General features: G+C 54.2%; 50 protein-coding genes and 2 tRNA genes (1 of these 52 running past the window's edge). 14 read left to right on the forward strand and 38 right to left on the reverse strand.

Annotated features, from left to right (window positions below; all coding sequences use genetic code 11):
- Position 1 precedes the first annotated feature (1 nt).
- Both Q1L85_RS01795 and Q1L85_RS01800 read left to right on the forward strand, forming a co-directional pair.
- Positions 2 to 77: transfer RNA gene (locus tag Q1L85_RS01795), tRNA-Val, on the forward strand.
- Between the two features lie 28 nt (positions 78 to 105).
- A tRNA-Asp gene (locus Q1L85_RS01800) sits at positions 106 to 182 on the forward strand.
- A gap of 462 nt (positions 183 to 644) precedes the next feature.
- On the opposite strand, the gene Q1L85_RS01805 is transcribed toward Q1L85_RS01800, so the two are convergent.
- The 11 genes from Q1L85_RS01805 to Q1L85_RS01855 form a co-directional block, all read right to left on the reverse strand.
- The gene (locus Q1L85_RS01805) at positions 645 to 1,658 is read right to left on the reverse strand and encodes an AraC family transcriptional regulator (protein WP_300428320.1); all 1,014 of its coding nucleotides are present in this window, start codon (positions 1,656 to 1,658) and stop codon (positions 645 to 647) included.
- A gap of 6 nt (positions 1,659 to 1,664) precedes the next feature.
- Complete coding sequence (locus Q1L85_RS01810; protein WP_300428321.1) at positions 1,665 to 2,522, reverse strand: hypothetical protein; 858 nt, start codon at positions 2,520 to 2,522, stop codon at positions 1,665 to 1,667.
- Between the two features lie 68 nt (positions 2,523 to 2,590).
- The gene (locus Q1L85_RS01815; protein ID WP_300432111.1) at positions 2,591 to 5,068 is read right to left on the reverse strand and encodes an RND family transporter; all 2,478 of its coding nucleotides are present in this window, start codon (positions 5,066 to 5,068) and stop codon (positions 2,591 to 2,593) included.
- A gap of 1 nt (position 5,069) precedes the next feature.
- Positions 5,070 to 6,194 carry a YCF48-related protein gene (locus Q1L85_RS01820; RefSeq protein WP_300428323.1) on the reverse strand — a complete coding sequence of 375 codons (1,125 nt, stop codon included), beginning with the start codon at positions 6,192 to 6,194 and terminating at the stop codon, positions 5,070 to 5,072.
- A gap of 276 nt (positions 6,195 to 6,470) precedes the next feature.
- Positions 6,471 to 7,856, reverse strand: a complete 1,386-nt coding sequence (locus Q1L85_RS01825) for a DUF1329 domain-containing protein (protein ID WP_300428324.1) — start codon at positions 7,854 to 7,856, stop codon at positions 6,471 to 6,473.
- 43 nt (positions 7,857 to 7,899) lie between these two features.
- Positions 7,900 to 10,515: an aminopeptidase N gene (gene pepN / locus Q1L85_RS01830; protein WP_300432113.1), complete on the reverse strand. Its 2,616-nt coding sequence runs from the start codon at positions 10,513 to 10,515 to the stop codon at positions 7,900 to 7,902.
- 11 nt (positions 10,516 to 10,526) lie between these two features.
- Positions 10,527 to 11,351 (reverse strand): DUF2797 domain-containing protein, encoded by an 825-nt coding sequence (locus Q1L85_RS01835; RefSeq protein ID WP_300427107.1) that lies wholly within the window; start codon positions 11,349 to 11,351, stop codon positions 10,527 to 10,529.
- 6 nt (positions 11,352 to 11,357) lie between these two features.
- Positions 11,358 to 11,612 carry a YeaC family protein gene (locus Q1L85_RS01840; protein ID WP_300427109.1) on the reverse strand — a complete coding sequence of 85 codons (255 nt, stop codon included), beginning with the start codon at positions 11,610 to 11,612 and terminating at the stop codon, positions 11,358 to 11,360.
- On the reverse strand, positions 11,599 to 12,441 hold the full coding sequence (locus tag Q1L85_RS01845; RefSeq protein WP_300427110.1) for a rhomboid family intramembrane serine protease: 843 nt from the start codon (positions 12,439 to 12,441) through the stop codon (positions 11,599 to 11,601). Before Q1L85_RS01845 ends, Q1L85_RS01840 begins: the two co-directional genes overlap by 14 nt.
- Positions 12,441 to 13,397: a metallophosphoesterase gene (locus Q1L85_RS01850; protein WP_300427112.1), complete on the reverse strand. Its 957-nt coding sequence runs from the start codon at positions 13,395 to 13,397 to the stop codon at positions 12,441 to 12,443. Before Q1L85_RS01850 ends, Q1L85_RS01845 begins: the two co-directional genes overlap by 1 nt.
- Before the next feature lie 2 nt (positions 13,398 to 13,399).
- Positions 13,400 to 14,284, reverse strand: coding sequence for an NAD(+) kinase (locus tag Q1L85_RS01855; RefSeq protein ID WP_300427114.1), 885 nt, complete (start codon positions 14,282 to 14,284; stop codon positions 13,400 to 13,402).
- Here Q1L85_RS01855 and Q1L85_RS01860 point away from each other — a divergent pair.
- Positions 14,180 to 15,232, forward strand: a complete 1,053-nt coding sequence (locus tag Q1L85_RS01860) for a DUF1853 family protein (RefSeq protein WP_300427115.1) — start codon at positions 14,180 to 14,182, stop codon at positions 15,230 to 15,232. The two genes, Q1L85_RS01855 and Q1L85_RS01860, sit on opposite strands and share 105 nt — an antisense overlap.
- On the opposite strand, the gene Q1L85_RS01865 is transcribed toward Q1L85_RS01860, so the two are convergent.
- Both Q1L85_RS01865 and Q1L85_RS01870 read right to left on the reverse strand, forming a co-directional pair.
- Complete coding sequence (locus Q1L85_RS01865) at positions 15,229 to 16,092, reverse strand: hypothetical protein (protein ID WP_300427117.1); 864 nt, start codon at positions 16,090 to 16,092, stop codon at positions 15,229 to 15,231. The two genes, Q1L85_RS01860 and Q1L85_RS01865, sit on opposite strands and share 4 nt — an antisense overlap.
- A 20-nt stretch (positions 16,093 to 16,112) precedes the next feature.
- Positions 16,113 to 16,895 carry a hypothetical protein gene (locus Q1L85_RS01870; RefSeq protein WP_300427119.1) on the reverse strand — a complete coding sequence of 261 codons (783 nt, stop codon included), beginning with the start codon at positions 16,893 to 16,895 and terminating at the stop codon, positions 16,113 to 16,115.
- Between the two features lie 236 nt (positions 16,896 to 17,131).
- Between Q1L85_RS01870 and topA the strand changes: the two genes are divergently transcribed.
- Together topA and Q1L85_RS01880 are read left to right on the forward strand one after the other, a co-directional pair.
- On the forward strand, positions 17,132 to 19,807 hold the full coding sequence (gene topA, locus Q1L85_RS01875) for a type I DNA topoisomerase (RefSeq protein ID WP_300427120.1): 2,676 nt from the start codon (positions 17,132 to 17,134) through the stop codon (positions 19,805 to 19,807).
- Between the two features lie 135 nt (positions 19,808 to 19,942).
- A complete protein-coding gene (locus tag Q1L85_RS01880; protein WP_300427121.1) occupies positions 19,943 to 20,224 on the forward strand; it encodes a helix-hairpin-helix domain-containing protein in 282 nt (93 codons plus the stop codon).
- A 41-nt stretch (positions 20,225 to 20,265) separates the two neighbouring features.
- Here Q1L85_RS01880 and Q1L85_RS01885 read toward each other — a convergent pair whose 3' ends face one another.
- The 5 genes from Q1L85_RS01885 to Q1L85_RS01905 all read right to left on the reverse strand — a co-directional run bounded on the left by Q1L85_RS01885 (position 20,266) and on the right by Q1L85_RS01905 (position 23,857).
- Entirely contained in the window at positions 20,266 to 20,976 is a 711-nt protein-coding gene (locus tag Q1L85_RS01885; RefSeq protein WP_300427122.1) for a hypothetical protein, read from the reverse strand.
- On the reverse strand, positions 20,976 to 21,233 hold the full coding sequence (locus tag Q1L85_RS01890) for a glutaredoxin family protein (protein ID WP_300427123.1): 258 nt from the start codon (positions 21,231 to 21,233) through the stop codon (positions 20,976 to 20,978). Before Q1L85_RS01890 ends, Q1L85_RS01885 begins: the two co-directional genes overlap by 1 nt.
- Before the next feature lie 69 nt (positions 21,234 to 21,302).
- Positions 21,303 to 22,364 (reverse strand): DUF5610 domain-containing protein, encoded by a 1,062-nt coding sequence (locus tag Q1L85_RS01895; protein WP_300427125.1) that lies wholly within the window; start codon positions 22,362 to 22,364, stop codon positions 21,303 to 21,305.
- A gap of 86 nt (positions 22,365 to 22,450) precedes the next feature.
- Positions 22,451 to 22,732: a hypothetical protein gene (locus tag Q1L85_RS01900; RefSeq protein WP_300427126.1), complete on the reverse strand. Its 282-nt coding sequence runs from the start codon at positions 22,730 to 22,732 to the stop codon at positions 22,451 to 22,453.
- A 105-nt stretch (positions 22,733 to 22,837) separates the two neighbouring features.
- A complete protein-coding gene (locus tag Q1L85_RS01905; protein WP_300427127.1) occupies positions 22,838 to 23,857 on the reverse strand; it encodes an AraC family transcriptional regulator in 1,020 nt (339 codons plus the stop codon).
- A 181-nt stretch (positions 23,858 to 24,038) separates the two neighbouring features.
- On the opposite strand from Q1L85_RS01905, the gene Q1L85_RS01910 reads away from it, so the two are divergent.
- Complete coding sequence (locus Q1L85_RS01910; protein WP_300427128.1) at positions 24,039 to 24,920, forward strand: MaoC/PaaZ C-terminal domain-containing protein; 882 nt, start codon at positions 24,039 to 24,041, stop codon at positions 24,918 to 24,920.
- Positions 24,921 to 24,959: 39 nt separating this feature from the next.
- On the opposite strand, the gene Q1L85_RS01915 is transcribed toward Q1L85_RS01910, so the two are convergent.
- Positions 24,960 to 25,361, reverse strand: a complete 402-nt coding sequence (locus tag Q1L85_RS01915; RefSeq protein WP_300427129.1) for a hypothetical protein — start codon at positions 25,359 to 25,361, stop codon at positions 24,960 to 24,962.
- A 204-nt stretch (positions 25,362 to 25,565) separates the two neighbouring features.
- Here Q1L85_RS01915 and Q1L85_RS01920 point away from each other — a divergent pair, with 204 nt between their 5' ends.
- Entirely contained in the window at positions 25,566 to 26,261 is a 696-nt protein-coding gene (locus Q1L85_RS01920; RefSeq protein WP_300427130.1) for a hypothetical protein, read from the forward strand.
- A 233-nt stretch (positions 26,262 to 26,494) separates the two neighbouring features.
- Positions 26,495 to 27,538: an AraC family transcriptional regulator gene (locus Q1L85_RS01925; RefSeq protein ID WP_300427132.1), complete on the forward strand. Its 1,044-nt coding sequence runs from the start codon at positions 26,495 to 26,497 to the stop codon at positions 27,536 to 27,538.
- Positions 27,539 to 27,551: 13 nt separating this feature from the next.
- On the opposite strand, the gene Q1L85_RS01930 is transcribed toward Q1L85_RS01925, so the two are convergent.
- The 5 genes from Q1L85_RS01930 to lepB all read right to left on the reverse strand — a co-directional run bounded on the left by Q1L85_RS01930 (position 27,552) and on the right by lepB (position 32,268).
- Positions 27,552 to 28,103: an NUDIX hydrolase gene (locus Q1L85_RS01930; protein ID WP_300432121.1), complete on the reverse strand. Its 552-nt coding sequence runs from the start codon at positions 28,101 to 28,103 to the stop codon at positions 27,552 to 27,554.
- Positions 28,072 to 28,662, reverse strand: coding sequence for a rhombosortase (gene rrtA / locus Q1L85_RS01935; protein WP_300432123.1), 591 nt, complete (start codon positions 28,660 to 28,662; stop codon positions 28,072 to 28,074). Before rrtA ends, Q1L85_RS01930 begins: the two co-directional genes overlap by 32 nt.
- 24 nt (positions 28,663 to 28,686) lie before the next feature.
- Positions 28,687 to 30,723 carry a M6 family metalloprotease domain-containing protein gene (locus tag Q1L85_RS01940; RefSeq protein WP_300432125.1) on the reverse strand — a complete coding sequence of 679 codons (2,037 nt, stop codon included), beginning with the start codon at positions 30,721 to 30,723 and terminating at the stop codon, positions 28,687 to 28,689.
- Positions 30,724 to 30,826: 103 nt separating this feature from the next.
- Positions 30,827 to 31,252 (reverse strand): hypothetical protein, encoded by a 426-nt coding sequence (locus Q1L85_RS01945; protein WP_300428537.1) that lies wholly within the window; start codon positions 31,250 to 31,252, stop codon positions 30,827 to 30,829.
- 185 nt (positions 31,253 to 31,437) lie between these two features.
- The gene (gene lepB / locus Q1L85_RS01950; RefSeq protein WP_300428535.1) at positions 31,438 to 32,268 is read right to left on the reverse strand and encodes a signal peptidase I; all 831 of its coding nucleotides are present in this window, start codon (positions 32,266 to 32,268) and stop codon (positions 31,438 to 31,440) included.
- A gap of 92 nt (positions 32,269 to 32,360) precedes the next feature.
- On the opposite strand from lepB, the gene Q1L85_RS01955 reads away from it, so the two are divergent.
- Positions 32,361 to 33,374 carry an alpha/beta hydrolase gene (locus tag Q1L85_RS01955; RefSeq protein ID WP_300428533.1) on the forward strand — a complete coding sequence of 338 codons (1,014 nt, stop codon included), beginning with the start codon at positions 32,361 to 32,363 and terminating at the stop codon, positions 33,372 to 33,374.
- Here Q1L85_RS01955 and Q1L85_RS01960 read toward each other — a convergent pair.
- A complete protein-coding gene (locus Q1L85_RS01960) occupies positions 33,352 to 34,692 on the reverse strand; it encodes a deoxyguanosinetriphosphate triphosphohydrolase (RefSeq protein WP_373914375.1) in 1,341 nt (446 codons plus the stop codon). The genes Q1L85_RS01955 and Q1L85_RS01960 overlap by 23 nt on opposite strands.
- Before the next feature lie 130 nt (positions 34,693 to 34,822).
- On the opposite strand from Q1L85_RS01960, the gene Q1L85_RS01965 reads away from it, so the two are divergent.
- Positions 34,823 to 37,168: an RND family transporter gene (locus tag Q1L85_RS01965; protein ID WP_300432127.1), complete on the forward strand. Its 2,346-nt coding sequence runs from the start codon at positions 34,823 to 34,825 to the stop codon at positions 37,166 to 37,168.
- Here the strand turns inward: Q1L85_RS01965 and Q1L85_RS01970 are convergent.
- Entirely contained in the window at positions 37,073 to 37,729 is a 657-nt protein-coding gene (locus tag Q1L85_RS01970; protein WP_300432129.1) for a MarC family protein, read from the reverse strand. The two genes, Q1L85_RS01965 and Q1L85_RS01970, sit on opposite strands and share 96 nt — an antisense overlap.
- A gap of 174 nt (positions 37,730 to 37,903) precedes the next feature.
- Between Q1L85_RS01970 and Q1L85_RS01975 the strand changes: the two genes are divergently transcribed.
- Positions 37,904 to 38,173, forward strand: coding sequence for a DUF4212 domain-containing protein (locus Q1L85_RS01975; RefSeq protein ID WP_300428482.1), 270 nt, complete (start codon positions 37,904 to 37,906; stop codon positions 38,171 to 38,173).
- Between the two features lie 14 nt (positions 38,174 to 38,187).
- Positions 38,188 to 39,966, forward strand: coding sequence for a sodium:solute symporter family protein (locus Q1L85_RS01980; protein ID WP_300428481.1), 1,779 nt, complete (start codon positions 38,188 to 38,190; stop codon positions 39,964 to 39,966).
- A gap of 62 nt (positions 39,967 to 40,028) precedes the next feature.
- Here the strand turns inward: Q1L85_RS01980 and Q1L85_RS01985 are convergent, their stop codons facing one another.
- The 10 genes from Q1L85_RS01985 to Q1L85_RS02030 all read right to left on the reverse strand — a co-directional run bounded on the left by Q1L85_RS01985 (position 40,029) and on the right by Q1L85_RS02030 (position 50,249).
- Complete coding sequence (locus Q1L85_RS01985; protein ID WP_300428478.1) at positions 40,029 to 40,892, reverse strand: alpha/beta hydrolase; 864 nt, start codon at positions 40,890 to 40,892, stop codon at positions 40,029 to 40,031.
- A 48-nt stretch (positions 40,893 to 40,940) separates the two neighbouring features.
- Entirely contained in the window at positions 40,941 to 41,435 is a 495-nt protein-coding gene (tpx, locus tag Q1L85_RS01990; RefSeq protein ID WP_300432132.1) for a thiol peroxidase, read from the reverse strand.
- Between the two features lie 85 nt (positions 41,436 to 41,520).
- Positions 41,521 to 41,940, reverse strand: coding sequence for a group 1 truncated hemoglobin (locus Q1L85_RS01995; RefSeq protein WP_300427340.1), 420 nt, complete (start codon positions 41,938 to 41,940; stop codon positions 41,521 to 41,523).
- Between the two features lie 12 nt (positions 41,941 to 41,952).
- Complete coding sequence (locus Q1L85_RS02000) at positions 41,953 to 42,813, reverse strand: DUF3034 family protein (protein WP_300427339.1); 861 nt, start codon at positions 42,811 to 42,813, stop codon at positions 41,953 to 41,955.
- Between the two features lie 2 nt (positions 42,814 to 42,815).
- Positions 42,816 to 45,203, reverse strand: a complete 2,388-nt coding sequence (locus Q1L85_RS02005) for an EAL domain-containing protein (protein WP_300427337.1) — start codon at positions 45,201 to 45,203, stop codon at positions 42,816 to 42,818.
- A 3-nt stretch (positions 45,204 to 45,206) separates the two neighbouring features.
- Positions 45,207 to 45,893, reverse strand: a complete 687-nt coding sequence (locus Q1L85_RS02010) for a methylamine utilization protein (protein ID WP_300427336.1) — start codon at positions 45,891 to 45,893, stop codon at positions 45,207 to 45,209.
- A gap of 84 nt (positions 45,894 to 45,977) precedes the next feature.
- Positions 45,978 to 46,586, reverse strand: a complete 609-nt coding sequence (locus tag Q1L85_RS02015) for a 3'-5' exonuclease (protein ID WP_300427334.1) — start codon at positions 46,584 to 46,586, stop codon at positions 45,978 to 45,980.
- Complete coding sequence (locus tag Q1L85_RS02020; protein ID WP_300427333.1) at positions 46,583 to 48,379, reverse strand: DUF294 nucleotidyltransferase-like domain-containing protein; 1,797 nt, start codon at positions 48,377 to 48,379, stop codon at positions 46,583 to 46,585. The genes Q1L85_RS02015 and Q1L85_RS02020 overlap by 4 nt, the downstream gene beginning before the upstream one ends.
- Complete coding sequence (locus Q1L85_RS02025; protein ID WP_300427332.1) at positions 48,376 to 49,929, reverse strand: cation acetate symporter; 1,554 nt, start codon at positions 49,927 to 49,929, stop codon at positions 48,376 to 48,378. The genes Q1L85_RS02020 and Q1L85_RS02025 overlap by 4 nt, the downstream gene beginning before the upstream one ends.
- The gene (locus Q1L85_RS02030) at positions 49,929 to 50,249 is read right to left on the reverse strand and encodes a DUF485 domain-containing protein (RefSeq protein ID WP_300427331.1); all 321 of its coding nucleotides are present in this window, start codon (positions 50,247 to 50,249) and stop codon (positions 49,929 to 49,931) included. The genes Q1L85_RS02025 and Q1L85_RS02030 overlap by 1 nt, the downstream gene beginning before the upstream one ends.
- A gap of 167 nt (positions 50,250 to 50,416) precedes the next feature.
- On the opposite strand from Q1L85_RS02030, the gene Q1L85_RS02035 reads away from it, so the two are divergent.
- The gene (locus tag Q1L85_RS02035) at positions 50,417 to 53,860 is read left to right on the forward strand and encodes a PAS domain-containing hybrid sensor histidine kinase/response regulator (protein ID WP_300427330.1); all 3,444 of its coding nucleotides are present in this window, start codon (positions 50,417 to 50,419) and stop codon (positions 53,858 to 53,860) included.
- 23 nt (positions 53,861 to 53,883) lie between these two features.
- Here the strand turns inward: Q1L85_RS02035 and Q1L85_RS02040 are convergent, their stop codons facing one another.
- Together Q1L85_RS02040 and acs are read right to left on the reverse strand one after the other, a co-directional pair.
- Positions 53,884 to 54,555, reverse strand: coding sequence for a response regulator transcription factor (locus Q1L85_RS02040; protein ID WP_300427329.1), 672 nt, complete (start codon positions 54,553 to 54,555; stop codon positions 53,884 to 53,886).
- 90 nt (positions 54,556 to 54,645) lie between these two features.
- Positions 54,646 to 56,595, reverse strand: coding sequence for an acetate--CoA ligase (gene acs, locus Q1L85_RS02045; RefSeq protein WP_300427328.1), 1,950 nt, complete (start codon positions 56,593 to 56,595; stop codon positions 54,646 to 54,648).
- 334 nt (positions 56,596 to 56,929) lie between these two features.
- Between acs and Q1L85_RS02050 the strand changes: the two genes are divergently transcribed.
- Positions 56,930 to 57,671 carry the 5' portion of a DcaP family trimeric outer membrane transporter gene (locus Q1L85_RS02050; protein WP_300427327.1) on the forward strand. Its footprint extends 359 nt past the window's final position, so 742 of the gene's 1,101 nt are visible here — the first part of the coding sequence; its start codon is at positions 56,930 to 56,932; the stop codon falls past the right edge of the window.

A 57,671-nucleotide genomic window follows, 5' to 3' on the forward strand; every position in this document is an offset into this window, starting at 1 on the left:
TGGGTGATTAGCTCAGCTGGGAGAGCATCTGCCTTACAAGCAGAGGGTCGGCGGTTCGATCCCGTCATCACCCACCATCACTTTGCAAAAAAGTGATCACAATGCGGACTGGTAGTTCAGTTGGTTAGAATACCGGCCTGTCACGCCGGGGGTCGCGGGTTCGAGTCCCGTCCAGTCCGCCATCTTTCTTAAGATCCCCTTTTTAAATATACGCCTGGTTCGAGCCCCGCTTGAGCGCAAGCCCGGCCGTCCGCCATCTTTTTTAAGATCCCCTGCCCCACGATTTACCTTTGCGCACCAATTTGGCGCAGCTCTGTTGCTTTTGTCTATACACTCCCTGACCGATTTTTAACCAACTTATTGAAGCATTGTCATATCCTAGTCATATTCCGCGCCTATTCTGACCCCGTAGTCACAGGGAAGACCGGGGAACAAAGGTAAGGATGCCTTGTCAATTCTCTGGCAGCGACTACATTTAATCCTGAAGGTGGCACAGGTTATGCTGAGTAAAAAGTGCACACTGGAAATATTGGAATATTTAAAAAGAAAAAAGGAGATCAATATGTCTGATTACATTGATGATCTGTTAGAAGTCGGATTCGATGATTTCGATGACGATTGTGATGATGCGGTTGAGATGTAAATTACCGTCTCAACTCTCTGTAGCGGCCTGGCGCTTCGCCGGTCCAGCGCTTGAAAGCGCGCTGGAAGGCCGCAGCTGATCCAAACCCCAACACATACGCAATTTCCCCTAAGGTCAACGCAGTATCCCGCACATAGCTCTCTGCTAACGCCTGACGGGTTTCATTTAATACCTGTTGAAACGTCACCCCCTCTGCCTGTAAACGTCGTCTGAGTGTCCACGGGGCCATATTAAGGCGTCGGGCAACGACTTCCAGTTCCGGCGTCTGACCATTCAGCAGCGGACCGATTGAACGGGCCACACTTTCACGCACACTCAGACCAAGACGCACTCGTTCAAGCTCACGGTCTGCCTGACGTTTCAGGCCTTCATAAACGGAAGCGCAGCGCTGCAGCACCGGCAGATCGAGTGCCTCGCGGCTGAGAATGATGCTGTTGCTCTCTGCGCCAAAATGCACCGGACAACGGAAATGCTCCTGATAACGGGCAGCATACGAAGGCTCGTCAAATTCAATCTGAACCGACTGCACCAGCCCCTGCTTACCCGTCAGGGCTTCCGGGAGGCGGAACCAGCCGCCGAGCACAGAATCCACCACGAAGAGGTTGTACTCGTTATAGGGGCTGATGGAGTAAAACGTCAGCCTGCCCTGCCCCTGATTTACGGAGAAGGCCGAAGCACCACGAGAGTTATAGCTGGACAGCAATTCATAATCAGCGACGGCCTGAAGCGCCTCACGCAGTGTCGGTGCGGTCATGGCCAGCAAGCCCGCCACACCGAGGTGGGAGGGCTGTGAAATCCGCCCCATCTGCAACCCAAGCCAGGGCGCACCGGTCTGCTGTATCGCAGTGTGTCCGAGACGCATAAAGCGCGGAATACTGATGCGGGTATCGGGCGACGACAATGTCGATGCTTCGATGCGGAACTGCTCCAGCAAGGGCGCCGGAGGCGTCCCCAGACTGTCCATGGCCCGCGCCAGCAGCTCAACGTAGGTGATACTCAGGTCACCGAGTTTCATCGGATGTCAGGCGTCCATACCGCTGTCGTCTTTATTGTCTTCTGCCACAACCTGCTCATCTTCCTGCGGCTCATAAAACTCGACGAGAAACTGATAACTGAGTGACAGGACCGTAATTGAAATCAGAGTCATAAAGTAAACACCGAATGCGGCAATAATATCGGTCACTGTGTTGCCAACATTGGCCAGAAGAATAAATGGTGAGCTGACCAGAAGCGGTAATGCCAGCACAACAATCACCAGGCGGCTGCCATTCCCCTGACTCATGCGCCAGGCCCGTCCAAGATCAGAGCCCTCAGTACCAATCGCAATTTCTGGCAAGGTCACCGACAGGCGCGCCATCACGTAGATCATCAGCATCAGGCAGGGTACGGCCACGACAACAGATAATTTCTGCGCCTCTTCTGGCCCCATAACGCTGGCAAGCACCACTGAGGCCATCATAACGGCGATCCCGCCCACAAACGCTGACGCAAGAACGACAACGATTGAACGCAGGAGATATTTCAGGTCATAACGCGTAGGGACGCGGAGTGCATTCAGAGGCCATTGCGACGGGTCCTGCAGGCTGAAGCGATGCACTGTGGTTGCCAGCAACACACTCAGCAGCATAGACGTCAGCCCGAAAAAGATCATACGCCCATACTTTTCAAATACAGCGGGATTGGTGTCTGTCGCCTGTTCAAAGGCCGCGAACATTTCAGCCTGTAGCTGTGTACTGAAGTGATCCAGTACAACAAGGATCAGAATCAGAGGCAGGAACATGCTGATCAGTCGGGTACGCTTAGTCCAAAGAAGAAATAACGAATCTTTGAACAGATCAAATACTGGCAGCCTGGCTTCCAGCCCTAATGGACTCTTCATAAATACTCCTCACATAAAAATGCCCCGGCAGGTTGCTCTGCCGGGGCATTATCTTACCCTGTTTTTAATCAACCCGCCGGTGGTACATCACCGTGACGACGCTTATGGCGCTCGATCATGCGTTCAGGACGCAGCAGGAAGCTCGCCAGGGCTGGCAGGAGAATCAGCGCACCTAACATATTCCAGAGGAACATAAAGGTCAGCAGAATACCCATGTCTGCCTGGAATTTGATTGGCGAGATAATCCAGGTCGCAACACCGATGGCCAGGGTCACACCGGTAAAGCTCACCGCCTTACCTGTTGAACGCAGCGTTTCGAAGAACGCTTCCTGCATCGACTTCCCGGCAACGATCATGACTTCCAGGCGATTATAGATATAGATGCCGTAGTCGACACCAATCCCCACCCCGAGGGCAATCACAGGCAATGTTGCTACTTTCACGCCGATATCCAGATACGTCATCAGCGCCTGACTCAGAATAGAAGTCAGCGCCAGAGGGATCAGAATACAGGCCACCGCGGTCAGACTGCGGAAAGTAATAAAACAGAGTACAAATACCACAACGTAAACGAAGATCAGCATAGTACCCTGAGCATCCGCGATAACCTGGTTAGTCGCCGCTTCAATACCCGCATTACCCGAAGCTAACTGGAAGCGCACCGGCACAGACTCAAGCTCGCCACTGCTGATGGCTTCTTCGATTTCTGCAAAACGGTAGGTGTAGAACTTCTGGTCAACGTGGTCGTCGTAGGTCTCTTTGAATTTCTCAACGGCAGCGACCACAGTTTCGAGTGTCTCAGCCTTGTGATCATTCAGATAAATAATCACCGGAGCCATAGAGCAGTCTGAATTAAGCAGTGCATCTGGCGCGCGCTGAATCGAGGTATTAAGAATGGTCTGGTTACGTGACAGCGCAGACCAGTTCAGATTACCTTCGTTCATTGATTTGGTAACCAGCTTGGATACGGTCACCAGAGACGTGGTCGACTGCACGCCCGGAACGTTCTCCATGTACCACATAAAGCGGTCCATCGCGTCCATCACCTTATAAGCATTACACTGCTCAGGTGGCGTCTCTACCATAACCACCATAACGTCGGAGCTGGTCGAGTAATTTCCGACCATGTAAGCGTTATCCAGGTTATAGCGGCTGTCAGCGCGAAGTTCTGGCGCACCTTTATCAAGGTCGCCAATTTTCAGCCCCTGGCTGTAGAAATAACCGAAGACCGCCATAACAATCGCCAGAACGATAGGTACAGGGGCGACTTTACGGTTAGCGAAAGAAGACAGTGCACGCCAGATACCAGAGGCATTTTCTTCAGCTTTACGGGCGTGATTAACACCCGACTGGCTGATGCCGATGTACGACATAATGATTGGCAGCAGAACAAGGTTGGTCACAATAATCATGGCCACGCCCACACTCGCCGCAATCGCCAGCTCCTGAATCACCCCAATATCAATAAACAGCAGGGTCAGGAAGCCAATTGCATCCGACAACAGCGCCAGCATGCCCGGTACATACAGACCACGGAAAGCATGACGGGCGGCCTGCAGAGGATTTGCCCCTTTGCCTGCCTCAATCGCAATCCCGTTAATGATCTGTACGCCATGACTGATGCCAATCGCAAACACCAGGAAAGGCACCAGTACCGAATACAGATCCACCGTGAAGCCCATCAGCGCCAGTGAGCCAAGCTGCCAGACAACGGCAATCAGAGACGCGACAATAGGCACGATAGTGCCACGAGGGCAGCGTGAATACAGGAACAGCAGAATGGCCGTCATCACCATTGCCGCCAGGAAGAAGAGGCCAATAGATTTGGCACCTTCCAGCAGGTCACCTAACTTCTTCGGCGTGCCAGTGATATAGATCCGGTACTGGTCGTTCTGGAACTGAGAACGTACCTTTTCTTCCAGCTCTTTACTGAACGCCGCGTAGCTCAGTTTTTCACCCGTTTCAGGGTCATTCTCGACCAGGGGTACGTCAATAATGGCCGACTCGAAGTTGTTCGCAACCAGACGCCCGACCTGTCCTGACTTCAGCACATTCTGACGGACCTGTTCGAGGCTATCGCGCGAACCATCGTAAGTACTCGGAATAACCGGGCCGCCCTGAAAACCTTCTTCTGTGACTTCGGTCCAGCGCACATTCGGCGTCCAGAGCGACTGCATTCCTGAGCGGTCGACGCCCTTAATAAAGAAGATCTCGTCGCTGATTTTGCTCAGCGTATCCATGTAGTCTTTGGTGAAAATATCGCCCGAGGTCGTCTCGACCGCGATCTTCACGTTGGCGACACCGCTCTTCATCTCGTCCTTGTGAACCAGATAATTACGGATGTACTCATGGTTAAGCGGAATGTATTTTTCAATACTGGCGTCGAGCGTTACCTTCGTCAGTCCAAAACCGAACAGCGCGGTAAGCATCATCAGAACCGCAATGACGATACCGCGGTTGTTGAAGATCAGACGCTCAAGAAATGGTTCGCTTTCCGGCGACAGAATGTAGTGTTCAGGAACACTGGAAAATTTCTTATCACTCATTTCACAGGTCCCCTTGTGCCATGGAAATCTCGGCCTGCATCAGGTGGCCCTGCGGATCAAGCAACTTCACTCCGGCTTCTCCGACGATAACAAAATGCCCTTGCGTGGCACGGGTGACGGCAGCCGAAGCCTTGCGCCCTTCAAGAATGACCGAGCGCGGGTTACGGAAATTGCGGTCGAGCAGAATCACTGCACCGCCATTACCGACCAGTACAGCACCCTTCTCTGTTTCGAAACCGCCAAGCAGCGTCTGCTCAACGCCGGTATTCAGCTCTTCCCAGGTAATCCCTTCGTCCCAGGACTGATACACATGTCCACGCAGTGCGAATAACAGCTGCAGTTTGTCTTTATCAACCAGACCAAACAGCGAACCGTCGTATGGGCTCGGTTGCGGCGTCCAGCTCTGCCCGGCGTCTTCAGAGCGCAGCAGCAGACCCATTTCGCCGGTAATGACCATGGTCTGTTCGCCGGTGCGGGTAATGGAATTCAGGTGCAGGCGATCCGGGTTCGGCAGACGGGACGCCATGTCCTGCCAGCTTTTGCCGCCGTCTTCGGTAGTAAAGGCCATACCGTAGGCACCGATCGCGATACCTTCTTTTTCGCTCCAGAATTCCACATCAAGGAAAGGCTTGGTTGAGCCAGTCTCGAAGTCGTATTCGGCATCCTGAAGGGTAAACTGCGCAGTTTCGAGCGCCATCATTGCTTCGTCGGCTTCTTCGTCTGAACCCTCAGCAGCAAGTTCAGCACGCTCTTCCATCACAGCAAGATTGCTACGCGCAGCCTCCAGAATGGCTTTGTTCGCCTGATAACCATCAAACTGCTTAGTCCAGGTTTTACCGCCATCTTCACTGCCAAGAATGACGCCATCGTGACCCACGGCCCAGCCGTTACGCTCACCATAGAAATCGACAGATGTCAGTGTGACACTGACCGGCACCTCCCCCTGGCGCCAGCTAAGTCCACCGTCATCTGAAAATACGATGTGTCCGTGAGCCCCTGCGCTCACAAGACGATCTCCGGCGTTGGTAACATCGAGCAGCAACTCTTCATGAGCGCGCAGCGTCTCCATTGCCGGAGTCTCCAGCGGGTCCTGCCAACCGGCATTCACCACTGAGGACAACGCCATAGCTCCCACCATGAGCCAGCGTCTGCCCTGCCTGACTTGTGCGTCCCCACCTGCACAAGCGGTCGGCCTGACCAAATTAAACAACATAAAAGACCCCGTTTTTATTGCTTTGTCGTTTTTTCGCGCTAGTCTATCCGACAGGCGCAAAAGTGACTAACCTGCGCTTGTAACAGTATGTAAGCCGCAGGCCATCTTCCTTAAGAGTAGACGCAATCAGGGAAAAGCGGGAACGGAGCGTTCCGCTGGCGCTCCGAATCCCGATCAGATATTGAACAATTAACGTCGACCGCGACGTCTCAGTTCTGCTGGCGTGAAATAGCGGTCACCCGGTGGCGGATTGCTGTAATCAATCGCTTCCGGCTCTTCATTGATCATTCCCTGAACATGATAGCGACGTGCCCGAAGGTCGTGGAAAACATCCATTCCTGACCAGGTAACAGGCAACTCATAATACGTTTTCATATACGACATGCTGACGCGCCATAACTCGCCATTAATGTCGTACTGGTCGGCAACCGAAATTCCCCAGGTATCCTCATCAATGTAGAACACCCTGCGTCCATACACATGACGCTGGTTATTCTTGAGAGTTCCTTCCACGACCCAGACACGATGCTTTTCGTAGCGGGTATATTCAGAATTGACGTGCCCCGGACGAAGGACATCGTTGTAACTCAGAGTATTAGACGTCAGCCGGTAGTTGTTGTAGGGAATATACACCTCTTTTTTACCGATCAGCTTCCAGTCGTAACGATCCGGTGAGCCGTTGTACATATCGGTATCGTCGGCATAGCGCAGGCCATCGGCCGCAGCGATCGGTGTATCGTATGCCAGGTTAGGCGCACGGCGGACACGACGCTGTCCGGCGTTGTAGCCCCACGCCTGACGAGGTTCGTCGGCCTGGTTAAGGGTTTCCCGGACCAGTACAGCGCCACCAGCAAGGCGCGCTGGTGCCTTGGTCACAGACAGATAGTAGAAGAGAAGATTATCAAGCTCTTCAATCGTTTTATCCGGACGGTAGTAGTTAAATTCAACCTGCTGCTCTACGGTCGTCGGCGAGAAGTTTCCGTCTTTCTGTACGGCCACTTCGGATGCCTGAATCTGCAGGAAGACGCCACGCCAGCGGGTAATGTGGTTCCAGACAGCCTGGATACCTGCCTGCGCCGGGTCGTCGGAAAGCACCGGGAAAGGGATGCCGCCATAAGCGTACATCAGCGAGTTGCCGTTGTTCTGTAATTCAGCGCGGATTGCATTTTTGTAGGTATTTTCATATACCCACTCCGGCGCGGCTGCCGTACGCCGGGTTTTATAGACCGGCATACGGAAAGAATCGGGATAGGTACGGAACAGGGCTTTCTGCCCTTCGGTCAGATATTGATCATACTGCATCATATTCTGCGCAGTGATCACAAAAAGTGGCTTATCTTCCGGATAAGGGTCCGGGTGATGCTGACCTGCATGGGTGTACGAAGGCGGTGGCAGAGTAAGACCACCACGCCACGGCGGTATGTCTCTTCCGTTACCTTCTTTTGTCGCACCCATCGGTGTCAGACTGGTTTTCAACTGCTCGGCGTCCTGAACACTGACAGCAGCGTGACCGGTGGCGGCCCCCATACAGAGAACAGCGGCGGCACCCGATAAAATCCACTTCTTATACTTCATTCCTGACCTCAGACATGCAGAAAGGCTTACGTCTCTGAATTCCTTACGCAAGACTCTTGCTGACCACTTCAAATACGTCTTTTGAAAGATTGCCCTGCTGCATAATGCGTTGCAACTCTGCTTTCATCAACTGTGACTGACTTGGCACCAATCGTTTCCATCGGGTCAATGGCGCAAGCAACCGCGACGCAATCTGCGGGTTACTTTCGTTGAGACGGATAACGGCATCGGCCAACAGACGATAGCCCTCACCATCCGCGGAATGGAAACGGCTCAGGGCCTGGTTCGCGAACGCACCGATAACAGAACGTACTTTATTCGGGTTACGCCAGTCGAACGCCGGGTGCGCCAGCAGGTCGTTAATGTGTTCAATAGTCGCCATTTCGGCCGAGCCTGCCTGCACTGACAACCACTGATTAACCACCAGAGGGTCACTCTGCCAACGCTCATAGAAGTCATCCAGAGCACTCTGAGCGCGCATACGATCACCACTGTTGACCAGCGCGCGGAGCGCCGCCATCTGATCGGTCATGTTGTCGGCCTTCTGGTACTGTTGCTGCGCTGCCGCCAGGCCATCGTCACCGGTTCTGGACCAGTAACTCAGTGCCAGGTTTTTCAGAGAACGCTGCGCCATATGAGCCGGATCTGGCTCGTATTCACGGGCAATGTTCAGACGCTGATAACAGGCAACGATATCGTCACGCAGCGCAGACGCCAGCGCACCGCTGACTTCTTCACGCGCGGAGTGGATCGCCAGCGGATCTATCTCACCCGAAAATTCCGCAATGTAAGACTCGGATGGCAGTGCCAGCAGATAAGCGACCATTGCCGGATCCAGGTCGGTATCGTTCAGCAGCTCACGATATACATTGATATCGTCGTCACTCAGTTCGAAGCGCCCTTCCCGTGCGTCGTCAATCCAGGTAAGCATCAGGCGCTGACCTGCATCCCAACGATTAAAACCATCACTGTCGTGGCGCAGTAGGAAGCGCAGTGTTTCCCGCGACTGCTGATAATTCACCCGGACCGGTGCAGAGAAATCACGGAACAGCGAGACGGCAGGCTCCTGCTCCAGACCACTGAAGGTAAACGTCTGCTCTGCCTCGCGGAAGTGCAGCACCTGACTTGATTCCGTCCAGAATTCTTCCTGATCCGGCGTCACGGTTAACGGGCTGCCATCTTTACCGATCAGCCCCAGCTGAACAGGAATCCATAGTGGCTGTTTGTCGGTCTGCCCCGGGGTGTCCGGTGTGTGCTGACGTAACGTCAGAGTCAGACGCCCGGCACCCGAATCATAGCTGGTCAGGACATCAACCACAGGCGTGCCTGCCTGCTTATACCAACGCCGGAACTGAGTGAAATCGACGCCGTTGGCGTCTTCCATCGCCTGAACAAATTCATTGATCGTGACGGCCTGACCATCGTGGCGGTCAAAGTACAGGTCGGTCCCTTTACGGAATCCTTCAGCACCCAGAATTTTGTGGTACATGCCGACGACTTCTGCACCTTTTTCATAAATGGTGACGGTATAAAAATTAGAAATTTCGATGTAAGAGTCGGGCTGTACCGGATGCGCCATTGGCCCGGCATCTTCTGCAAACTGAACCGTACGGAGAATTCCGGCGTCTTCAACGCGCTTCACTGTCGCAGAGTTCATATCTGCAGAGAAACAGGCATCACGGAAGACCGTAAAGCCTTCTTTCAGACTGAGCTGGAACCAGTCACGACAGGTCACCCGGTTGCCCGACCAGTTATGGAAATACTCGTGCGCAACAATCGCCTCAATACGCTGATACGCAGCATCGGTGGCTGTCGCAGGATTGGCCAGAACACAGGATGAATTGAAAATATTCAGCCCTTTGTTTTCCATGGCGCCCATATTGAAGTCATCCACCGCCACGATCATAAAAATATCGAGATCGTATTCGCGACCATACACGTCTTCATCCCAACGCATTGAGCGCTTGAGGGCGTCCATGGCATAGGCGGTCTTGTCGATATTGCGTGGTTCTACAAATATTTTCAGCGCAACCTCACGACCACCGCAGGTCGTGAAACTGTCTTCTGTCACCAGAAGATCACCGGCCACCAGCGCAAACAGATACGCCGGCTTTTTATGAGGGTCGTGCCACACCACATGGCGCTTGCCGCCAATCACCTCTTCTGAGACCGGATTACCGTTCGACAGCAGTACCGGGTACTGCCCGGCATCGGCAATAATTTCTGTCGTGAACACTGACATGACATCCGGGCGGTCAGGGTAATAGGTAATACGACGGAAGCCTTCCGCCTCACACTGCGTGCAGTACATACCGCCAGAGCGGTACAGACCTTCAAGGGCGGTATTTTTTGCAGGATAAATCCGGGTCACAACCTGCAGCGTGTGTTCTGCAGACAGTCCGGTCAGCATCAGTGACTCATCACCGAGGGTATATTCGCCTTCGCCCAGCACCCGGCCGTCGATGCTGATGCTCTCTAAACCGAGTTCCTGACCGTTAAGAAAAAGCTCGTTACTTTCTCCGAGCTGACGGATTTTCAGGGTCGATGTAACGAGGGTGAATTCTTCTTCAAGTTCAAAGCGGAGGTGTGTCTCCACGACCTCATACGCCGGTTCTTTGTAGTCCGTTAACTGAATCGCAGTTGGCTGAGCGTCGCGCATGTGTATGCCCCTTATGCTGTGAGGGTAACCTGATAGGAAGTGAACTTACGCAGGTTGATGACTCCTGTGTCCAGTATCAGGTACTGCCCTTTTATTCCCATTAACCGGCCTGCCACGTCGGCGGTTTTATCAAAATTGTGACTGACGACTTTAACCGGATACTCAATCACTGGGTAGCGGAAAGTGCGGACAGATTCATTCATAAGCCAGGTCAGACTGCCAGGCCCCTGTTCTGTCTCCAGTGCCTGCAGCTCGTCAGAGAACAGCGCCGCGAGGCGATCCCGTTCTGAGACCAGGTCGAGCTCTACCGCATCGTCTTTCAGCATGGCACGCCAGTTAGTTTTGTCGGAGATGTCGCGCCGGATAATATCTTCAACCAGCCCCGCCATGCGCCGGCTGGCTACGCGAGCCACTGGCAATGCCTGCCCTGCCCCCTGGTCGAGCCAGCGCGAAGGCATATTTTTCATTCGCGTGATACCGACTTTTAACCCGGATGAATTCGCCAGATAAACGATGTGATCATTAAAGCAGACTTTTTCGGCAAAGCGGTTATCGCGGCAGGTGCCCAGATGAAAATGGCACTTTTCCGGACTGAGAATACAGGCATCGCATTCCGCCAGACGGGTAAAGCACGGGTAACAATACCCTTGATTAAAACTTTTATTCGACGGACGACCACAATGAGTACAGTGAATTTCTCCGGCCCATGTCAGAGTAATGTCACTGCCAAGAAGTGGATTCAGAGCCACTTCCTGATCATCCAGAACCATATAATATTCAACCGGATTGCCCGGCCGGATACGCATCTTGTCGAGATGCCCGCTCCACTCAGTCATACGACCTCATTTAATCGTCAGTGGCTGGACATCGTCGTCCCCGCCCTGCTTTTTCGCTTTTTTACCCAGATCGATATAACCCACCCGCTCCTGCTCCGGCACGTCGTGCGTATTCTCATACCAGATAATGGCTTCCATGCAGAGTTCACGCTGGCCATCTTCCAGCTTACGGCCATTGGGCCAGCGACCAGTCGCCACCGCATTTTTCAGATTCACATACACTTCAGGTGTCAGTGAACGGATCAGATCATCGAGATTCATCTTGTCCCCGTTTAGTAACTGGCCAGACGACGGCCAATAAAAAACCTACCAGCAGACCACCCAGGTGGCCCCCATTTGCAATCCCGGACAGGCCCGGAATCAGAGTATCGCCGGTAATAGTAAATAACATCATCACTACCATTAAGATCAGCACCCCCTTAGGGATGCCATACGGAATACGGAAGCGGGTCTGCCTGAGACCCGTATAGGCGCACAGACCATAAACGACCCCGGATGCGCCCCCGAATGCAGGTCCTGCGACCCACCACTGCAGGAGATTACCGCCAAGGCCACAGAAGATCACCAGCGCCAGAATCGCTCCGCGTTCGCCCTGTTTTTCAATGGCGCCAACAAAGATCCAGACCCAGAGGGCATTAAACAGAATATGAAGAACGCTGAAATGCAGAATCGTCGGCCGCCAGAGTGCCCAGAAACCGAGATCCGTGTAGGTACTCAGACGGTTGCGGGCCTCAGGCCAGAGGCCCTCGCTTTCCCTCAGCCAGCTGATCCAGTCGGGGCTGATATGCTGCCAGGCAAAAACGCAGACCAGAATCAGAACCAGGCTGGCTGCGACTGGCGTCTGCCATATCCGCTGCATAAGCCGGCCTGGTGAAAAGCGGCTGGACGTGGCGGCGGGCGTCAGTTCTCCGGCCTGCCAGCGCTGCAGCAGATTTTCTACCCGGGGAATGTCAGCGGGGTCCGCCAGAATCAGAATCTGCTGTTGATTGTCTTCAACAACATGATGAACGATACGCTGCGCCCAAAGGTGCTCTGTCAGTGGCGACAGATCGGTCTCCAGTGGGGCAGCCAGTACAGCAAGGCCTTGCATCAGCGTTCTTTTTTCTCCACCCGGACCCAGGTGAATTTACCTTTCTGAAGTTTTGTTTCGGTGTCCATACGATAAGCCGCAAGACGACCATATTTAACCGCACTGTAATCAAGACAGGCGATATTAGGCACAATGGGTTCAGGCAGGCCCTGCATCCAGTAGTGCCCGATAAACAGAGGCTTTTCGTCCGGTCCGTAGAACAGCAGCTGATCTTTTTCTTCCGGGCTGAGCAAGGCGTGCTGCAGATCTTCAGGTAGAGGATCGGGCTGGAATATCACATCGTTGTAGCGCTCAGGTTCACCCTCCCAGAATTTTGTCCGGAAGAACTGGCGGACCATGCCGTCTTTCGCCGTCATCGAACGCCCACCGGGCAGCTTCAGAGACGTCCCCCGGAGAATACGGTCGAGAAACTGATACAGGAATGAATCGGTCTGAACAGATTCAGGCAGCAGACTGCGGTTCAGTGTGTTGGTGCCGTAGCGACGCTGATACTCGTCGATCATGGCTTTATCCCAACAGGCGTGGACGACACGGAAGTGCTCGTAATCCAGAAACAGTGGCAGGGTCACAAACCAGTCGAGCATGTCATTGAACTCCTGAGGGTAGTTCGCAAACTGCTCCAGGGTCTGTTCAACAATAAAATTATTGCGCGGAGTATGAGGGCGCAGATAAGGCTGACGCATCCCCGCCGGAGCCTCAGACAGATAGGTCACTACATTGTATTCGTGGTTACCCATCACGATGTCTGCGTGACCCGCTTCGACCATGTCTCTGACAATGTGACACGCCAGCCGGATATTCGGACCACGGTCGACAATGTCGCCAAGAAACACGACTTTGCGCTTGGGGTGCTGATACACGCCATTCTGTTTCGTGTACCCCATCTGCTCCAGCAGGTCGATCAGTGTCAGTCCACACCCGTGGATATCACCAATCAGATCATAACCCTGATGCATACTTAGTCCCCGAGGTTACTGCTCCAGCCGAGTTTAGTACGGCAGATTTCGTAGAAGTTGTGGCCTTTCGGGTGGATCAGCTTCAGCTTATGAGACTTCTTCCGGATCGTAATGCTGTCGCCCGGCGCACAGGGTATGTGCGTCTGACCATCGCAGCTGATCGTTGGATAGAGTCCCTGACTGGCATCCACCACAATTTTCACTTCGCTCTTACCGTCGACCACAATCGGACGACTGGAAAGTGTGTGCGGGAACATAGGCACCAGCACCAGCGCATCAAGACGCGGGTGCATGATCGGGCCTCCCCCTGATAAAGCATAGGCGGTAGAACCCGTTGGGGTTGAAACAATTAAGCCATCAGAGCGCAGGCTGTAGACAAACTGACCTTCAATATACAGATCAAAGGCAATCATACGGGCTGATTTGCCGGGATGAAGAACGACGTCGTTCAGGCCGGTGGCTGAGCCGATCGGGTTACCGTCACGCTTGATTTCAGCATCCAGCAGGAAGCGACGCTCTTCAACGTACTCGCCGTCGAGTACCGCCTGCACGGCTTCACACATTTCTTCATCAGGGCTGATATCGGTCAGGAACCCGAGACGTCCGCGGTTAATCCCGAGAACCGGCGTATTGTATTTCGCCAGCGCCCGGGCAGCGCCGAGCAGACTGCCATCACCACCGACGACAATCACCAGGTCGCAGATCTCACCAAGCATATTGACGTTACAGATCTGCATGCCGTGACCGGGCATGACTTCCGCGATGCGATCATCAAGAATCGTGTGATAACCCTCGTCAATCAGATAGCGGGACAGACGACGAATAGTTTCAATGACTTTATTACTGTTAAGTCGGCCGATGATGCCGATATTGCGGAACTCTTCCATCAGAAAACTGGTAACCTCACAGTCGATGCACGGTATGGCCTGCGCCTTATTGTTGCGGCACTTATACCACACAGGAGTTTAAAAGGCTTGTTCAGTGCCTGCCCAGCCCCGGACCACCCGTTTTTCGCCATTGCGGAGAAATACCGGCGCGATCAGATATGGAGCGTGCTTGGTCCACCCCTGTTGCGTAACTCTGCCAGCTGCAACCCTGCCCAATGGCTACCTGACGATGCCTTCCGGCAACTGGCGTCATGCCAGTCTCCGGCACCTGACTTCACGAGCCCCCGTCTGGGCTTTATGTTTGAAACGCTCTGGCAGGACGCTCTGACCACTTTCGGCCTCCCTCACCTGAGTAATCTGCAGATACAGCAGAACGGCCGGACCCTGGGGGAACTTGACCTGATACTGCAGCAGAGCGACCCGGCGCAACATATCGAACTGGCGCTTAAGTTTTATCTGGGTATCGGCTCCGACTGGGTCGGCCCGAATCTGCGTGACCTGCTGAGCCGTAAGATACGCCATACCTTTGATCATCAGCTTCCTCTGGCCTCTGCGCCGGCAGCGCGAGCCGTGCTCGAGGCCAAAGGGATTCATCGCTGTGACTCTGCCGCGCTGATGCGTGGCTGTCTGTTTCACCCCGCTCACGGACTCACTCCGGCGCCTCTTCCCGCGGAAGTATCCCCGCATCACTGGCGCGGTTACTGGTGCCCGGTAGGAGATGCCGGCAGCTGTCTGCCGGAAGGTCGCTGGTATGTGCTCAGCAAACCCGACTGGCTGAGCCCGGTGCTGGCTAAGTTCTCTGTTTCCCGTACAGATCTGCTGCAGTATCTGGCCTCATACTTCCGCCACCTCAGTACGCCCATCTCGATTGCTCTGGTCATGGAAGGCCCATATGGCTGGGCGGAGCATCAGCGCTGGATGATAGTGTCAGATCACTGGCTGGATTAGCGGATTTCCAGACCGTAGCCGCGACGTCCCTGCAGTCCTCCCGTGTGGATCAACAGGCGCGGCACAGTGGAATCGGGGGATTCCCCCTCGAACGCCGCCATCAATTTTGCGGTATACACAGGATCAAGAGGCAGGCCCAGTTGATCATAGCGTCGGATAAGATCCATCAGCCCGGTGTCAGCGCGGGCAAAACCTCCACCGTGATAGGTATCCAGCAAAGTGACTCGTACCGGTAGTGGATTCGCGCTCCAGCGCCTTGCCAGCGCCCCCCGATCAGCCACGCAGTTCACCACAACCAACTGACTGTCTGCAGGCATCATCGCTGCAATGCCGCGGGCCGTTGTCCCGGTACCGGCAGCAAGCCAGACCTCGCGGTATGCCGCCAGTATGGGTTGCAGACATGACCAACCCTGTTCTCCTTCTGGCCCCTCTCCCCCTTCGGGAATCACCCAGGCGTTATATTCTTCGGCGAGCGCCTGATGCCAGCCAGAATCGTACCGTTGTGCATAGGTCACCCTGTCACAGAACCTGAGGTTCATGCCCCACTGCTGGCAGTCTTCAAGAGTTACAGTGAGGGGTTGATGTGCGTACGCACGGACGAAACCAGTGACGGGGATATTGCGATCGCTCGCCAACGCCGCCAATGCATGCAGATGATTTGACCAGGCACCACCAAAACTCAGCAGGCCGCGCCTGCCGCTGGCCCTCCAGGCATCGAGGTGGCCGAGCAGTTTGAAAACTTTGTTACCTGAAAGTACCGGGTCGAGCTGATCAAGGCGGAGGACATGGGTGTTCTCCGGCCCGGAGACCAGGGGAGTAATCAGCGAAGAGATGCGCTTATGCGCCAGCAGGGGTTCCATAAGCGCAGATCATAGCGCAGTCAGAAACGTTTTTTCTGCGCCGATGGATCGGATGACATGCCAAATTCATTTGTGTTGGCGGCTTCTTCCTTCGACAGCGCTTTAGAAAGTGCATCGTTGGATTCTTCTTCCTCACCACCTTCACCGCGATACAGAGCCGCTGTTTTCTCTGCGATACGCCGGACACGTTCATTCTTCTCAGGAAACTGCATATCGAACTCAATCAGAAGCTTGCGTGCGGCCTTGTAGTAGTTGGCTGCGGTCACGACATCACCCCGTTTGGCCGCAACATCGCCCTGTGCAGTGTAGGTATCTACCTCTCGCTCCAGCAGGGTCATTTTAAGATAACGCCGGTACTCAACCATGGCCGATTCTGAAATAACTTTCTTCTTTACCAGTGTGGGCAGCATCCGCAGGATCATAGAGAACTGACGACGACCATACCTCAGCTCGCGGTCACTCTTGAGTACCTTGCGTGGCGCCCCGGCAGCATCAATGCGCTGGTTATAGGGCTGAGCATCGAAAGGTTCCAGGTTCTTTCTGGCAGCGCCGGAGATCATGCTATCGGCTTTCGCCTGTAGCTCGGCAATCCGGTCAAGCACCAGCCGCTGAATGTCTTTGTGGTCATCCACCAGAATCAGGTATTCAAGCGCCTCCAGATATTCGTCAGCCTTCTGCCTGACCGTCCGGGCCTGCAACGCACTGAGCTGCTGTTTCTGTACCTTGCGGGAATACAGTACAGCGCCCAGCATCAGCAGGCTGAGAGGTATCGCAATCACTAAAACCAATCCTATTGCGGACATATTTGTTCAGACTCCGTGAGATATGTGCTATTCCTGAAATAAGGCATCCGCGGCCGCATTCCTGTAGAGAAGCGGCAACTATTGACAACAAGTCTAGCAACTTTTGCGGTGTATGCTGGTCCGTGAACACAGACAATAATAGGCATCAGGCTTGACCTGCCCCCCGGGTGTGCCTTTAAAGTGTCGGCTTTATTCCCGCCGGCAGTAAACATTACAAAAGGGTTATCGAAAGGATTATGGGCAAATCACTGGTGATCGTGGAGTCGCCTGCCAAGGCCAAAACCATCAATAAATATCTGGGCAACGACTATGTGGTCAAATCCAGTATCGGTCATATCCGTGACCTGCCAACCTCAGGTTCCAGTTCAAAAAGTGATCCGAAAGAGCGTGCACGTCAGGCCGCTCTGACCCGGAAAATGTCACCGGAAGAGAAAGCCGTCTACAAAAAACAGAAGGCTCATGATCAGCTGATTGCCCGCATGGGGATTGATCCCGAGCATGGCTGGTCAGCCAGTTACGAAGTGCTTCCCGGCAAAGAAAAAGTCGTTGATGAACTGCGTCGCTTAGCCAAAGATGCCGATCAGATCTATCTCGCAACGGATTTGGACCGCGAAGGGGAAGCCATTGCCTGGCACCTGCGGGAAGTGATCGGTGCAGATTCCAAGCCTTACCGCCGGGTCGTATTTAACGAAATTACCAAGAAAGCGATCAAGGCGGCTTTTGAACAGCCGTCAGAGCTGAACATGAACCGCGTGAATGCACAGCAGGCCCGCCGGTTCCTGGACCGCGTAGTGGGCTTTATGGTGTCACCGCTGCTGTGGAGCAAAATTGCCCGCGGTCTATCTGCAGGCCGGGTACAGTCAGTCGCCGTTCGTCTGATTGTTGAGCGCGAGCGCGAAATCCGCGCATTCGTACCGGAGGAGTACTGGGAAGCATTCGCTGACCTGACCATCCCTGCCGGAGACAAACTGCGCGCTCAGATTGTTAAACAGAACGACAAAGAATTCCGTCCATCCGATGAAGCCACGACAATGGCTGCGATGGATGCCGTCGGTAAAGGGCCTTTCGTTGTTGCCCGACGCGAAGACAAGCCGACCAGCTCCCGCCCTGCCGCACCATTTATTACCTCAACCCTGCAGCAGGCCGCCAGTACCCGCCTTGGCTTCAGTGTGAAGAAAACCATGACACTGGCCCAGCGTCTGTACGAAGCAGGTTACATCACCTACATGCGTACCGACTCGACCAACCTGAGTCAGGATGCCGTAGAGAGCGTACGCCAGTACATCAACGACAAGATGGGTGCTGAATACCTGCCTGACGACCCGCGCCAGTACAGCAGCAAAGAAGGCGCCCAGGAAGCTCACGAAGCGATCCGACCTTCAGATGTGAAGATGCGCGCTGCTGACCTGTCGTCCATGGAGCCGGATGCCCAACGTCTTTACGATCTGATCTGGCGACGTTTTGTCGCGTGTCAGGTGAACGATGCAAAATTTACCAGCACCACCATCAGTATCCGTTCCGGTGACTTCGAGCTGCGCACCAAAGGGCGCGTGATCCGCTTTGATGGTCACCTGAAGGTATTGCCTGCCAGCGGCGGCAAAGGCGATGAAGATGTTCTGCTCCCTGACGTGAACGAGGGGGATGTTCTTAATCTTGAACAGCTCGATCCGCGCCAGCACTTTACTAAGCCAGCGCCACGCTTCTCGGAAGCAGCCCTGGTAAAAGAACTCGAGAAGCGTGGTATCGGCCGTCCATCCACCTACGCTTCTATTATTTCGACCATTCAGGAACGCGGCTATGTGAGCCTGAAAGGCCGTCGCTTCTATGCAGAAAAAATGGGCGATATTGTCACCAGTCGCCTGACAGAAAACTTTGCTGATCTGATGAATTACAGCTTCACCGCCACCATGGAGGAGAAACTGGATGATATCGCCGACGGTGATGTGAACTGGACCAAGGTTCTGGATGAATTCTACAGCAGCTTCAGCGAGCAGCTGGATCAGGCCTCCAGTGAGGAAGGCATGCGACCGAACAATCCGGTCGACACTGACGTTGCCTGTCCGACCTGTGGCCGCCATATGCAGATCCGTAATGGTTCGACCGGTGTATTCCTTGGGTGCTCAGGCTACAGCCTGCCCCCCAAAGAACGCTGCACCCAGACACTCAACCTGATTCCCGGAGACGAGGCGATCACCGCCGATGAAGATGACGAGGCAGAAAGCCGTCGTCTGATGGATAAACGCCGCTGCGGCATCTGCGACTCTGCCATGGAGAGCTACCTGCTTGATGAGCAGCGCAAAGTCCATATCTGCGGTAACAACCCCGACTGCGCAGGTTTTGAGGTTGAGCAGGGACAGTTCAAAATTAAGGGCTACGACGGTCCCGTTCTTGAGTGCGACAAATGTGGTTCTGAAATGCAGCTGAAGTCTGGTCGTTTCGGAAAATACTTCGGTTGTACCAACGATGAATGTAAAAACACCCGGAAACTTCTGAAAAACGGCGAAGCTGCGCCACCGAAAATGGACCCGGTTCCAATGCCTGAACTGAAGTGTCAGAAAGTCGAAGACACCTACGTTCTGCGTGACGGCGCCACCGGCCTCTTCCTTGCCGCCAGTCAGTTTCCGAAGAAACGTGAAACCCGTGCTCCGCTGATTTCTGAACTGATTCCTCACAAGGATGAAATCGATCCGAAGTATCACTTCCTGATGAGTGCTCCGGAGAAAGACAGTGACGGAAACCCTACGATTGTGCGTTATAGCCGCAAATCGAAAGAGCAGTACGTGATGACTGAAAAAGACGGCAAGGCAACTGGCTGGTCTGCGACATTCGACGGTAAAAAGTGGAATGTGACTGAGAAGAAAGCGACAGCGAGCAAAGCCAAAAGTAAAACAGCGGCTAAGAAAAAGAGCTGATGACTGCCCCTGATGTCTGATAAAAAAGCGCCGCACTCCACGGCGCTTTTTTCATGCCTGTCACCGATAGTGGCAGCCAGAAGATGTTGCTAGCCTGTTTTCTTCCATCAGGAAAACACCTACAGGAGAGTAACTATGAAAAAAGGATTTCGTCAGTTCCTTGCAACCGCTTCAATCTGCTTCGCTCTTGCCAGTGGTCAGGCAATGGCCACAGAGCCTGCTGAGAAAATTGATCTCAACCGTGCCACCGCTGAAGAGCTGAGCCAGCTGAAAGGTGTTGGCACCTCGAAAGCTAACGCGATCGTTGCCCACCGGAAAGAACACGGTAAATTCACCAGCATTGAAGAGCTGAAGGATGTGAAAGGCATCGGCGAATCGATTCTCGAATCCAACCGCCCTGTTCTGGTGCTGGAATAAAAAAAGCCGGGCAATGCCCGGCTCTTCTTAAATGCGTCTTCTTATTCGATCGCAGCGCAGTTTCCCCATTCACAGCGCATCAACAGTAACGGCTTGTCAGCACAGTCGACGTTGTACACTTCATAGGGCCAGGCGCCTTTAATCAGCTTCACGCCCGCTTTGTCACAGTTCATTTTTTCTGCCAGTTTTTCCACGACATACAGTGAACGGCCGTAACGTTTTCCAGTGCTGGTTTCAATCATGCCACGACGCAGATCAAAATCATCCTTGCGCTCAACCGACATTGATTTCAGATCAAGCAGAGTCGACTGCATCTCTTCCGACCCTTCAATATCCCATTTACCTTTGCTGTATTCGCCCAGAACCTTCAGGCAGAGCTTTTCTTTATCAGAGGCACCATCCAGACGCTTAACCACGGTATTTTCGGCGCGTTTCTGCACTTCCCAGGTCATCGCCATGGCCATACGTGCACCGGTCTCAACACGCTCGTCCGTGACCGTCACCATATTGTACGCCAGACCAAAATCTGCCCCTTTTACAAACTCACCATTACGGCGCCACCAGTCTGCACGGGCACTTTCAGCGACATAATTTGCCCGGCCACTGACTTCGCCACATTCACGACGCCACATATTCATCATGGTGTCTGCCTGCAATGCATAAAAAATGGCATCACCTTCCGGTGACAGCTGGGACTGAGCACATCCGGTCATCACCAGAGCGGCAGCCAGAGAAAGAAACAACTTTTTCATTAAACAGACATTCCTTCTGTACTTTCGCGGAGAAACTGATGCGCGGCTTCCTGATCAAAAGGCCAGTCCAGCTCGGCACCACTACGTTCATTTCTTAGTACGGGAATCCGGGTGCCATAAACCTCAACACCGTCGGCGCTGTCTGCAATATCTTCCTGGTAGATGTCGATGTTCAGGCCTTCCGCCCCAGCGACAGTCACAGCTGCGGCCAGATCACACAGGTGACAGCCCTCAGTGCCAAGAAGAACAAAGCTCATAACGCGCTCCCCAAATATCCAGAGTATAGCGTTATGAGCCGTGGGCGACTATCGGTCAAACAAGACGGATCAGAGCAGACGGTTCAGACCATCTGTGAACTGTTTAAGTACCGATACAGGAGATTTGTCGGGATCAAGCTGCGCCAGCATGTCTTTCAGTGTCTGACGGGGCTCCGCAAGTGGATTAGCTTTATCCAGAGCCTTGATATAAGAGTCGGCGTAGTCAGCCAGATAGCTTTTCTTTTCAGACAGCGCTGGTGTCGGCAATTCAGGCTGAGCGGCTCCGTATGCGCGGCTGACTGAGCTGAAGCTACGCTGACGCAGATCCAGGCTCATGGAGGCCAGCTCATTGCCATCAAAGCCGAGGTTCATAGCTTCTTCAAGCGCGGCCCCCAGATCACCAGCAAAAAACTTTTCACTCAGGCTCTGCACATCATCAAACAGTTGGGTCAGTGCTGCCATTTCACCATCATCCAGGTGACCGTCGACTGACATATCCCACTTTTCAGAAAAAGAGGATGCGTTGACACTGAAGCCGCCGGAACTGAACTGCAGGCTGCCCTGACGCTGAGAGAAATCCACTTTGATGCGATCGCCGTCCTGTGTCATCACTTCCAGCGACATACGATTCTTTGTACGTTGAGCAGAGGCACTGAAGACCGGCTGAGGAACGTCAGCTGTCTCTTCCTCTTCAGGGGCTTCTGGGGCCACAAGAATATCGGGGATAGCACCTGCAGCAATCTGATCCAGCCCTTCGTTAACCAGACTTTCTCCGCGATCTATTTCTGCGCCCAGCTCATCGTTCAGAAGCCCCATCCCTTCGAGTGTCTCGCGGGCGTCCGCATACCCGGCCGCAATCCCTTCCCGGGCAGCCGCCAGACGCGAGTCAATCTGCTCCTGTGAGGCGCCGTTAGCACGCATGCTTTCGACGTTCTGATACACGTGCTTGAGAATATTGGTCGCTGTCGCTTCTGCCGATTGGGGCGTACCCAGCGTCACACCGTTCGATGCCGATGGCGCGGTTGCCTCGGCTGTCGCCGGAGCCGGCGTCCCGGCCTGCTGACGCTCCGCCCGGTGATGATGACGACCGTGCGCCGCCTGCGGATAACCCGACTGAATATTGAAGCCCATGGCCAGCCTCCTGTCTGGAGAAGTTTCACAGGTTATCGGCGGGTGCCTGGACTTCTTTACCGGGAATTAACGCTTTATCAGATCAATCAGTAGCAGATGGCACCCTGTTGATAATCGGCAGGAATATCAATGGACCAGGTGATACCACGGGCACGCAGCTCGCTCATCAGGTCTGATTCGCTATGCTGACGGAACATGAGTGTGAGATACGTTCTGGCGGCTGCCATGACGGCCTCATCGGTCAGATCTGCGGCCTCATCCAATGGAAAAATGCCGTGGGAGACCAGGCGGTTACGCCACGCCACCGCATCATCCTGTTTAAGGTCGTGATCAGTGAGAAAGGAAATCAGTGTGCTGTTGAGTTGCATGGTCATCTCCTGTTGTTATCGTCAGAGATAACTACGATGACCCCAATGGCGATCTGGTTCCACCGTCAAATAGAGAAAACAGCCATTCCGTTCAGGACATAATCCTCACGAGCGGCGGCTGTTCCGATACTCAACGGGCGTCTGGTTCGTCCAGCGCTTAAAGGCACGGTAGAAGGTGCTTGGCTCAGAGAACCCCGTCAGGTACACGATTTCATCAATGCTTTCATCGGTTCCGGACAGCAACCGCTTAGCAAGATTGCAGCGATAGTCTGCGAGCAGCTGATTGAAATTGGTACCAGCTTCCGTGAGGCGGGTGCGCAGGGTTCTTGGTTTCATATCCAGGCGTCCGGCAACGTCATCCAGATTCACCTGCCCGGTTTCGAGCACTTCCCCGAATACTTTGTACACGCGGCTTACCACATCCTGGCGTTCCAGCTTGGCCACGTGCTCGCTCGCCAGTTTTTCGTGCAACTGCAGGAGTTCAGGTTCGGCATGCAGCGAGGGAAGGTCGAGCAGGCTGATATCAAAGTGAATACGGTTTTCACCCTGACCAAAACGCACATCACAACCAAATACCCGGCTGTGCTCAGCGGTCGACCCTGGAGCCTCGTGAGAAAAATCGATGGCACTGGGACGGAAAGCATCGTCGGTCACGTACTGAAAGAAACGCACCAGACCCAGCACCATACATTCATTGAGGTGCCTGAGGCCGACAACTTTTTCACTGGCAGACTCCACCAGCACCCAGGCCTGACCATCTTCCACTTCAACACTTGCCTGGGACGCATCGCTGAGCAGGCGCTGATAATTCAGGGCGCGCTTCAGGCCGTCGCCAAACGTCGGGCTGGAGAGGAAGAGATATTGCAGTACCTGTCCCTTATAGACAGGCATGTGTTCGCCAAGGTGAATACCAATATCAGCATCACCGGAGACCTCCTCCATCACGCTCCAGAAAATAACCTGGGCATCATGAGGCGTCCGGATATTCCGGTCCTGCAGCAGCTCTGGCGTGATGCCAAGCCGTTTCCAGACTTCCTCAGCGTTCAGTCCCATGGTCAGCATTGCCTGATGAGCCAGCTGAATCATGATTCCTGAATCGCGCAGTTCCGCCATTCCGCCAGACATAAGTGTTTGATATTCCTCGCGAGTGAGGTGTGGAATTTTGCCAGATACACGGCCGTCTGCAAGCAGTTATTGACCGATCTGACGCTGGTAAGGTCATTCGCCGCCAATGGGTTGAGGTTTGAAGCTCAGGTAGCATTGGCCTGATATGTGTAATAAACGTGATATCTTCAGGACGTTTAGTATGTACCACGCGACCCGTATAGAACTTAAGAAACTCCCGAGCGTAGCCAATCACACGGTGCGTTCAGCATTTTCACGCAACACCAACACCCGTGATCCGCAACTGCCGAACATGGATGCGGTGATCTACAACCACGTGCCCGATAAGGCTAACGTGAAAGCTTACGCTGCTGTCTGCGGTTTTGACAGCAAATCAGAGGTCCTGCCTCTGACTTACCCTCATGTACCGGCCTTTAAGCTGCACATGGAGCTGATGCTGCACCGGACCTTCCCGCTCGGCATCATGGGGATGGTGCATGTCACCAACAAAATCACCCAGCACCGCGCAATCCGGATCGGTGAAGCCATTGATGTCCGCGCTTTTTTTGCCGGCGCCAAGCGTACCCATAAAGGCCTGGAAGTCAGCCTGCGGACAGAAATCCGTATCGGCTGGGAACTGGTCTGGGAAGGTCTGAGCACCTACCTGGCACTTCTGCCAAGCAAAGGCATCGAGAAAGTAGAACCAGAAAAGATTCTGCCGGATGCCATTGACGTTGCAGACACTGAAATCTGGACTCTGCCTTCAAACCTGGGCCTGAAATACGGTCGTACAGCAGGCGATCCAAACCCGATCCACTGGGGTGTTGTGGCGGCAAAAGCCTTTGGTTTCAAACGTCATATCGCTCACGGCATGTGGACTAAAGCGCGCTCAGCCGCTGCCCTCCACAAAAAGCTCGACAGTGACGCTGCTGAAATTTATGTCGAATTTAAGCAGCCGATCTATCTGCCGGCGAAAATCGGCATTCACTCCGCCGCTAAAGACAGCGATAACAACCTGTTCTTTGAAGTGCGCGACAATAAGGGTGAGAAAGTACACCTTAAAGGCTATATCAAAGCGATCTGAGCCTGATAATGAAAAAGCCCCGCAATTGCGGGGCTTTTTTTATTCTGCCGCCTGCTGGCAATAATCCAGCAGCCAGTCTTTCGCTTCTTCCCTTGTGTCGAATCTCGCCACCGGATACACAGGTGCGTGATATGAAAGAAACATCGACGTCAGATGGCGCAGCATAAAAGAATTTCCCACGATCCCGATGGCGCGGGTAACGTTCAGCACCTGAGGATTCGAGGCAAGAATCTGCACTTCAAAATCAACGGTCAGGACATTTTCCGCAAGCATAATAACAGGCATGGACTTACGCCCGGTTATTGCAATGCGCTGATTAAGCAGAAACTTCATTAACGTCGCACTGAGGTGACTGATCCCGCTCAGGTCGTGATAAACAATGCCATCATCGCCCAGCCAGGTATCCGGTTTATCCCCGAGTTCAGTGTCCCGAATTGACATATTGCCTTCAGTTATAAAAACAAACTTTGGTAAAGCTATCGGAAAAAGGTACTAAAAGGAACTCTTTCGACTAATTAATTCCTATTACGCTATTCGTCCGGTAATTGCTCTCCACTACTGTATCTTCCCGGGGACGCTGGTATTATGTTGGCACGTCCTGTCTGCAGACAGTCGGGCCAACAATAACAAGAATGGAAGACAGCAATGCGACTTACCGCTTCAATCTCCGCTATTACCTCACTGCTGATCGCTCAGACTGCCTTTGCTGCCGAAGCCCCTTCTCACGGCGGTTTCATTGGTGTCACTGGTGCACTGGTCACTACCGATGATGTCGATGGCTATAACAGTGCCTTCAAACTCGTTTTCGGACCGAACATCACCGAAAATCTGGCACTGGAATTCGGAGTGATGGATTTTGGCGAAATGAGCTTCGACGACCCGGAGCTGTCTTTTACCGACAACGAAGATAATGCCCCTGTATTCAGTAACGCCGAAAATGGCAGCATAGAAAGCTTCAGCGGCACTGAGACCTCTGGAGGCAACGCTACCTATGTAGGTACTGAAAGCTTCAAAGCTCAGAGCATTCTTCTTAACCTCAGATACAACTACGCGCTGAGCGATAGCCTGGACCTGTTTGTTAAAGGTGGTGCAAACGCCTGGATGGCACAGGTCGAAAAGGTCCGTATTTACGCCGATAACGGTACACAGACATTCACACGCTCTGGCGCTGGCAGCAACGAAACCTCCGGTGTTGAACTGATCACAGGCATCGGGGTGATGTGGCAGCCCATCGGCGGGCTGAATGTACGTGCTGAAATCGAATCTACGTCACTTGACAGTTTTTATGTTGAACCGAGCGAATTCATGCTTTACGCGCTCGGAATTCAGTATGAATTCTGATTGACGTGAATAATTGGCGCATTTTAACCTAAATAGCCATTAACCCTGAGGGAACTAAGGGTTAGTGGCTATTGTCGTATTGGGCGATCCAATACCGTTTTGCTACCTTTGGTAACAGGTGACAAATTTTGTCACCCGGTATAGTATCTTGGTCAGGCAGTTGAGGAAGAGGAGCGGAGCACCTCGGAAACACTGCTGTAATAACAATAATCCCGAAAATCAGACACCAGCGTATGAACATGGAAAAAGGTTACGTCTCAAGCGCCCTGATCAGGCCCGTTATCGAGAATGCAGGCAACAGGACGTTCGAAGAGCTTTCAGAAACAAATGAACTCGTCCAGAGAGTAACGAAGTTGCTGAAGGATCTGGATGGTCGAGTCCCCGTCGAAGATGCAGATGATCTGATCAGCCTGCTGATCAGAGAAACAGGGAACGAAGCCCTGTGCGTGCATCCCCCTTCGAAATTCAACACTCAGGGCAGCTGCCAGCTGAACCACCTGTTCCTCTGCAGTAATACCCTGCGTGAAGCGCTCTACTATATGGAGAAGTTTTCACCCCTGTTGAGTGACATGCTCGAAGTGAATGTCACCCGGACGCGGGAAGGGACCATCAAGGTGAAGCTGCCGGTCTTTGAAAACGCCTTTATGGCGAGTCAGCGTCACCGCACGGAGCTGATCATCAGCACCATCCTGACCTGGATCAGACAACTCTGCGGCACGCGCCAGATTGTTCAGGGAATTAACCTTCCCTACCCCGCGACCCAATATCAGGATCAGCAGGGCGCTATCTGGAATACGCCGACAACGTATAACAGCGGCGAATGCGCAATACTGCTGGCGCCAAGCGCCCTGGATGAAGGTGTCCACAACACCAATCCTCATATCCTCAATATGATCAAGCGGGATGTTGAAGAACAGTATCGCAAACTGGCCCGCTCCGGATCACTTGCTGATCGCATCCGCAAAGCACTGCTGCAGGAAAAAGTCCGCCTGAATGCAAACCAGCAGGAAGTTGCCAGCTATTTCCACATCAGCGCCCGTACGCTGAACCGCCATCTGCACCGGGAAGATACGTCACTGAAACAGATAGTGACGCAGGTGCGCCTGGAAATGGCGAAGCGTATGCTGACAGACTCAGACGATCCGATTGAGCAGATTGCACTGAACATAGGGCTGTCTGGCCGCCGGACTCTGGACCGCATCTTTATTAAAGAAGTGAACCTGTCTCCGGCTCAGTATCGTCAGAAGTTCCGCCACCAGGCGGCTGTAGCCTTCTGAGAAATAACGGGGCTCAGGCGAGCCCCTGCAATCTCATTTTCAGAATCGCCAGAACCGAAAGCGCATCGGTAATCTGCCCCTGCTCTACCATCTGATAGGCCTCCTCAAATGGCAGGCGACGTATTGTCAGCTGCTCGGTATCTTCCATCTCCGTTTCACCTTCCGTTAAACCTTCAGCGACAAAAATAAACCCCTCTTCATCACTGATGCAGTTGCTGAGGTGAAGCTTATGTCCGAGCCGTGTAAGACGTTGCGCAGTCAGACCGGTTTCCTCTTTCAGTTCCCGTAACGCACAGGCTTCAGCACTTTCATGTTTGGGTGCGCCTCCCATCGGCACTTCCCAGTGGTATTCATCTAATGGAAAACGATGCTGCCCCACCAACCAGATATCTTTGTTGTCAGCCAGGGGAACAACGGCAACAGCACGATTATGAAAGCTCACTGTGCCGTATAATCCGGGCTTACCTGCAGGGTTGGTCACATCGTGATGAGTCACCGCTATCCAGGGGTTTTCATACACCAGCGTTTTCTGATTAACGGTCCAGGGACCTTTTTTCTCGCTCATAAATACTCCTGATATATTCCACACCCACCCAGATCAAACCAGCGACGACACCCAGTAAATGCGAGCGGGTTTCTGTTCGCCCACCGATAAAACCTGCATTCGACATATCGTCAAACCAGGGAGACTGCTCCCAGAAAATCTTACCTATCACAATAACAACCACGAGACGACGCACCAGACGACTGTAGAAAGGTGAGTCGGCGATATAAATAACCAGTGCTCCGTGCAGGGCTCCGGACAGACCGACATAAAAATAGAGATCAGGGGCGCCAGCCAGTAAACCTGCACCAGTGAACAGACATAACCACAACCAGAGACAAAAGTGATAGCCCGCACTTCTTCCCGGGCGCGCAACATATGCTGTCAGCGCCAGTGCCGCGAGATTGAGTCCCATATGGGCCAAGGAAAGATGGCTGAAGTGGGCTGTGAGCAGTCGCCAGACCTCACCAGAAAGCAGAGCCTCACGATCATAACGCAGCAGATCAGGACAGAACTGACTGACCAGAAAACTGAGTAACACAAGAAGAGTAACTGCTATCCAGGCAGTATATTGACGCACGCCTTCGCCTCCGGGCTGAAAGCGTCAGTATAGGCGTTTACGTAGCAGGAATACGAGCAGTAAACCCCAGACAAACGCGCCGCCTCCGGAGGTTTTTTTCGACGATGTAGTCGCCGGAGCCCGCTCAACGGCAACTTCACTGGTCGCAATCAACATGCGGGCAGACACGTCAAAATCCACATCACTGAAGGGGGCTTCGCTGCTCAACCGGGCCTGAGTGCGGCCACTGGCAGTGCCTTGTACATCCACCACGAATGGTGCATGACTGCCCGATGGTGTGCTGATCATCTGCATATAGACACGGTCGACCCCGATTTCTGCAGGCGAAGACAACAGCAGTCGGTTCCAGCCGGGTGTAACGCTGAACGTCTGACTCGCCAGACGCTTTTCTCCGGAGTAGCGGCTGAAGCCCTCATAGAACGCCAGTTCGAGGGTGCCGCTACCGTGGGCGAAGAAATCAACGCCATCAATGCTTTTGAGATAAGGGCTGACATCGAGATCGACAACGACCTGGCCGGTGTCTCCGTAGTTCCCCCACGTACCGTTTGGCGGAACATCGTCGTAACCCACAGCCCGACCTTTCAGCGTCACTGAGTTAGCGATGCTGAGACTCGCCTGCCCATTCCCCTGCACGTTACTGAGTACAATCTGTCCGGACGCGAGGCGGATGCTCTGAGCAGAGGTAACCAGGGTGCCACCTGAGACGTTAACCCCACTGCCATCAGAGGTACTGGCCAGACCGATCAGAAGGTCTGAATGCTTACTGCTCAGGGACGCCAGTGGGCCAAAACCAAACCAGTCATCGACTTCGGTGATAAATACGCCGCTGGACGGAATGCCTTTATCGAACCCCGTCTGCTGCCGGTTTTCTATCAGTACACGCTTTCCGTGACGATAAGCATCAATATCCAGACGGATAAAGCCATCAGACTCAGACGCTGCAGAGAGACTGAATGCCCCGCTGGTCTCATCGTAGGCGTGAGAGAAGCCGATAAATTCTTTCGCCCAGGCAACCAGGTGCGCTGGTTTATCACCAGCATGGCCGCCAGCGGAATTCCAGGTTCCATAGCTCATCAGGCCCCAACGTCCGATGCCACTGCCGATACCTATGCTGTCGTACAGGTCCGGCAGGTCTAGTAACAGATGACCGAATTCATGAGCAATAATCCCCGTGGTCGCCAGATGCTGTTCGTGCTGTTCACCAAACATCGCGTACTCACTGAGCCACATGCCGCCCACCTGAGTCGCTGTCACCGCAGACTTGTGCGCCCAGATACGGGGGTGTGTACTGGCGGAGCTGGCGTAGGCCTGTTCGAAACCGGCCACCAGCACAACAATGCCCAGCTCGGATGGGTCGAGCCAGAGATCGCCGTTGCGGTCATAGGCGCTGAGATTCACGTAATCAGCCAGGGGGGCAATCGCGTTTTTCACCAGCTGCATGCTGGCACTGCCATAGCTACTGCCGAAGTCCGGATGGTTGGAGCTGAGTGTTATCGATACGATTCCATCATTGCGCGTACCTGAGGTTTCGGCTGCCGCGGATATTCTGAACTGTCCATACGAGTTTTCGCGAAAGAACGCCGAGACGCTGTCTGAACCGGTAAATATCCTCGACGCGATTTCGGCGTCAGAGTACTCAAACTCCTGATCAGCAAAGGCCACACGTACGATCAGGATAGGCTGGTCATAGCTTCCGCCCCCGTAGCGATACGGAACCCGCAGCGGAGCAACAGACTGTGTCGTTGCAGAAGCGTAATCATCCCCTACCGGGACCACCACAATTTCATCATCAGGCGGCTCAGTGCCACGGGCCTGGCCAAAGACTTCGTCAGTACGTTGCGGCAGCCCGCCGTCATCACTTTCGGCGATATAGTAGGTGCGCCCTTCTTCGATCAGCAGTCGGCCGTCTTCAAGCGCAAGATAAGGGTGCGAACGTGAGCCCAGCAGGTGCACGCGATGAACCGAGCCATCATTCAGCTGCAGATTGGCGTATTCGATCGCCGGGGGTGTCATTGCCAGAGCGGGTACGCTCAGTAACAGTAAGAAGAATAGTCGCAGCATGGGCCCGTGCTGGTAAGAGCATTTTCTTCACTCTAGACCAGACCCGCCCGGGTTACGGTTTACTGTAACAACTTCCTACAAATCAGCCACAATCGGCTACAGATCAGAGCATGGTACGCTCTGCAGGCGCTTCCAGAACGGAAAAACGATTATTGATGAACTCGAGGATCTCATCTGGGCTGTAAACCCAGGACTCTCCTTCACTGCCGTCCACGCGAAGGCAGGGAACACGGCTCTCGCCACCACCGTTCACCAGCTCATTGCGGTATGCGTTCACCCGTTGAACGTCTTTCTGCACAACATGCAGCCCAAAGCGTTCGCAGTAACGTTTAATCGAGATTGAAGATGGGCATTCCGGACAGAAATAGAGGTGCATTCTGCGGGATTCGCGGTCGAGCAGGAGCTGCTCTTCGGGTGTTCTTTCCAGTGGTTTAACCGGCATGATGCGGTCAACAAAACTGAGTGTTTTACCTTTCAGATGTCTCGTCAGGCTCATCACATCGACTTCATTGGCTGGGAAAGCGCGCATTGTATTCTCCCGGGTATAAATATCCAGCCCTCGGGAGAGGATTTTTCTGAAATTTAATTCACCAGCTCAGCCGGGCTGATTAATTATGACTATGCCAATCATGACAACCAGCATAGTCACAACCATCAGCCAGCGGCTGCGCTGGCAGAAGCGGCAATCTTTTCCATTGCGCTTCTTTGCAACCATCAGTCGATCACCTTGTTACGGGAGAAGGAAGGCAGGCTGGTCCAGCTTTCCCAATGCATCCAGACCGCTACGGCTTTCCCGACGATGTTCTCTTCCGGCACAAAGCCCCACATACGGCTGTCTCCGCTGTTGCCCCGGTTATCACCCATCATAAAGTAACTGCCTTCGGGGACGTCCCATTCACCTTCAGGACCACCGAACAGACGCGCCTCACCCGGGGCGCCACCGCGTGCAACCAACCACTTCACAACCGGTTCCGCGTTGTCGTGTGTCTCGCGGCCTTCAAAATACGTCGGATTATAAGAAGGTACGCCACCTAAGGCCTCAACCGGGATTTCTTCGCCATTGACGGTAAGTCTGAGGTTACGGTACTCCACGTGATCCCCCGGCAGGCCAATCACCCGCTTGATAAAGTAGCGGTTATCCCCCGGTGGGAAGAACACCATCACGTCACCCCGCTCCGGCTCGCCCAGAGGCACCAGAGTGGCCCCACTGCCTGGCATTCTCAGCCCGTAGGAGAACTTGCTGACAAGAATAAAATCGCCCGTTATCAGGCCGGGTTCCATAGACCCGGAAGGGATCTGAAAAGGTTCTGCCAGAAATGAACGCAGAACAAATACCAGTGCCAGTACAGGGAAGAAAGATTTGGAGGTTTCTATGATATACGGCTCGCGCTCGGCGTCTTTCAGAGCCTCATCATCAGCACCGGCGCTGATCAGAGCCTCGGCGGCTGCCTGGCGCTTCTTGCGGAAGAACACAAAGTCCGCGAGGGAGATAATGCCGGTGACCGCAGTCGCCCACATCAGAATCAGGGGTAAATCTAGTTCCATAAAACTGTCACATTCCTGCTGCACGCTTGAGTGTCAGGCATTCTAACTGGCGCCGGGGGTGATAGCCACCAGCACCGGCCATGCGGAGCAAAATGATGACAAGAGTCCGGACCCGGGACGGAATAGAGCTGGCGTACGAATCGATCGGAAATCCTCAGGACCCGCCGCTGATTCTGATTATGGGACTGGGTGCACAGATGCATGTCTGGCCCGATTCCCTGTGCCGTAACATCGCCGCTAAAGGGTTTCGTGTGATCCGCTTTGACAATCGCGACTCAGGCGAATCCACCGCCCTCGAAGAACACGGAAATCCCAGTATTATCCGTGTCTGGCTGGGTACCCGACTGGCGAAAAAGAAACCCGCCGTACCCTACACACTCAAAGATATGGCACGCGATGTGATTGCCCTGATGGACACTCTGGAGCTGGACAGCGCGCATGTTGCCGGCGCCTCAATGGGCGGCATGATTGCTCAGATTCTGGCGGCGAAGCACAGGCGCCGCATCCGCAGTCTGACTTCGATCATGTCATCCGCCACCGCCCCGAGACTGCCCGTCAGTCAGTTGCAGATGCTGCTGCATCTCGCCCGTCGTCCCGGCTCACGTAATCGCGACGCTCATATTGAGTACATTACCCGGATGAACCGTATGATCGGCAGTCCGGGCTATCCGATGAAAGACGACGAACTGCAGCGCCTGGCAGAAACCTCCTGGGAACGTACCGCCAGTCCTCTCGGCTTTAAGCGTCAGCTCGCGGCCATCACCCACGCCGGGGACCGACGGCGACTGCTGCAGAAAATCAAAGCGCGTACTCTGGTTATTCACGGCGCAGATGACCCTCTGGTACCGGTCACCATGGGCATTGAAACTGCCGCACTGATACGACGCTCAAAGCTTAAAATTATCTTTGGGATGGGCCACGATTTTCCCGAGGCTCTGGTGCCCCGACTGACCCGGCTGATGGTCAGACACCTGAAGAAATCAGAGAAAAAGTGGCAGGCCAGACAATTGCGGAAATCGCTGCGTCGCCTGCCTGAGGATGATCGCAGCGCCGCTAACGATCATGCATCCTCGCTCGACTGGCTTAATCAGGCTGATAACCACTGAACTGCCGCGCCATATCTGCGGCAAAGTTATCTGTCATACCTGAAATAAAATCGAGTGCGCGCATGTAGGCCTCATACAGTGACCAGTGCGGCTGAGGGGCCGAACGTCCCATAAGATCAAGGATACGGCGGTTGCGGAAGGTGGCCTGTCCGTCTGTGACGCATTCGTGCACAGCGCTGAGAAAGTTGTCCAGCAGAACACTGAGAGTGCCATAGGAGCCCACCTCAATCGCAAGCTTCCGACTGTCGTTAAAAATACGTTCTCTGGCCATGCGTTTTGCGCCGGCCACTAACTCACGGACGGTGGCCGGGCAATGATCTATGATGCTGCCCTGCAGGCGTCCTTCAAGCAGCGCATCCTGTTCCCGGATAAACGCTTTTGCGACGGCACTGACCATCGCTTCCATCGCCTGCCCTCGCAGGATCTGTAACCGGCGGCGGTCGTTGTCGGCCTTATCCAGGTCTTCACTGATCTGTTCCCAGCGCTCTTCAAGCAGAGGCTCCAGCAGATCTTCTACCTCGGTGTAACGCAGCAACCCAAGCTCGATGCCATCCTCAAGATCAATCAGGCCGTAACAGATGTCATCTGCCGCTTCGAGCAGATACACGAGTGGATGACGGCACCAGCTGTTGGGTCCGGTGCGCAGCAGGCCCAGAGTTTCGGCGACCTCTTCAAGGATTGGCAGTTCGGTGGCGAAACAGCCGAATTTTTTCTGTTCGCCACGGGTGACATAGTCCACCGTCCAGGGGTACTTAAGAAATGCGCCCAGTGTGCCGTACGTCAGCCTCATCCCGCCTTCAAACCTGTGATACTCCACCTGAGTCACGATCCGGAAGCCCTGCGCATTCCCCTCGAATGTCTGGAGGTCGTGTCGTTCTGCGGCGGTCAGCCCTTCCAGGAAGTGCGCGTTCTCTGCAGAGACAAAGAAATGGCGGATTGCATCTTCACCAGTATGACCGTAAGGAGGATTGCCGATGTCGTGTGCCAGGCAGGCTGCCTGCACCATCGCTCCGATGTCGCTGGGGTCAACATGGGCCGGCAGACTGCGTCCCAGCATTTCGCCCACCCGGATACCTAACGAGCGTCCGACGCACCCTACCTCAAGACTGTGGGTCAGGCGGGTGTGCACATGATCATTTTCTGACAGCGGATGAACCTGCGTTTTCCGGTCGAGACGACGGAATGCCGAGGAAAATATGATCCGGTCGTAATCTTTGTGAAAGGGAGTCCGGCCACTTTCCAGCGCCAGATTTCCCTGCAGTTCCCCAAACCTCACCGGAGAGAAAAGACGTTCCCACTGCATCCTCTGCGACATCATTACGCCCCTGTTGTGTCTCTCTGAAAATATGCCGGGCATTATAGTCTGCTGACGCTCGACTGTCCCGGCCGGACCTTGCACTCGGATAAGTCTGAATTAGGATTTACGCAGTCTTACGAGGTTTTTCTTAATGCTGGAACGATATCTCAGTTTTATTCAACGCCATCCAATCCTGATTCTGGTCCTGACGGCGGTGGCTCTGTTCACCAGTGCCGCAGGCACCCTGAACCTGACATTTACCAGTGACTTCCGTAAATACTTCAGTGATCAGAATCCTCAACTGAATGCCTTTGAGGCGATGGAAACCCGTTTTTCCCGCCAGGATAATCTGTATTTTCTGGTCACTGCTCCCGAAGACAGTCTGTTTACTCCGGTTGGCCTGACGCTGACCGAACGGCTGACACAGGAAGGATGGACGCTTCCTTATGTGCAGCGGGTTGATTCGCTGCAGAATTATCAGTACACCCAGGTCGACGGTGATGAACTGCTGATCGATGATTTTTTCCGTAGCGGGGAGTTACCCGACGATCTCTCAGAATTACAGAACACGGCGCTTGCAGACGCCGATATCCTGCTGAAACTCTTGTCACCCGATGCCCGGGTCACGGGCATAAACCTGATGCTGAACCTGCCCGGCGAAAACAGCTCAGAAGCCTCCAAAGAGGCCGTGGCGGCGGCCCGTGCCCTGCTCGACCGTATCAGGCCGGATTACCCCGACTACCTGATCGAACTGGGTGGATCAGCCACCTCCAATGTCACCATGGGTGAAGCCATCCAGCAGGACATCGAGTCTCTGCTGATGCTCTCCTACCTGGTGATGCTGATCATTATGCTGGTGTTGTTGCGGACAATTTCCGGGGTCGTTCTGATCAGTGCGCTGATCGGCATGTCAGTGCTGATCACAATGGGGATATTCGGCTGGGCGGGGTACACCCTGACGCCACCGACCGGGTTTGTGCCAACGGCCATTATGACCATCGCCGTCGCCGATACGATTCATATCCTGGTCACCTATTACTTTCACCTGCGTCAGGGCGATTCGCGGGAAGCATCATTGCGCGCGAGCATGAAGCTCAATTTTTCGCCGGTTTTTATCACCAGCATTACCACTATGGTCGGTGTTCTGGCGCTCAACACCAGTGACTCACCACCGTACCGCGATATGGGCAACATGATCGCCCTGGGGGTGATGGTGGCGTGGGCACTGACAATCACCTTTCTGCCAGCGATTCTGCAGTTACTGCCCGCCCCGGCTCAACATCGGGATAAAGGCACACACCGCTGGCCTGACCGGCTTGCAGATACCGTCATCCGTCACCACAAGCCAATGTTCATTGCCATGCTGCTGGTCGTAGCCGGCTGCGCTTCCCTCGCTCCCCGTAATGACATTACCGAAAGCTGGCACGAATTTTTTGATGAGAGTTTCGAAGTTCGCCGCACCGTTGATCACATTGAAGAATCCCTCCAGGGTCTGCACGTACTCTACTTTGTCGCGGACAGTGGCAAAGCAGATGGCATTAACGAGCCCGCGTATCTGCAGCAGCTGGACGATTTCGCTGAATGGCTGCGGAGTCAGCCCGAAGTCGTTCATGTGAGTGCCCTGTCCGACACGCTGAAACGTCTCAATCAGGATCTGCATGGCGATGACCCTCAGTGGTACCGCATTCCTGCCACCGCAGATGCCGCCGCCCAGTACCTGCTCCTGTACGAACTGTCTCTGCCACTCGGCCTGGGGCTGGACACCACCATGACCAGCGACCGCAGTGCCACGCGTCTGTCGGCCAGCCTGCATCGTACGGATTCAGCCACAATTCTGGCACTCGAACGCAAGGCGACCGACTGGGCAGCCACCCATGCACCGCTGCTGATGATTAACGAGACGACAGGCCTTGATGTGGTGTTTGCGAACCTGACGCACAGAAACGTCGTCGCAATGATGGAAGGCACAGGGACGGCACTGATTATTATCTCTCTGCTGATGATCGCCGCGCTGCGCTCCTGGCGGATGGGCCTGATCAGTATGGTCCCCAACGTTCTTCCGGCACTGATGGCCTACGGACTCTGGGGCGTCCTGTACGGGCATATTGATACCGCAACGTCGGTGGTCGCCTGCCTGTCTCTGGGAATTGTGGTAGACGATACCGTGCACTTTCTCAGCAAATACAACTATGCCCGCCTGACTCTGCGGAAATCTGTCGAAGATGCCATCCGTTACGCATTTCACACTGTGGGCGTGGCCCTGATGATTACCTCCGCCATTCTGGTCGGAGGTTTCACCGTGATGGAATTCTCGCATTTCAACCCGAGTCGCGCGATGGGACTGCTGCTGGCACTGACGATTGCCGTGGCTCTGGTGATCGACTTCCTGCTGCTTCCGCCGCTACTGATGCTGACTGACCGCCGCAACTTGTCCACTGAGCAGACCGCTGTCACCGATACCGTCGAAGATAAACTGAACCGCCAGCGCACAGAGTAATACACCCATCACCCGCATAATCACCTGCATGCCGGTAACACCGAGCAGGCGGGTGATCGGGGTTGCCGCCAACAGGCAGACGAGCGTGAGCAGCATAATCAGCAACACGCACGCCACAACGGTCAGCTGACCTCCAAGGCCTGACGCATGGGCCATCATCAGCATCACCGCCCCCATGCTCCCCGGTCCGGCAATCAAAGGCAGCGCCATGGGAAAAACAGACACGTCATGGCGCTCCAGCGCTTCTTCATCTTCCTGCTCTGTGGTGCTGCTGGCTCCGGAAGAACGGGCAAATACCATCTCAATACCAATCAGGAGAAGAATAATCCCCCCTGCGGTGCGCAGTGATGCCAGAGAAATTCCCAGCGTGTTAAGGAGGGCTTCTCCCAGAAATGCGAACAGGAGTAAGACTATGGTCGCAATCACGACTGCACGTACGGCTGTCCGCTTTCTTTCCTTTGCCGACATGCCATTCGTGAGCGCCGCAAAGATCGCAGAGATATCGATCGGACTGACCGTCGCAAAGAGCGTAGCCAGCGTCACTGCTGCGATTTCACCCATTTTTCACTCCTTCAGAAATTACGATTCTGACGAAGCCTAACACCCAAAGCCGGTCATCTCCACGACTGCGTCCCAGCCCGTACTGCACCGTCGGTAATACCAAGGTCTAGCTGTTATCAGCAGCTTCAGTACTGCTAGTTTGGAATGGTACTTATAAAAAATGAGGAGAGGACTATGGCTTTCCGGTCTGATGAAGATAAAAAAGCCTACTGGCGCAAAAACCTGAACCTGATGTTTGTACTGCTTGTGATCTGGGCAGTCGTTTCATACGGATTCGGGATTCTGTTACGTCCCGTACTGGATGCAATTCCGGTGGGTGGCGTTGGCCTGGGCTTCTGGTTTGCACAACAGGGATCCATCTATGCGTTCCTGATCATTGTGTTTGTCTACGCAAAAAAAATGCGTGAACTCGACCGTGAGTTCGGCGTTGACGACGACGAATAAGAGAGGAGCGCATTATGGATCTGCAGACATTAACCTATATCGTAGTCGGCCTGACTTTCAGCCTCTACATCGGTATCGCCATCTGGGCCCGTGCAGGCACAACCGGTGAATACTACGCTGCCGGACGCGGGGTTCACCCTGTCGCGAACGGTATGGCCACCGCTGCTGACTGGATGTCCGCTGCATCATTTATCTCAATGGCTGGCCTGATTGCCTTCCAGGGATACGATGCATCCATCTTCCTGATGGGCTGGACTGGTGGTTATGTATTGCTGGCACTCTGCCTTGCGCCGTATCTGCGCAAGTTCGGTAAATTTACCGTGCCAGATTTTATCGGCGACCGTTTCTATTCGAGCACAGCCCGTATCGTGGCCGTGATCTGTCTGATTGTTGCCTCTCTGACCTACGTAATCGGCCAGATGAAGGGGATCGGGGTCGCTTTCTCCCGCTTTCTTGACGTTGAATACGCAACCGGCCTGTACGCAGGCATGGCAATCGTATTCTTCTACGCCGTACTGGGTGGTATGAAAGGCGTTACCTACACTCAGATTGCGCAATACTGCGTACTGATTTTCGCCTACACAGTGCCTGCCGTATTTATTTCACTGAACCTGACGGGCAATCCGCTGCCGCAGCTGGGTCTTCTGAGTGATACCGCAGACGGCACTCCCCTGCTGCTGAAACTGGATCAGACCCTGGTCGATCTTGGTTTTGCCGAGTACACAGCGCAGAAAGGCGGCACTTTTAATATGATGATGTATACCCTGTCATTGATGCTGGGTACTGCGGGTCTGCCGCACGTTATCATCCGTTTCTTCACTGTACCTAAAGTAAGTGATGCCCGTACGTCTGCGGGTTGGGCACTGCTGTTCATCGCGATTCTGTATACCACTGCGCCTGCAGTAGGTTCTATGGCTCGTCTGAACCTGACCAACACTATTCAGCACGGCGAAGTGGGCTCCCCTGAGGGTAACCTGGTGTACGCAGAGCGTCCCGACTGGTTCAAAAACTGGGAAAACACTGGCCTGCTGCAGTTTGAAGACAAAAACGGGGATGGTCGTATCCAGTACTACAACGACAAGAACCCTGAGTTTGCTGCGAAAGCTGAAAGCGAATATGGCTGGAAAGGCAATGAAATGGTGAAAGTCGACCGCGACATCATGGTTCTGGCGAACCCTGAAATTGCCAAACTGCCAAACTGGGTGATTGCCCTCGTTGCTGCCGGTGGTCTGGCTGCTGCACTGTCTACCGCTGCAGGCCTGTTGCTGGCGATCTCAACTGCGATTTCCCACGACCTGCTGAAGCGCACCTTTATGCCGGACATCAGTGAGAAAAACGAACTGATGGCAGCACGTGTTGCTATGGCTGGCGCGATTCTGGTGGCGGGTTATCTGGGCCTGAATCCGCCAGGGTTTGCTGCTCAGGTGGTCGCACTGGCATTTGGTCTTGCCGCATCGTCCATCTTCCCGGTACTGATGATGGGTATTTTCTCCACGCGGATAAACAAAGCCGGTGCCATTGCGGGCATGCTGGTGGGTCTCCTGAGTACGCTGCTGTATATCTTCAGCTACAAAGGCTTCCTGTTTATTCCTGGCACTGAACTGCTGGCAAACACCCCGGATAACTGGTTCCTGGGCATCGCTCCGGAAGCCTTTGGTGCACTCGGCGCACTGCTTAACTTCGTGGTGGCCTTCGCGGTGTCCAGCGTGACAGCCCCTGTGCCGGATGATATCCGCCAGATGGTGGAAGACATCCGCGTACCCAAAGGTGCCGGTGGAGCACAGGATCACTGATCCTTCACCGCCTTAACTTCAGCCCCGGTCTTTACCGGGGCTTTTTTATGTGCGGATAAATCTCAGAGAGACTGAATAAAGTCGTTAATCGGTGCGAGACTGCTGCCTTTAAAAAACAGCACAGGAGACAGGGTTCCGATCAATGTGGAGTGGTTAGTCCCCTGAATTTCTTCCAGCCGGACGGTCGCTTTCTGCTGCGACAGCCTGTCAGCTAACGCCCTCGAATTTCTGTCAGGGTTAACCAGATCATCATCCTCCGGGACCAGCAACAACGAAGGAACTACAGCCTGATCTGCAAAATCAATCGGGTTCGAATCCGCTGGGTAATCCGGATGGAAAAATACCGGCTTCACGTCTTCGACAGAGATGGGGTACAGGTCATATGGGCCCGCCAGCCCGACCCAACCGTTAATCGTCGACTCCCGCTCCAGTGATTCGTTTTTTAACCATCGCGGGTCCAATGCCATCATCGCCGCATTATAAGCGCCAGCACTGTGCCCCATCAGCGTGATCCGGGCGGATGGATTAAATGCACTCAGCATGTCGCTGTGAATCAGTTCACTGACCTTTTTAACGGCTTTTGCGCTGTCATATAAAAAGTCCGGATAACGTACATCCGGGTACAGACGGTAATCCGCCACCGCGACGATATAGCCTTCGTCTGCCAGACGACGTCCGACAAAACGGTATTCTGCACGACTGCCTGAATTCCAGCTGCCGCCATAAAAGAAAAGTATGACCTGGGTGTGTCCCGCGCCAGAAGTGCGCGGCAGATACAGATCGAGGGTCTGGCGATCAAGTTCACCGTAAGCGATGTCACGTCGCTCATCGACCTGGTACACATTAGAAACAGCGTTGACCAACCCGAGAGGGCTACAGGCACTGATCAGAGAGGCTACCGGTAACCAGACAAGTTTTCGGAACATAGGGAGACCTGTAGGCCGGGAGCCCGGACGGGCACCCGGAGTGATCAATCAGAGTGCGTTGAGCGCAGCCTCATAATCTGGTTCGTCGGCAGTTTCCGCCACCTGTTCGGTGTGCAGGACTTTGCCATCAGTATCGAGAACCACGACCGAGCGGGACAACAGACCTTTCAGAGGACCATCAGCAAAGGTCACACCGAAATCTTCACCGAAGCCGGAACGGAACACAGAGCCCACTTTCACGTTATCGAGACCTTCTGCACCGCAGAAACGTGCCATCGCAAACGGCAGATCCGCCGATACACAGATAACGACGACGTTATCCAGTGATGCGGCTTTTTCGTTGAATTTACGGACTGAGGTGGCGCAGGTCGGAGTGTCCACCGAAGGGAAAATATTCAGTACTACGCGCTTACCTGCTACGTCAGCGCTGGTCAGATCACCCAGATCTGCACCTGTCAGGGTAAACGCTGGTGCCGCAGAACCCACCGCCGGCAGATCGCCACATGTGGTAAATGGATTGCCTTTTAACGTTACAGTAGCCATAAAATCACCTCAGATAAAAACGTCTGGCTACTATGCCTTCTGATCTCCGCGATAGCAATCAACCGCGGAGATCAGAGTGGGCAAATCAGCGGTGAATAATCTCTGGCCGCATGGGGGCGAGGCGTTTTATCAGACGATTCTGAACGGGGTACGCCACCCCCGCCTGGTTCATAGCATTCTGCAGTAATTCAACCACCCGGTTAAACTCTCCCGTAGTAATCTGCATGCCCGCATGCACGTCTTCCATGCTGTCGCCGGTGTATTCACAGGGTCCATCACTGACCATACATAGCTGCTCTTCAAGCTTCTCGCGCAGACGCTTAATGTCGGTCTGCGCAAAAAATTTCACTATATTCTGGTCGTAAGAAATTTCGTTGATAAATCCGTCAACGACGACGGCGATGCCCTCTTTACCGCCTAAATCGTCGTACAGGGTTGTCGCCATAGCGGGGCCAGCCCCCAGCAGGCAGGCACTGACCAGTAAAGTACGGGTAACCTTCTTCATTCTGCTCTCTCCTTATCTGAAATAAGCGGTGAGTGAAGCATAGAGACCATTCTGATCTTCCGAGCCGGCGACACTTCCGAGGTCAGCGTAGGCAAAGGTCAGGTTGACCTGTTTATTCGGAAACCAGGCGATAAATACATCGGCATAGCCATCTTCTGAAAATGCCGACAGGTTATCGGGCTTACTGCGGTATTCCGCCCCCACAGCCACCCCTTCCCGGAGCAGAACCAGCGCCGATACTTCCGGCATCAGTTCGTAACTGTTGTTGTCGTCTCCGCCATAACCAAGAAGCCCCATCTGATTAGCCTTGGTGGCCCGCAGAGTGGCGTTCCAGAGCAGGTGATAGCCACCCAATGCCGCCAGGTGCACTTTGGTCGCAGAAACGTAGATATCGACACCAGAGGAATCATTCTCAGCTCCCACCAGCGAGGCGATGTCACCGTCAAGCAGGCGCTTATACTGGATTCCCGCCGCAACCTGAGGCGCTGCATCGTAAATAAGATCACCCAGCACGCGGACTTTGGCGCCATAGATTTCCTGGCGGATATCTCCGGCCAGACCCTTTATTTCGAACCTCTGCTGGGCAGCAGAGATTTCAAAACGGTTGTCCCGGCTATAGCTGGCACCGTCGACAGTCAGGCGGTAGTCCTGCACGTCGGTGACTGTATGAAACACCCCGGCAGACCATTCGCCTTCATCGGCATAACCACTCATTACCGCCCAGGGAACCAGTCCGCCACCCGCGGAGCCTTCCACCTGAGTAACGCCCGATGTCGCCAGCAGGCGGCTGTCCGCGAGCGCAGGCAAAGACACGAGCCCTGCGACGACAGCTGGTAATACTGTCTTTTTCTTCCAGTTCAGATACGTTGCCATAGTTACTCCGTTGGTTTCTCAGAGCGATATTCATCCACCCAGTCAATGACTGCATCCAGTGACATGGGTCGGGCCAGGTAATACCCCTGGATAAAATCGCAACCCACATCAGCAAGCCACTGCTGCGACTCCAGGTCTTCCACGCCTTCAGCAACCACACTCAGGCCCAGTTCATGAGCCATCGATACTGTTGAGCGGACAATAATCTGGTCATCTTTCTGCGATGCCAGTTTCAGAATAAAGCATTTATCGATTTTCAGTTCGTGAACCGGCAACTCTGCCAGTTTTGCCAGTGCAGAATAGCCTACCCCGTAGTCATCAACCGACAACTGAAAACCCCTGTCGCGATAATAGTTAAGCAACTCAAGGCTTTTGCCGACGTCGGTCATCATGTCGCGCTCGGTTACCTCAAGGCAGACTTCGGATGCATTCAGCCGGTTATCTGTCAGCTTGTGTTCGATCAGGTTTCTCAGGCCCTCGTTACTCAGGTCCTGTGCCGACAGGTTAATTGAGACCTGCAGAGTCACCCCGTTGGCTTTCATCTTCACCATATCATCCAGCACACGACTGATGACCCAGTTCGTCACCAGACCAATAAGCCCGGTCTGCTCGGCAAGCTCAATAAACATATCCGGAGGAATAAAACCTTCGTCCGGGTGAAACCAGCGAATCAATGCCTCGGCTTTTTCTATTTTGCCCGTGCGCAGATTCAGCTTTGGTTGGTAGTACATCTGTAGCTGCCCATCATCGTTCTGCAGTGTTTCTTTCAGATGTTTCAGAATCTTAATTTTCTTGAGGTGAACTTTATCCTGCCCTTCCTGATAAAAATAAAGTGACGTATTTGTGGTGATCGCGTGTTCCATCGCAATATTGCCACGACGGATCAGAAGCTCTGCGTCTTCAGCCTGAGTCGGAAAATGAATAAAGCCTGCACGGCAATCGACGCTGACACTGACGCCATCCAGCTGCATCGGCGCAGATAACTTATTAATCACCCGGGTACAGAGCAGCATAAGACCATTTTTTTCTGCCTCTTCCGGAGACTCCAGAACCACGGAAAACTCATCGGCAGAGTGACGGGCTGCAATGCCGTCACTGGCGATGTTTTTTAAGCGTTCGGCAATGGTCTGCAGGCACTGATCACCAATCTCTACGCCCAGGCTGTCATTGATGGTCTTAAACCCAACCAGGTTAATTCCGAGGAGAATAAAGGGCGTTTTTTCTTCCGTTCTGGCACCGACAGCTTCGATCATGGCATCGCGATTAAGAAGCCCCGTCAGCGAGTCATGACTGGCCTGATAACGGATACGATCTTCACGTTCTGCCAGATCTTTTTTCATGCGTTTGAACGCCGTCACCAGGGTGCTTATTTCTATACTGCTGACCGACATATTGGTGAGTCGGGTATATCGTCCTTCAGCAATATCTTCCGACGCTTTTGCCAACACTTTCAGCGGCACAGTCAGACCATGGGCAATCGCGAAGCTACCCGCAATGGCCAAAGCAATAATACTGATGGCAATGATCAGGATTTTATTACGGATAGAATCGTAACCTGAGTAAAAGCTGTCGAGACTGTCAGCAAGAATGATCTGCACATCAGAGCTGTCTGTCTCTCCGATATTCACGAATCGACTGGAATACTTCTGATATTCACCGAAAAAAGGTACACGAAAGGCGCTTGAGAATGTTTCGGGTGAACGGATAGCTTCGACGACATCGCCAAGACTGTCGAGGGTCGATACAACGACCCAATCATCGTTATTCGCCAGTGTCTGCCCCGGAATACCATTCGTAAAAATAATATGCACTCTCAGGTCAGGCAGCATACGTCGTATCTGATCCCGGGTGATCTTCAGCCCCACCCCGGCGATAGCACTGATTCTTGGCGTTCTGACTGGCACCAGAACCACTTCATAAATACTCTCACCGAACACGAAGAAATCCGCCTGCAGATTTCCGCGCCGCACGGTCTGAGTCACCTCACCATACGGAAACGGACTGCCAGCAGGCATATCATGATTGGTGGTAGAAAGAACGGTACCGTCCAGATTCAGAATAAACATCAGATCGGCGTCGAGGCGGTCGCCGTGATTGGCAAGCATAGATGAGACGGTATTACGGTCGCCACTGGCAACCGCCTGCTTAAAGCCAAAGTCAGACACCAGTACCCGCGCGCTGTTAATCAGCTGCGCCTGCGTTGATTCCATGGAGCTGCGCAACCCATTCACGGCCCGGTCCATGTCTTCATTCACAGATTCGCGGATGGCTGCATTACTGTTGTACAGAACAACAAGCAGCACCGCTCCCAGTGACACGGTAAGCAACACTGTGGTGAACGCCAGGATCTGGCTGCGTAGACTGGTAAGAACCCGTGAAATAATTCTCACAACTTACCTTCTCATTGAGTTTCCGAACCCCGTCTCCGGAGGCGCCTGCTCAACAGGGGCCGGAGGCAGCAATTCAATGGTTATCTGGGCAGTCCCATCCTGCTTCGGAGAGGACTGCACCTCGGCGGCGGTCATTTCCAGTACCTCGGTTTCACTGAGTGCATAAAACTCATGCCAGACAGTAAGCCCTTCGTACCCGCTGGGCACCGGCACAGAGACTCTGCCCTCTTTATCAGACATCGCCGCATGGGGAGTCGGTGACACATAAATGTAGCCCAGCATAGTGTCGTGAATATTGCACCCGAGCACGACAACACCCGGTGTCCCGAACGACAGCGGGGCCTTTGGGCGGTCTGCGTAGAGTTTTATTTCAAATACCTTAGGTTCTGAGAACGAATAGACGTGGTGGCGTATGTTATCGCTGTTCGGGAACTCCACCTGATCGCCCGCGTTGATCAGCAGGACGTGCGGCATGAAGGCGCGGTTTACCTGATCCATAATCCGCACCTGCGGTTCTGCCTTCGCCGGGCTGCCACCGACAACCGTCACAACAGCATTTTCCACCGGCTGCCCATGCTGATCGCGGATAAGGAGTTCCAGAGCCTGACCCTGTACACTGGCCAGCGCCAGAATCAGAGCGACACACACACTTCCCGGGCGTTGTGCGATGCATCTGTAAAGATACGACATAGGGTTTCCGGACTCCTTAAGGTCTCTCTTAACGTTAGTAGAGAAACCGCATGTCCGCAAAACAGATCATTCCATACGGGCCGGTCAGAAATGACGGAGTTTGATGTACATCAGTGCGGTCGAAATCACATCCCCAAGCGCGGTATGACGTTCGATCACAGGCACGGCAAGGTCTTTGGCCAACCCTTCGAAGGTGAGGTCCAGATTCACCTCAGGGATATACCTGCGCTTCTGCCGGACATACAGCTCCGAGACCTCAATGAAATCATTGGGGAGTTCAAAGTCGTAGTACTCGCGGATGTAGCGGTTGAGGATGGCCCGGTCGTACTCAATGTAAAAGCCGCATATTGGCCGGTTGCCGACAAAATCGAGAAAACCCTCAATCGCCTCGGCTGCGGCAACACCGTGACGACGGTCTTCGCGCCTGAGGTAGTGAACCCGGACCGCATCGGGGTCTGTGCGGGCATCCGAATCCACAGTCACATCCAGCGCCTCAGAAAGCTGTATGTTCTGACCGCTGACGACAACGGCGGCGAGGCTGAGTAACTGCCCCTTGCGACGATCAAACTGGCTGGTCTCGCAGTCGACCACCACAACCTCATCGCCCAGATACGGTTCTTCCATATGCGCCCACCGGGGAGGCGGCGGGCGATAGCCAGGAAGACGACGACGCAACCAGAGCGGTAACTTCACAGGTTTTCCAGATGGTAGTGGCTGACCAGCCATTGTTTGAATTTCTTCACGCGATGCAGGCCATGACGCAACAGCGAACGGTCGACACTGCGCAGGTCAGCTACCCGCAACTGCTGAGTCAACCCGGGCTGGGCACCTGCTCGCTCAAGCTGGTGCCGCAGCCGTATGCGCAGAAATAGAATGAGTGCATCTCTGAGGCCCTGTGCGGTTTCTGTATCCAGAATCTTCAGTTCCTGCAGACGGTCGAGCCGGTCAAGCGTATGCGTTTCTGATATGCCGTACTCAAACGCCAGTGAGCGTACCCCATGGACCAGAGGAAAAATCCCGCCTTTTTTGATATCGATCGTACCGTGATCTTCCCGCAGCTTGCCCAGCAAGGTAAGGGGGGTTTCAAACTTAAGTGCAGGCCGGGCAAACCAGGCAGACGTAATACTTGAGCGCAGACTCTCCGATTGCCAGGCACTGCGCACACGCTCGAACAGGTCGCGATTACCAGCGACCGGCTCAGCATCGAACAGGATGGCCATATTCATCATGGGCTCTGGATCAGAGTTCTGCAGCCACCGCGCAACACGCTGATGCCAGCCATCAACCGTATGAATCCAGGCATCGTTAATAAACATCACACCACCGGGACAACGGGGATAGCCAAAATCCAGCAGCACCTGATGCAATTTCTGCAGCGACGGCATAAGCGCCTCCCGGACATGATCATCCTGGATTATCACCGCGTTATCCTGATCCGTTTTAAGGATCTGCTCGCCCCGTCCTTCACTGCCAAGAACCAGAATGCATACCTTCGACTGCAGCTTTTCGGGGACGACCAGCTCAAATGCTTTACGCATCAGACGACGATTGAGGGTTGTGATCAGTGACATGATTGATATCACTTTCACCCCTTGTGCCGAGAGATTACTGATCAGTTTTTCCAGTCGTCGCGCCGCGACAATCAGATCGTCCAGCGAGCGTGCCTGCTCAATCCGCATCGCCACGATATGGGAATGGGTCGAGAAGGTACTGAGCATATCCATCAGCTCAAGCATGCCCGTGATTTCACCATCACGGGTGACTACTACCCGCTCGATCTTATGTTGGGTCATCTTCAACAGGGCATTAAACAGGTAATCGCCCTGCTCAATGCAGATAAGTCCGAAGCGGGCAATTTCGGAGACCCGGGTCTCTTTGCTGTGAGGGCCTGTCAGCACCGCGTCCAGAAGATCTGAACCTGTGACAATCCCCGTGCGTCCTCCATCCCTGACCAGCAGAGCATCGTACCGCTCCTCCTTCATCAGAGCCGCAGCCCGCGCCAGTGTTGTCTGACCTGAAACGTAGACCGGGGCGCGCATGGTGTCTGCATCCACAGGTGCGAGAATAAATTCAGACACCTCCCCCTCACTCTGCTCCACCAGCTGTTGCTGAGTACCAAGGTCGGTATTGAAATACACCGAAAAATCCGGGGATTCATTCAGCAACTGAATGAAATCTCTGGCTTTCAGTAAATAGCAGAGGGTTTCTTCGACGGCGGTATAACGGTGTTTACAACCCGATTCGAGCACCGCCCGGATATCAAACAGATCTTCCCGACCATACTGGGTAAACACCTGACCATCGTCACCGGTTTCTTCGACAACGCCCTTATAGACGATATAAATGCCGGGGGACGGCTGGCCGATGTCCAGAATGGTCTCGCCCGCGCGGAAAAATACCAGATCAAGCCGGGCCTTCAGCCAGTTGAGCTGAGTGCTTTCAAGAAAGCTGAAAGGAGGCTGATCCAGGTTGATCTGAATACTCAAGGGCGTGGCTCCTGTTCCTCTGCTGCGGGAGGCTCTGTGCGATCTGAGACTGAGAAATACCACATCCCGAGTACCGCCACAGTGACAGAGAGCAAGGCGGGATAACGCGACGGGAAAAGAGCGTCACTGAAGCCAAGAATATCCACCCAGACCAGAGGGCCCGTCAGGGTGCAGAAGGTCACACACAGCAAACCCGCCCAGCCACCAATCACCGCCCCACGGGTTGTCAGGCGACTCCAGTACAGCGACCCAAGCAGCAGAGGTACATTCACACTGGCGGCAAACGCGAACGCCAGGCCGACAATGAAGGCAACGTTCTGATGCTCAAACAGCAAGGCCGCAACGACAGCGCTGATGCCAGATATCGCGGCTGCCATACGGTGTACGTTGCGTTCTTCGCTGTAACTGCTGGCTGGCCGCATGGTCAGCACGTACCAGTCGTGACTGAGGGCAGAGCTGCCTGCCAGAGTCAGCGACGTCAGCACAGACAGCAGAACCGTCAGCAGGACGGCGGCCAGCACGCCCGCCAGCGGTGCACCGCCAACCGCTTCGGCCAGATGCAGGGCTGCGAGATTACCACCATCGGCCGGCGCCACCGACGTGGTTCCGGCGAGATAACTGACCGCAGCAAAACCCATGACAAAGGTCAGAATATAAAAGAGCCCGATAAAACCTGTCGCGTAAAACACGGACATTCTGGCGCGCCGCTCATCGGCGACTGAGAAAAAGCGACTCATTATGTGCGGCAGGCCAACCGGGCCCAACATCAGCGCCAGTCCGAGACTGATCATCGACAAGGGCGTGTCATCGACGCCCGGAAGATAATAAAGCGTGTCCGGAAGCAGAGGCTGAACCTGAGCCAGACTGAACAGGTCCGGCAATCTCTGGCCCGGTAGCAGCGCCAGCGTGACCACAATCGCCGTGCTGACCAGAATCAGAATGGCCTTAATCATCTGAGCCCGGGAAGAAAAGATCATGCGCCCGGTAATGCCGGTCAGCACCGCCATGCCTCCCACCGTGAGAACTCCCCAGCTGTATGGCAGGTTAAACAGATATTCACTCAGATACCCCACAGCCACCAGTTGTGCAGCCAGGTAAAGCACAACAACGGGGAAATAGCCCACCGTCGACAGGAAGACGACCGGACGACGTTCAAACCGGTCACTCACCACATCGGCAAGTGTGTAGCGCCCGAGCGAACGCAACTTGTCGGCCAGCAGAATCAGAATCAGTGGCCAGCCCGCAAAAAAGCCCACCGCGTAGAGCATTCCACTGTAGCCCGAAATCAGGATAAGCCCGGTAATCCCCAGAAAAGAAGCAGCGGAGAGATAGTCTCCGGTGATGGCCAGGCCATTGCTTAAGCCCCCGGTCTGACGTCCACTGGCGTAAAATTCTGCCGCGGTGCGGATACGTGCAGAACTCCAGAGTAACAGCAGAGAAAACGGAACGATCGCCGCAAAAAAATACCAGGTCGGTTCAGGAAGCCCTGACTCAGCCGCCAGCGCACCCGCGGGCAGAATCAAGGTGAGTAGCAGTAACAACCGGTGCATCAGTACCCCACTTCTCTGCGCAGCCGCTGCAGTTCGTCATCGAACACGGTATTCACGTGCTTGATGTAAACGCCCGTCACCAGAAACTGCCCTATGATCAGAAACGCGGCGAGAGGGACCAGCCAGGGCGTCGGGTTTCCAACGCTGACAGGTTGCAACAGAAACCCGGGGGTGATGGCAAAACAGAAAAGGAAAAGCAGGTAACTGCCAGCAATCACCAGCGCCATCCGTTGACGATAGCGACGGATACGGTCATTCAGCCGGACATACCCCGGATGCATCAGTAAACGCAGATGTAATTCCTGTTGTTCCGATGACATGACCCTCTGTACTCCGACTGCATTTCCTGTTTCAGTTTACCTCAGGCACAGGAATGCTCTCTCCACGACCATAGTCTGAACTGCGATCGTGTCGCATTCATTGACTATTCAGTTCATTATGAACACGGTCTCCGGACGCAATGAAATAAGAATAAAAAGGACGCTGCATGATTCCGTCATGGCAACTCTTGTTACTGTCATTTATCTACATAGGGGCACTCTTTGCAGTCGCCTGGTTTGGTGACAGGCGCGCAGCCAGCGGCAGACCCATTCATAACCGGGGACTGGTGTACAGCCTTTCCCTCGCGGTCTACTGCACATCCTGGACTTTTTACGGCGCCGTCGGGCAGGCCGCCACCAGCGGTTGGTTATTTCTTGCGATCTATATCGGGCCGATTGTTTTCCTGTTGATGTTCTGGCCGCTTCTGGAGCGGATCATCCGTATCACGCAGGAAAAGCGCCTGACGTCCATCGCTGACTTTATCGCGACCCGTTACGGGCGCGACCACAATCTGGCGGTCATCGTTACCCTGGTGGCTATGGTGGGAGTGATTCCTTACATCGCTCTGCAGCTTAAATCTATTTCAATGACCTATGAGCTGCTGACGCAACCTCTCGGGACGGGTCACGGTATTCCGGAACTGATGCTGCAGGATACGGCGTTCTGGGTAAGTGCTCTGATGGCTATTTTCGTGATTATCTTTGGCACCCGGGATATGGATGCCAGCGAGAAACACCCGGGAATGATGCTGGCCATCGCCTTCGAATCACTGATTAAAATCATTGCCTTTGTCGCGGTCGGCATCTGGGTTATTACCAGCCTGTATGATCAGCCCGGCGATGTGGTGCGCCTTGCACAGGAGACTTCGCCCGGCCACCCTCTTCTGTCGGATGGATTTGTCTCGGTGTCTTTTCTGCTGCAGAGCGTTCTGGCAGGTTTTGCCATTCTCTGCCTGCCCCGCCAGTTTCAGGTAGGCGTGATTGAAAACGAATCGCTGTCCCATATACAGACCGCGCGCTGGGTGTTTCCGCTCTACCTGATTCTGATGATGTTTTTCGTGGCGCCCATCGCTCTGTCCGGACATATGCTGATGAAGGATCTGGGCTTTTCACCCGATACCTATGTCGTCAGCCTGCCTCTGACACTGGGCGCAGAAGAGCTGTCGATGCTGGCCTTTATTGGCGGCGCCAGTGCAGCCACCGGCATGATTATTGTCGCGACCATTGCCGTAGCCACTATGGTCTCGAATGAGCTGGTGCTGCCGGTCATTTTCCGGGCTCAGCAACGGGAGGGCCAGCGCCCCGCCCGTGTGCAGAAACTGGTTCTGCGGGTACGCCGTATTGTAATTCTGCTGCTGATGATGTCTGCGTATTTCTTCTATCGGATGACGGGCGAAATAGAATCCCTGGCGGCCATCGGGCTGCTCTCTTTTGCCGCCATTGCCCAGTTCGCACCTGCACTCTTTGGGGGTCTGATCTGGCAGGGAGCCAATCGTCAGGGCGCCGTCGCCGGTATTCTCGGAGGCACCTTCGTGTGGTTCCAGCTGCTGTTCTGGCCAGTGATCAGCGAACAACTGTCCGGCGGTTCACTGGCTGGTCTGGTGCCTTATCATTTCCTCGGCTTCGACATGGACGACTTCAGCTTTACGGTTATTCTTAGCCTGGTCGTCAATATCACGCTCTATGTCTTTTTCTCAGTCATTACCAATGCTCCTGTGCGGGAAAGAATGCTGGCAAATGACTTTACCAGCGTCCGGGCAACACCGGCGAAACAACCTAAATCCGGGCTCGATTGTAAAGTCGATGACGTCCGGGTGGTCCTTGAACGCATCCTGGGCATTCAGAAAACCGACCTGTTTTTCGCCGAATATCAGGCAGCACACGGTTTGCAGTATGAAAAAGCGACCGCAACCGGCGAGCTGCTTCATGACGCCGAAAAGTTACTGGCCTCAGTCGTTGGCTCTTCTTCCGCGAAACTGATTTTTTCAACCTTGCTGGGCGGCGAACAGATTCAGATCCGCGACCTGACGTTGCTGGCCAGTGAAGCCTCGCAGGCGTTTGCCATGAGCCGGGAGCAGCTGCAGGCGGCCCTGGAAAACCTGCAACAGGGGGTCAGTGTGGTCGACCGGGATCTCAATCTGGTCGCCTGGAACCGTCGCTATACCGAAATGTTCGGTTACCCCGCCGGATTTATTAAAGTGGGCAAACCCATCCGTGAAGTCATTGCTTACAACGCCATGCGTGGCTTCTGTGGGGACGGTGAGGTTGAAGAGCAGGTACGCCGGCGCATGACCTTCCTGCAGTCAGGCTCGCCACATCAGTTCGAGCGACTCCTGCCGCACGGCATTGTCATATCCATGCAGGGGCACCCGATGCCCGATGGTGGCTTCGTCACCAGTTTTACCGACATCACGGTCCACAGGCAGGCACAGGAAGCCCTGCGGGAAGCCAATGTCAGTCTGGAACGGCGCGTCGAAAAACGGACCCAGGAACTGGACGACCTGACTGCCCGCCTGATCGAGGCCAATCACAGTAAAACCCGTTTTCTGGCCGCGACCGGTCACGACCTGATGCAACCACTGAACGCAGCAAAACTGTTTGCGTCGACGCTGGCGCAACAACCGCTCGATGAACATCAACGCGACCTCCTGAACCATCTCGAAGGCTCTCTGCAGTCGGCGGAGGACGTTCTGTCACTTCTGGTGGAAATGTCCAAGCTGGATTCCGGAACAATGGAGCCGAAGCTCTGTCCGGTCAGTCTGGCCAATATTCTGAAACCACTGCGGGACGAATTTACCGCACTGGCAGAAAACCGCGGGCTGCGCCTGAAAGTACGGTCAACCAGAGCCTGTGTTGTCAGTGACAGTCATTGGCTGAGACGTATTATTCAGAACTTCCTCAGCAACGCAGTCCGCTACACCAACTCGGGTGGCATTCTGCTCGGCTGTCGCCAGCGCGGCGACAAACTCTGGATTGAAGTCTGGGACACTGGCCCCGGGATCCCTGAAGATAAATTCAAAGAAATTTTCGGTGAGTTCAAACGTCTTAATAACGGTCGCCAGGACAGCAAAGGCCTGGGCCTCGGGCTGGCTATTGTTGATCGTATGGCGCGTCAGATGGGGCACGAAGTGCAGGTGCTTTCCCGCACCGGGCGTGGCACCTGTTTCCGGCTGATCGTTCCTCTGACGGACGAGCCCGTCGAAGAGCGCACACTGGTCAGAACCGGCGCCCAGGCGGCCAGCTTCGAAGGCGTGCGTACCTTCTGTATCGACAATGATGCGGAGGTACTGGAGGGCATGAAAGCACTGCTCACCAGCTGGCAGTGTGATCTGTTTGCCGCGAGCGACGAACATGAAGCCATGACGCTGGAAACTGCGCCTCAGATTATGCTGGCCGATTATCAGCTTGATGGAGACATCACCGGGCTGGACGTGATGAAGGCCGTGCGGGAAAAATTCCCTGAGGCCGATATCCCGGGCATCCTGATAACAGCAGATCCAAGGGAGCAGGTAGCCGACAAAGCCAGAGCTGAAGGCTTCCACTATCTTGCCAAGCCCCTGCGCCCGGCGTCATTAAGAGCACTGATGCGACGTCTGATACGCCCCGAATAAAAATAAAGCTCCGTGTCGGAGCTTTATTCTGATGACGTGGCCAGGTCCGGACGTTCGATATCCAGACTCTGAACTGCAATGACAGCCTGGGTCCGGGTACGGACTCCCAGCTTACGGAAAATCGCAGTCACGTGGGCCTTGATGGTGGCTTCGCTGACATCCAGATCATAAGCAATCTGCTTATTCAGCATGCCTTCGGACATCATCGTCAGAACACGGAACTGCTGTGGCGTGAGACTGGCCAGCTTGCCGGCAAGATCCAGCGCAACGGCGTCAGGCGCGTGCTGATGCTGGCGGGCCTTCGCGGGAAGATAGATATCGCCGTTGAGCACCTGCTCGACCGCCGCTGAAATTTCTTCTAGCGATGACGATTTTGCAATATAGCCGGCGGCTTCGTGGTCAATCGCCTGGCACATCACGGCTGGATCTTCACACGCAGACACCACGACCACCGGAATTTCCGGAAAATGTGAACGCAGAAACACCAGACCGGAGTAGCCATGAGCACCGGGCATGTTGAGATCCAGCAGTACCAGATCCGCGTCGGTATTTTTTTCTGCCACTTCCTGTACTTCTGGCAGCGTTTCCGCCTGCTGAATTTCAACGCCAGGAATAAGCTGCCTGACGGCCTGCTGCAACGCAGAACGGAATAAAGGATGGTCATCGGCAATGATGATTTTTCGGGCCAGCTGCATCGGTCTCTCCTGCAGAAGCGGTTTTTATTATTATGGGCCAGAAAATACGACATTGCCGGACAGGAGTCCGGCAATGCTTTCAGGGCCTGTTCAGCGATTTAACCGCTGATCTATCAGAGTATCAACCACCGAAGGGTCGGCCAGCGTCGAAATATCCCCGAGGGCATCGTGCTCATTCGCCGCAATCTTTCTCAGAATCCGGCGCATAATTTTGCCCGACCGGGTTTTCGGCAGTCCGGGAGTGATCTGTATCAGATCGGGTGTCGCAACCGGACCGATTTCACTCCGCACCCAGGCGCGCAGTTCTTTAACAAGATCTTCGCTGGCCTGCTCACCGGCATTCAGGGTGACGTATACATAAATCCCCTGCCCCTTAATATCGTGGGGGTAGCCCACCACGGCAGCTTCAGCGACTTTCTCGTGAGCCACCATCGCACTTTCGATTTCGGCAGTGCCCATACGGTGGCCGGACACATTCAGAACGTCATCCACACGCCCCGTGATCCAGTAGTAGCCGTCCTCATCCCGACGGGCTCCGTCACCGGTAAAATACATGCCCCGGAAGGTTGAGAAGTAGGTCTGTACGAAGCGCTCATGATCACCAAACACCGTACGCGCCTGGCCTGGCCAGCTGTCGACCATCACCAGATTCCCTTCGGTAGCACCTTCCTGAATCATACCGGCATTGTCCACCAGCGCAGGCTGCACACCGAAGAAAGGACGGGTCGCAGAGCCCGGCTTCATATCGGTCGCCCCCGGAAGCGGGGTAATCATGATGCCGCCGGTTTCCGTCTGCCACCAGGTGTCTACAATCGGGCAACGCTCGTCACCTATGGTTTTGTAATACCAGTTCCAGGCTTCCGGGTTAATCGGCTCACCAACAGAGCCCAGCAGGCGCAGCGACGAACGATCGGTTCCTTCTACCGGCTTAGTGCCTTCCGCCATCAGCGAGCGGATGGCGGTCGGAGCCGTATAGAGAATATTCACTTTGTGCTTATCAACAATCTGTGACATCCGGGAGCTGTCCGGATAATTCGGCACACTCTCCATCATCACAGTAATACCACCGTTCGCCAGTGGACCATACAGAAGGTAGGTATGCCCGGTGATCCAGCCAACATCGGCGGTACACCAGTAGACATCGCCGTCGTGATAATCAAACACATACTGATGCGTAATTGACGCCCACACCATATAGCCGCCGGTGGTATGCAGTACGCCCTTCGGCTTACCCGTAGACCCCGAGGTATAGAGAATAAACAGAGGATCTTCCGCCGCCATTTCTTCCGGTGGGCAGGTCGGCGCCGACAGTTTAATCAGGTCGTGATACCAGACATCCCGCGCGTTGTGCCATGCAACATCACCGCCGGTACGCTTCACCACAATAACTTTTTCGAGCGAGCGGATGCTCGGGTGCGTCAGAGCCTCATCAACATTTGCCTTCAGCGGAATCGCTCGTCCCGCGCGCACACCTTCGTCTGCGGTGATAACGATTTTTGCGTTACTGTCCTCAATTCGCCCCGCCAGTGCATCAGGCGAAAAACCACCGAATACGACGGAGTGAATGGCACCAATCCGGGCACAGGCCAGCATAGCCACCGCGGCCTCAGGAATCATAGGCATGTAGATACAGACAACATCGCCCTTGCGGATGCCCTGGCCACGCAATGCATTACCGAAACGGGACACTTCTTCATGGAGTTCGCGGTAGGTAATGATCCGGTCTTCTTCCGGGTTGTCCCCCTCCCAGATAATGGCGGTCTGATCTCCCCGGGTTTCGAGATGACGATCAAGGCAGTTAGCAGCAGCGTTCAGGGTACCGTCTTCAAACCAGCGGATGTCCACATTGTGATCATCAAACGACACATTACGGACCTTAGTGAAGGGCTTGATCCAGTCGATCCGGGAGGTGGCCTGATCACGCCAGAAACCTTCAGGGTTAATGACTGACTGCTGATACATCTGCAGATACTTTTCGTTGTTGATCCAGGCGGAATCGGCATATTCCGGCTTTACGCTGACTACCTTCTGCTCGCTCATTTTTATTTCTCCTGTCAATGAATCACCAGGACACCTCGGATGTCTGGCTGACTTTGCTCCATCTTCGTCAACCTTGAGGTTTGGCTGAATTAGACAATGGTCTATCCGCTGCTCAGAACAGGCCACCGCACTTGGCCATCCCAGTGCAAAAATGACAGTAAAGCAGGAAATGTCACAAAAGACAGCACGACGACGGCATTCCGCGAGCCAGGATTGCTGACGACAGAAAATGCGGCCTTGGATAAAAGTCGGAGATTCGACCATTGGCTAATTCCACTGCACACTTTTTGTGCACCATAGTGGACTGGCACAACAAAATAACAGGAGAGCGAGCATGCGCAATACACCTATTATCCTGCTGGCCGCAGCACTGCCTATGGCAGTCAACGCCGCCAACACCGAGTTCAGCTACGGCGGCTTTATTAAGATGGATGCCATGCTGAGTACGTATTCTGATGGTGACGTCGCTGACGGCATCGGGCGGGAGTTCTACGTTCCATCACAACTCAGCTCCGGAGCGGAGCCGGATATGGCAGACCTGGACTTCAGCGCCCGTACATCACGCATCAACTTCAAAGCTGTCACCACCCTGGAAAACGGCAAATCCGTCACCAGCTTTGTGGAGATGGACTTCGAGGGCAGCGGCGGTAACGAAGTTGTCTCTAACTCTTACGGCCCACGCCTGCGCCACGCCTTTGTAAAATACGACAACCTGCTTATCGGTCAGACCTGGTCCAATTTTATGAACGTTGGTGCTCTGCCGGAGTCGGCAGACTTTATCGGCCCCAGCGAATCCACCGTGTTCATCCGTCAGGCGCAGGTCCGCTATACCATGGGCGACCTTGCTGTCGCTCTTGAGAACCCACAGACCACAGGTACCGGTGTCACTGGAGACAGTGGCATGATTCCGGACATCACCGCCAGCTATAAACTGAAGGCGGGTGACGCTGATCTGGTCGCTGCCCTTCTGCTCCTGCAACTGGCTCACGATGGCGCCGCGGAAGATGATGACGCAACCACCATGGGCTATGGGGTAAACGTATCCGGTAAACTCATGCTGGGCAAAGATGATCTGA

This window comes from uncultured Thalassolituus sp. (genome assembly GCF_950066645.1).
Classification (GTDB): Bacteria; Pseudomonadota; Gammaproteobacteria; order Pseudomonadales; family Oceanobacteraceae; genus Thalassolituus.

What these genes read in the sequence shown, in the direction of transcription:
- Q1L85_RS01805 (WP_300428320.1), bottom strand. Translation starts at nt 1,658, where the DNA reads ATGAAACTCGGTGACCTGAGTATCACCTACGTTGAGCTGCTGGCGCGG.
- Q1L85_RS01810 (WP_300428321.1), bottom strand. Translation starts at nt 2,522, where the DNA reads ATGAAGAGTCCATTAGGGCTGGAAGCCAGGCTGCCAGTATTTGATCTG.
- Q1L85_RS01815 (WP_300432111.1), bottom strand. Translation starts at nt 5,068, where the DNA reads ATGAGTGATAAGAAATTTTCCAGTGTTCCTGAACACTACATTCTGTCG.
- Q1L85_RS01820 (WP_300428323.1), bottom strand. Translation starts at nt 6,194, where the DNA reads ATGGCGTTGTCCTCAGTGGTGAATGCCGGTTGGCAGGACCCGCTGGAG.
- Q1L85_RS01825 (WP_300428324.1), bottom strand. Translation starts at nt 7,856, where the DNA reads ATGAAGTATAAGAAGTGGATTTTATCGGGTGCCGCCGCTGTTCTCTGT.
- pepN (WP_300432113.1), bottom strand. Translation starts at nt 10,515, where the DNA reads ATGCGCGACGCTCAGCCAACTGCGATTCAGTTAACGGACTACAAAGAA.
- Q1L85_RS01835 (WP_300427107.1), bottom strand. Translation starts at nt 11,351, where the DNA reads ATGACTGAGTGGAGCGGGCATCTCGACAAGATGCGTATCCGGCCGGGC.
- Q1L85_RS01840 (WP_300427109.1), bottom strand. Translation starts at nt 11,612, where the DNA reads ATGAATCTCGATGATCTGATCCGTTCACTGACACCTGAAGTGTATGTG.
- Q1L85_RS01845 (WP_300427110.1), bottom strand. Translation starts at nt 12,441, where the DNA reads ATGCAAGGCCTTGCTGTACTGGCTGCCCCACTGGAGACCGATCTGTCG.
- Q1L85_RS01850 (WP_300427112.1), bottom strand. Translation starts at nt 13,397, where the DNA reads ATGCATCAGGGTTATGATCTGATTGGTGATATCCACGGGTGTGGACTG.
- Q1L85_RS01855 (WP_300427114.1), bottom strand. Translation starts at nt 14,284, where the DNA reads ATGGAAGAGTTCCGCAATATCGGCATCATCGGCCGACTTAACAGTAAT.
- Q1L85_RS01865 (WP_300427117.1), bottom strand. Translation starts at nt 16,092, where the DNA reads ATGGAACCCCTGCTGGCGCATAAGCGCATCTCTTCGCTGATTACTCCC.
- Q1L85_RS01870 (WP_300427119.1), bottom strand. Translation starts at nt 16,895, where the DNA reads ATGTCCGCAATAGGATTGGTTTTAGTGATTGCGATACCTCTCAGCCTG.
- topA (WP_300427120.1), top strand. Translation starts at nt 17,132, where the DNA reads ATGGGCAAATCACTGGTGATCGTGGAGTCGCCTGCCAAGGCCAAAACC.
- Q1L85_RS01880 (WP_300427121.1), top strand. Translation starts at nt 19,943, where the DNA reads ATGAAAAAAGGATTTCGTCAGTTCCTTGCAACCGCTTCAATCTGCTTC.
- Q1L85_RS01885 (WP_300427122.1), bottom strand. Translation starts at nt 20,976, where the DNA reads ATGAAAAAGTTGTTTCTTTCTCTGGCTGCCGCTCTGGTGATGACCGGA.
- Q1L85_RS01890 (WP_300427123.1), bottom strand. Translation starts at nt 21,233, where the DNA reads ATGAGCTTTGTTCTTCTTGGCACTGAGGGCTGTCACCTGTGTGATCTG.
- Q1L85_RS01895 (WP_300427125.1), bottom strand. Translation starts at nt 22,364, where the DNA reads ATGGGCTTCAATATTCAGTCGGGTTATCCGCAGGCGGCGCACGGTCGT.
- Q1L85_RS01900 (WP_300427126.1), bottom strand. Translation starts at nt 22,732, where the DNA reads ATGCAACTCAACAGCACACTGATTTCCTTTCTCACTGATCACGACCTT.
- Q1L85_RS01905 (WP_300427127.1), bottom strand. Translation starts at nt 23,857, where the DNA reads ATGTCTGGCGGAATGGCGGAACTGCGCGATTCAGGAATCATGATTCAG.
- Q1L85_RS01910 (WP_300427128.1), top strand. Translation starts at nt 24,039, where the DNA reads ATGTACCACGCGACCCGTATAGAACTTAAGAAACTCCCGAGCGTAGCC.
- Q1L85_RS01915 (WP_300427129.1), bottom strand. Translation starts at nt 25,361, where the DNA reads ATGTCAATTCGGGACACTGAACTCGGGGATAAACCGGATACCTGGCTG.
- Q1L85_RS01920 (WP_300427130.1), top strand. Translation starts at nt 25,566, where the DNA reads ATGCGACTTACCGCTTCAATCTCCGCTATTACCTCACTGCTGATCGCT.
- Q1L85_RS01925 (WP_300427132.1), top strand. Translation starts at nt 26,495, where the DNA reads ATGAACATGGAAAAAGGTTACGTCTCAAGCGCCCTGATCAGGCCCGTT.
- Q1L85_RS01930 (WP_300432121.1), bottom strand. Translation starts at nt 28,103, where the DNA reads ATGAGCGAGAAAAAAGGTCCCTGGACCGTTAATCAGAAAACGCTGGTG.
- Q1L85_RS01940 (WP_300432125.1), bottom strand. Translation starts at nt 30,723, where the DNA reads ATGCTGCGACTATTCTTCTTACTGTTACTGAGCGTACCCGCTCTGGCA.
- Q1L85_RS01945 (WP_300428537.1), bottom strand. Translation starts at nt 31,252, where the DNA reads ATGCGCGCTTTCCCAGCCAATGAAGTCGATGTGATGAGCCTGACGAGA.
- lepB (WP_300428535.1), bottom strand. Translation starts at nt 32,268, where the DNA reads ATGGAACTAGATTTACCCCTGATTCTGATGTGGGCGACTGCGGTCACC.
- Q1L85_RS01955 (WP_300428533.1), top strand. Translation starts at nt 32,361, where the DNA reads ATGATGACAAGAGTCCGGACCCGGGACGGAATAGAGCTGGCGTACGAA.
- Q1L85_RS01960 (WP_373914375.1), bottom strand. Translation starts at nt 34,692, where the DNA reads ATGATGTCGCAGAGGATGCAGTGGGAACGTCTTTTCTCTCCGGTGAGG.
- Q1L85_RS01965 (WP_300432127.1), top strand. Translation starts at nt 34,823, where the DNA reads ATGCTGGAACGATATCTCAGTTTTATTCAACGCCATCCAATCCTGATT.
- Q1L85_RS01970 (WP_300432129.1), bottom strand. Translation starts at nt 37,729, where the DNA reads ATGGGTGAAATCGCAGCAGTGACGCTGGCTACGCTCTTTGCGACGGTC.
- Q1L85_RS01975 (WP_300428482.1), top strand. Translation starts at nt 37,904, where the DNA reads ATGGCTTTCCGGTCTGATGAAGATAAAAAAGCCTACTGGCGCAAAAAC.
- Q1L85_RS01980 (WP_300428481.1), top strand. Translation starts at nt 38,188, where the DNA reads ATGGATCTGCAGACATTAACCTATATCGTAGTCGGCCTGACTTTCAGC.
- Q1L85_RS01985 (WP_300428478.1), bottom strand. Translation starts at nt 40,892, where the DNA reads ATGTTCCGAAAACTTGTCTGGTTACCGGTAGCCTCTCTGATCAGTGCC.
- tpx (WP_300432132.1), bottom strand. Translation starts at nt 41,435, where the DNA reads ATGGCTACTGTAACGTTAAAAGGCAATCCATTTACCACATGTGGCGAT.
- Q1L85_RS01995 (WP_300427340.1), bottom strand. Translation starts at nt 41,940, where the DNA reads ATGAAGAAGGTTACCCGTACTTTACTGGTCAGTGCCTGCCTGCTGGGG.
- Q1L85_RS02000 (WP_300427339.1), bottom strand. Translation starts at nt 42,813, where the DNA reads ATGGCAACGTATCTGAACTGGAAGAAAAAGACAGTATTACCAGCTGTC.
- Q1L85_RS02010 (WP_300427336.1), bottom strand. Translation starts at nt 45,893, where the DNA reads ATGTCGTATCTTTACAGATGCATCGCACAACGCCCGGGAAGTGTGTGT.
- Q1L85_RS02025 (WP_300427332.1), bottom strand. Translation starts at nt 49,929, where the DNA reads ATGCACCGGTTGTTACTGCTACTCACCTTGATTCTGCCCGCGGGTGCG.
- Q1L85_RS02030 (WP_300427331.1), bottom strand. Translation starts at nt 50,249, where the DNA reads ATGTCATCGGAACAACAGGAATTACATCTGCGTTTACTGATGCATCCG.
- Q1L85_RS02035 (WP_300427330.1), top strand. Translation starts at nt 50,417, where the DNA reads ATGATTCCGTCATGGCAACTCTTGTTACTGTCATTTATCTACATAGGG.
- Q1L85_RS02040 (WP_300427329.1), bottom strand. Translation starts at nt 54,555, where the DNA reads ATGCAGCTGGCCCGAAAAATCATCATTGCCGATGACCATCCTTTATTC.
- acs (WP_300427328.1), bottom strand. Translation starts at nt 56,595, where the DNA reads ATGAGCGAGCAGAAGGTAGTCAGCGTAAAGCCGGAATATGCCGATTCC.